Genomic DNA, 57,671 nt, shown 5'->3' with positions numbered 1-57,671 from the left:
GGCTTCGCTGTTGCCCACCGGCGCATAGAGGAACAGACGCATCACCAAGCCAAAGATGGCGATTTTACTGGCGGTTGCCAGGAAGGTGGAAACCGGAGCAGGTGCGCCCTGGTATACGTCCGGCGTCCACAGGTGGAACGGCACCAGAGAAAGTTTAAAGCCGAGGCCAACAATCATCAGGCCCAGACCCGCCAGCAGCAGCGGCTCGTGCAGCAGGTTGTCCGCCAGGCTCTTGCCGAGGCTGACAAACGACAGGCTGCCGGACTCTGCGTACACCAGCGCCATACCAAACAGCAGGAATGAAGAGGCTGCGGCAGACAGGATGGTGTACTTGATGCTCGCTTCCAGCGATCGTTTCTGACGGAAGGCATAGCCAATCAGGCCGAACAGCGGCAGTGAAATCAATTCAATGCCGAGGAACAGCGCGGCCAGATGGTTTGCGTTAGCCAGCAGAATGCCGCCCATGGCTGCAATCAGCACCAGCAGGTAGAACTCTTCGCGGTTGTCGGTATAACCCTGCAACCACGGATAGGCGAACGTACAGGTGGCAAGGCTTGCCAGCAGCACCAGGCCGGTATAGAGCATGGCATAGCCGTCAACGCGCATCAGCGGAGTGACGTCCATCGCACCCGCCTGCCCTACAAACCACAGGGAAACCAGCGCGGCGTTAAGACCGATTACGGACAAAGTTGCATTGACAAAATGGTCGCGTCGCCACGCTATGGAGAGCATCACAACCACCACCGTCAATCCGACGATCAACAGCGGTAGCAGCGCAGTCAAATGTTGAGGAGTTATAGTCATGGCGAATTACGGCCTTGTAGTTGAAATTGAACTGGTGAACCACTGCTGCACATTGCTCATCGCAGCGTGCGAGGTATCCAGAATCGGCTGTGGCCAGAAGCCCAGCAGGACTAACAGCACCACCAGCAACAGGATGATAAAGAACTCGCGCAGCGACATCCCCGGCAGCTGCTTATCGCTGATTTCGCTCTTCGCTTTACCGAAGTAGGCGCGATGCAGCATCGCCAGAGAATAAACAGAGGCAAACACCAGACCGAAGGTCGATACCACGGTAATGACCGGCACAATGTGGAAGCTGCCGAACAGGATCATGAACTCGCCAACGAAGTTACCGGTGCCCGGCATCCCAAGGGTTGCCACAGCAAAGAACATCGACAGACCCGGCAACCATTTAATTTTGTTCCACAGGCCGCCCATCAGGCGCATATCACGGGTGTGCAGACGCTCATAGAGCTGACCGCAGATGATGAACATACCCGCCGCGGACAGACCGTGAGCAATCATCTGGATAACCGCGCCCTGGTAGGCCAGTTGGCTGCCGGTATAAATGGCAATCAGCACGAAGCCCATATGGGAAACGGAGGTGTAAGCAATCAGACGCTTGATATCGGTTTGTGCGAAGGCCATCCACGCGCCGTAGAAGATACCGATGACACCCAGCCACATAGCGACTGGAGCGAATTCGGCAGAAGCTTCCGGGAACAGCGGCAGGGAGAAGCGCAGCAGACCGTAGGCCGCGGTTTTCAGCAGGATACCTGCCAGGTCAACGGAACCCGCCGTTGGTGCCTGGGAGTGCGCGTCCGGCAGCCAGCCGTGCAGCGGAACCACCGGCATTTTCACCGCAAAAGCGATGAAGAAGCCCAGCATCAGCAGCCATTGCACGCCGTGGGACATCGGCGTTTTCAGCAGCAGCTCGTAGTTGAAAGTCCAGACGCCGGTTGCGTTGTAGTGCACGAATACCAGGCCCAGAATCGCAATCAACATTACCAGACCGCTTGCCTGGGTATAGATGAAGAACTTGGTTGCGGCGGTAATACGCGTCTTCCCGTCGGAGGCTTTATGGCCCCACAGCGCAATCAGGAAGTACATCGGCACCAGCATCATTTCCCAGAAGAAGAAGAACAGGAACATGTCGATGGCAAGGAACACGCCGATAACGCCACCGAGGATCCACATCAGGTTGAGGTGGAAGAAGCCCTGATATTTTTCGATTTCATTCCAGGAACAGAGTACTGCCAGCACGCCAAGCAGACCGGTCAGTACGACCATCAGCAGCGACAGGCCGTCCAGCGCCAGGTGGATTTCAATCCCGAAACGTGGGATCCACGGCAGGACAAATTCTGACTGCCACTGCGGTAAACCCGCAGCCTGCGTCAGAGAATAGCCGCCCTGCAACCACAGTTGCAGCGAAAGCGCCAGTGTCAGCCCCATGGTCACCAGCGCGATCCAACGCGGCACTTTTACGCCGAAGCGCTCGGTTTGCCAGCAGAAGAAGCCGCCAATAAAGGGGATTAATATTAGCCAGGGTAATAGCATGGCATTTGTGTCCCTAAGTCAAAATAAACCAAAACATCACTCACCTTCCTCCCCCGGCGGGGGAGGAAACGTTGAATTAGCGCAAGACCAACAGCAGGCCCAGAACCACCACCGCACCGATACTCATGGATGCGACATACCAGCGCAGGTAACCGTTCTCGCTCACCAGCAGGCCACGGCCTGCGAAGCGGGAAAGCACTGCCGGAATGTTCATCATCGAGTTCAACGGATCGCGTTTGAGCAGCCATGCGATGCCAAGGTATGGCTTCACGAAGACTTTGTCGTACAGCCAATCGAAGCCCCAGGCATGGAACCACCATGTGCCAAAGAAACGGCCCGGCGCGCTGTTAGCGATAGCCGTTACCAGAGTGCGTTTACCCAGCCACAGCCAGGCTGCAATCAGGATACCGGCGATGGCTACCACGCCTGAGGTAATCTCAAGCGTCAGCACGCTACCGTGCGCAAGCTCCGTCGTTTCTGGCAGTACACCGGCTAATGGCGGAACGATCATGGCGCCAACGAAGGTGGACAGCACCAGCAGCACAATCAGCGGCAGATGATGAGTAATGCCTTTAAGCGCATGGGCGTGGATCTGCTCTTTACCGTGGAAGACGATGAAGATCATACGGAAGGTATAGAGAGAGGTCATAAACGCCCCGACCAGACCCGCAACCATCAGGTTGATATGACCGTTCGCCATCGCGCCGGCAAGGATTTCGTCCTTACTGAAGAAGCCTGCTGTAATCAGCGGCAGCGCAGACAGCGCTGCGCCACCGACCAGGAAGCAGGCATACACCAGCGGAATCGACTTGCGCAGACCGCCCATTTTGAAGATGTTTTGCTCGTGGTGGCAGGCCAGAATAACCGAACCGGACGACAGGAACAGCAGCGCTTTAAAGAATGCGTGCGTCATCAGGTGGAAGATTGCCGCATCCCATGCCTGCACGCCAAGCGCCAGGAACATGTAGCCAATCTGGCTCATAGTGGAGTAAGCCAGCACGCGTTTGATGTCGGTTTGCACCAGAGCCGCAAAGCCTGCCATCACCAGCGTCACCGCGCCCACGATACCGACCAGATGCAGCACTTCAGGCGTCATCAGGAACAGGCCGTGAGTACGAGCGATCAGGTACACGCCTGCGGTAACCATGGTGGCCGCGTGGATCAGCGCCGAAACCGGCGTTGGGCCAGCCATCGCGTCCGCAAGCCAGGTTTGCAGAGGAAGCTGCGCAGATTTACCCACCGCACCGCCTAACAGCATCAGCGTCGCCCACTTCAGCATTTCATTGCCTTCAGCGAAGTGCGCAGGCGCCAGCTCAACCATTTCGCGGAAGTTGAGCGTACCCAACTCGTTGTAGAGGATGAACAGCGCGAAAGCGAGGAACACGTCACCCACGCGGGTGACCACGAACGCCTTCATGGCCGCAGCAAGGTTCTTCGGATCGGTGTAGTAGAAGCCGATCAGCAGGTAGGAGCACAGACCCACGCCTTCCCAGCCGAGGTACATCAGCAGCAGGTTATCGCCCAGCACCAGCACGACCATGCTGGCGATAAACAGGTTGGTGTACGCGAAGAAACGGGAATAGCCCTCTTCCCCACGCATATACCAGGAGGCGTACATATGGATGAGGAAACCAACGCCCGTGACCACGGACAGCATGGTCAGCGACAGGCCGTCGAGCACCAGATTGAAGCCGATATTAAAATCGCCCACCGACATCCAGGTCCACAGCGGCTGAACAAACGCCTGACGGCCATTGTTAAAGAAATCAACGCCCACAATGGCGGTGACCAGCGCTGCCAGACCGATAGAGCCAATCCCGACCGTAGCAGACAGGTTTTCCGACCAGCGACCACGAGAAAATGCCAACAATACAAAGCCAATAAATGGCAAAAGAATGGTTAACCAGAGAAGGTTCATCCACGCATCTCACTTACTGAATCGATATTCAGATTCTGGCGACGACGATGGAGCTGCAGTAACAGCGCCAGGCCAATACTGGCTTCGGCTGCCGCAAGGCTAATCGCCAGGATATACATCACCTGACCGTCGGCCTGGCCCCAATAACTTCCGGCGACCACAAAAGCGAGTGCCGCGGCGTTAATCATGATTTCCAGACTGATCAGCATGAAAAGCAGGTTGCGACGGATGACCAGCCCCGTCAGCCCCAGCACGAACAAAATGGCGGCGAGAATGAGTCCATGTTGCAGCGGGATCATACGTGCTCCTCCGTTTTTCTTTTTGTAGCCATATCTGCCTGGCGGTTGCTCAGCACTTCACCGGCGCGGTCTTCACGCCCCAGATGGAAGGCAACAACCAGACCGGCCAGCAGCAGCATAGATGCCAGCTCAACGGCCAGGACGTATGGACCAAACAGCGCGATACCAACCTGTTTCGCGTCAATTGCCGTGCCGTCGATCCCCTGATCGTTAAGAGAGAGGATCGCGTAAACCAGCACGACAAGCAGAATCGCAGAAAGCAGGCCCGGGCCAATCCACAGCTGTGGCTTAAGCCATTCGCGCTCCTGCTGCACCACCGAATTGCCGAGGTTAAGCATCATCACGACGAAGACGAACAGCACCATGATAGCCCCGGCGTAGACGATTATCTCCAGCGCACCGGCAAAATAAGCGCCCAGGGAGAAGAACACCCCGGCGATAGCCAGCAAAGAGATGATCAGGTACAACAGGGCATGCACCGGGTTGCTGTGGGTTACCACCCTAAGGGTGGTCAGGACCGCCACAAGGGCGCATATATAAAAAGCAAATTCCATTCCTGGCTCCTTAAGGTAACAGGCCTTTGACGTCGATAGGCTTGGCTTCGTTTTCCGCTTCGCCCTTATCTTTGCCGTCGATTGCCATACCTGCCATCCGGTAGAAGTTATATTCCGGGTATTTACCCGGACCGGAGATCAGCAGGTCCTCTTTTTCATATACCAGATCCTGACGCTTAAACTCGCCCAGCTCGAAGTCCGGGGTCAGCTGAATTGCGGTAGTCGGACAGGCTTCTTCGCACAGGCCGCAGAAAATGCAGCGTGAGAAGTTGATGCGGAAGAATTCCGGATACCAGCGGCCGTCTTTTGTCTCTGCCTTTTGCAAAGAGATACAGGCAACGGGACAGGCAACCGCACACAGGTTACAGGCAACGCAACGCTCTTCGCCGTCCGGATCGCGCGTCAGCACGATACGACCGCGATAGCGTGGCGGCAGATACACTGGTTCTTCCGGATACATCTGCGTTTCGCGTTTGGCGAAAGCGTGCAGACCGATCATCCAGATACTGCGTACCTGGGTGCCGAAACCAACCACTAACTCTTTCAATGTCATGGTTTTTTCACCCCTTATGGTGCCTGATAGAGAATGACCGCGGCGGTCACCAGCAAGTTGACAAGCGTCAGCGGCAGGCAAATTTTCCAGCCGAACGACATCACCTGGTCATAACGTGGACGAGGCAGCGCTGCGCGAATCAAAATGAACATCATCATGAAGAACGCGGTTTTTAACGCGAACCAGATGAACGGCGGTAACCACGGGCCATTCCAGCCACCAAAGAACAGCGTCACAATCAGGGCAGAGACGGTGACGATGCCGATGTATTCACCCACGAAGAACAGACCGAACTTCATGCCGGAATATTCGATGTGATAACCATCGGCCAGCTCCTGCTCGGCTTCCGGCTGGTCAAACGGGTGACGGTGACAAACCGCAACGCCCGCAATCGCAAAGGTAATAAAGCCGAAGAACTGCGGGATGACGTTCCACAGGTGCGCCTGGTTGTTAACGATATCGCCCATATTGAACGACCCCGCCTGTGCCACCACGCCCATCAGGGAAAGACCAAGGAACACTTCGTAGCTGAGCGTCTGCGCAGAAGCACGCATCGCACCCAGGAGTGAGTATTTGTTGTTGCTTGACCAGCCCGCGAACAGAACGGCATAAACTGCCAGACCTGCCAGCATCAGGAAGAACAGAATGCCGATGTTCAGGTCTGCCACCACCCAGTTCGGGCTGACCGGCACAATGGCAAAGGCCAGCAGCAACGAGGTAAAGGCAATCATTGGCGCAAGCGTAAAGATAACGCGATCGGAGAAACGCGGAATCCAGTCCTCTTTAAAGAACATCTTGATCATGTCCGCCACCAGCTGGAGCGAGCCGCCCCAGCCTACGCGGTTCGGCCCATAACGGTTCTGGAACAGACCAAGCAGGCGACGTTCGCCGAAACTCATGAACGCGCCGCAGGCAACGACCACTAGCAGGATCACAACTGCTTTAAGGATGCTCAGCAGAATGTCGATAACATCCGGTGTCAACCAACTCATAACGCCGCCTCCTGCAGATTTTCAAGACGAGCACCCACCAGCACCGGGGCAATGCCAGGCATGCCCACCGGCAGACCAACCTGCCCTGCTACCAGCCCTGCGGAAAGTTGCAGCGGCAGACTCAGCGTCTGGCCTTCGTAGCTGAAGGAAATCAGGCTACCCGCATTAACGCCAAGCTTAGCGGCATCCGCCGGGTTCAGCGTGATGTGCGGCGCGGCCATACGGCTCTGGAAGACCGGCGAACGTTGGGACATCTCGTCGCTACCAAACAGATGGTAGTACGGCGCAATCCGCCATTTGCCCTCTTCTGCCTGGAAGGTTTCCGGCACGGTCATGAAGAAATCAATGCCCGTATCAGTTGCTTCAATCAGACGCACGCCCGGATCGCCGTGGCGCAGCTTGCCGCCCACTTCGGCCTGGAATTTGTTCCATGCCTGCGGTGAGTTCCAGCCCGGTGCCCATGCGAATGGAATCTGCGAGCGCGGCGCGGACGGCTGGTTGTTCCCTTCCATCGAGAAGGAGAACATCGTGTCTTTATCCTGCGGCTGACGCGGTTCGTGCACGCTGATATTGGCGCGCATCGCCGTACGTCCGCTTGAACGGATTGGAGAACGCGACAGTTTCTGACCGCGAATGCGGAAGCTTGCGTCAGGCGCAGCTTCTTTGATACCGGCCAGCTGCGGAAGCCGCTGAACACAGGCATCGATAACGTGATCGAGCTGCGTCCAGTCCACTTCACGGCTCTGAACGGTGCTGTGCAGGGCGTGCAGCCAGCGCCAGCTTTCAAGCATCGCAACGTTATGGTCGTAGTACGCCGGATCATAAACCTGGAAGAAGCGCTGTGCGCGGCCTTCGTTGTTGATGACCGTACCATCGCTCTCGGCAAAGCTCGCGGTGGACAGCACCAGATGGGCTTTGTCCATGATCGCAGTACGCTGATGGTCGATAACCAACACCAGCGGCGCTTTGGCGAGCGCTGCGTCAACGCGGGCGGCGCTTGCATGGCGATGCAGATCGTTTTCCAGCACCACAACCGCATCGGCAGCGCCGCTTTCCAGTTCGCTGAGCGCGTCGTCAAGCGACCCGCCGCCGATCATACCCAGACCAACGCTGTTCACGGCGCGAGCAACCATGGTAATACCGACATCGGCCCCGCGGCCTTTCAGCGCTTTTGCGACGTTTGCCGCCGCCTGAATCACCGCTTCGCTACCGGCGTTAGTCCCGGAAACGATAAGCGGTTTTTTAGCACCCGCCAGCGCCTGAACGATCACGTCGACCTTGTTTTTCAGGTCGCTTCCCAGTTCTACGGCCGGGGAGTTGCTGTCAAGCGCATTGGCAATGGCAAAGCCCAGGCGCGCCTGATCTTCTACCGGCGCACAATAGGTCCATGCCGCAATGTCGTCCAGACGCGTGCTGTCCACGTTGGTGACAAACAGCGGATGTTTCGCATGCTGACCAATGTTGAGGATTGCCGCAATCTGCCAGTCGGCCACTTTTTGTGCCGCTGCCATTTCACGCGCTTTGCCCTTCACCGCCTGGCGAATCGCCAGCGCGGCACGAGCGCCGGTCTGGGTAACGTCTTCGCCCAGAATCAGCACCGCATCGTAAGATTCGATTTCACGCAGCGCGGGCGTATGGATACCGCTTTCACGCAGCACTTTAAGCATCAGTTGCAGACGCGCCTGCTCACCAGCAGCGATGCCGGTATAGAAGTTATCCGCACCGACCAGTTCACGCAGCGCAAAGTTGCTTTCTACGCTGGCGCGTGGAGAGCCGATACCGATCACCTTCTTCGACTGGCGCAGAATATCCGCCGCGCCCTGCATCGCCTGTTCGGCGTTCAGAACGATCAGATCGTCGCCACGGCGCTGAATCGGCTGACGAGGACGGTCTTTCAGGTTCACATAGCCGTAGCCGAAACGGCCGCGGTCACACAGGAAGTAATGGTTAACCGTGCCGTTATAGCGGTTTTCGATACGACGCAGTTCACCGTAGCGTTCGCCAGGGCTGGTGTTACAGCCCAGAGAGCACTGCTGGCAGATGCTTGGCGCAAACTGCATATCCCACTTACGGTTGTAACGCTCGGAGTGGGTTTTATCGGTGAACACGCCGGTCGGGCAAATTTCTACCAGGTTGCCGGAGAACTCGCTTTCCAGCGTGCCGTCTTCCGGACGACCAAAGTAGACGTTGTCGTGAGCGCCATACACGCCCAGGTCTTTGCCGTCTGCATAATCTTTGTAGTAACGCACGCAGCGGTAGCAGGCGATGCAGCGGTTCATTTCGTGAGAAACGAACGGGCCGAGATCCTGATTGCGGTGAGTACGCTTGGTGAAACGATAGCGGCGGAAGCTATGGCCGGTCATCACCGTCATATCCTGCAGGTGGCAGTTGCCGCCTTCTTCACAGACCGGACAGTCGTGCGGGTGGTTGGTCATCAACCATTCCACAACGCTTTCGCGGAACTGCTTTGCTTCGCCATCGTCAATGGAGATAAAGGTGCCGTCGGATGCTGGTGTCATACAAGACATCACCAGGCGGCCACGGGTATCTTCTGCGTTTTGATATTGCTTCACCGCACACTGGCGGCAAGCACCGACGCTGCCCAGCGCCGGGTGCCAGCAAAAATAAGGAATATCAAGGCCTAAGGAGAGACAAGCTTCAAGCAGGTTGTCCGCCCCGTTAACCTCATATTCTTTGCCGTCTACATGAATCGTAGCCATAGTCAGCATGCTTCCAGTTGGCCTGAATAAATTCAGGCGTTAATCAAAAATTCTTGTGCAATACCGCCCTCGCCCTAACCCTCTCCCTGAGGAAGAAGGAATGGGCTGGTGCCCTGGGAGAGGACACCGCCCGGATTTCTCCCTCTGTTAAGGGAGCCGGGATGAGGGGTTATATCACCAGCGCGTTTTTAACAGGTTCGGCTGAATGCCATTAATGGCACGCGTGTTACCGAAGTCCTGTTTGGCAATGCCTGCTTCGAATTCGTCGCGGAAATATTTAATCGCACTCTGCAATGGCTCAACCGCGCCTGGCGCATGCGCACAGAAGGTTTTACCCGGTCCCAGGAAACGACACAGCTGCTCAAGCGTCTCGATATCTCCAGGCTGGCCTTCGCCACGCTCCAGGGCGCGTAGAATTTTTACGCTCCACGGCAGGCCGTCACGGCAAGGTGTGCACCAGCCGCAGGACTCACGGGCAAAGAACTCTTCCAGGTTACGGACCAGCGGCACCATGCCGATTTCATGGTCGACGGCCATCGCAAGCGCAGTACCCAGACGGCTGCCCGCTTTGCCGATGCTTTCAAATTCCATCGGTAAATCGAGGTGGGATTCGGTCAGGAAGTCTGTCCCTGCCCCGCCCGGCTGCCAGGCTTTGAATTTCAGACCGTCGCGCATACCGCCGGCGTAATCTTCGAGGATCTCGCGCGCGGTAGTGCCGAAAGGTAATTCCCAGACGCCGGGATTTTTCACGCGCCCGGAGAAGCCCATCAGCTTGGTGCCGGCATCTTTACTCATGCCGCCGCCGATACCCTGATACCACTCCACGCCATTGGCCAGAATCGCCGGAACGTTACACAAAGTTTCGACGTTGTTAACGCAGGTTGGTTTGCCCCAGACGCCGCTTGATGCAGGGAAAGGAGGTTTTGACCGTGGGTTCGCACGACGGCCTTCCAGGGAGTTAATCAGCGCGGTTTCTTCACCGCAGATATAACGCCCGGCGCCGGTGTGCACGATCAGCTCAAAATCAAAACCTGAACCGAGAATGTTTTTGCCAAGCAGGCCCGCTTCGGTGGCTTCCGCAATCGCACGGCGCAGATGTACTGCCGCCTCGATGTATTCACCACGCAGGAAGATGTAGCCACGGTAAGCTTTCAGCGCGAAAGCAGAAATGAGCATACCTTCCACCAGCAGGTGCGGCAGTTGCTCCATCAGCAGGCGGTCTTTATAGGTGCCCGGCTCCATTTCATCGGCGTTACACAGCAGGTAACGGATATTCATGGATTCGTCTTTCGGCATCAGGCTCCACTTCAGACCCGTGGAGAAACCTGCGCCGCCGCGCCCTTTCAGGCCCGCGTCTTTCACCGCGTTAACGATCTCGTCCGGCGCCATGCCGGTCAGAGCTTTACGCGCACCTTCATAACCGTTTTTGCTGCGATACTCATCCAGCCAGACCGGCTGTTTGTCATCGCGCAGCCGCCAGGTCAGCGGATGGGTTTCGGGAGTCACGATAATCGTCTTCATTTATACTGCTCCAGCAGATCGGGGATCGCTTCCGGCGTCAGATAGCTGTGAGTATCCTCATCAATCATCATGGTCGGCCCCTTGTCGCAGTTGCCCAGGCAGCAGGTCGGCAGCAGGGTAAAGCGGCCATCAAACGTGGTTTGACCCGGCTTGATGTTCAGTTTTGCTTCGATAGCGGACTGAATACCCTGGTAGCCCGTAATATGGCAAACCACGCTGTCGCAGTAGCGAATAACGTGGCGGCCTACCGGCTGGCGGAAAATCTGACTATAGAAGGTGGCTACGCCTTCTACGTCGCTGGCAGGAATGCCCAGCACATCAGCGATGGCGTAAATTGCGCCGTCCGGCACCCAGCCGCGCTGTTTCTGAACGATCTTCAGCGCTTCGATGGACGCGGCGCGAGCATCTTCGTAATGGTGTTTTTCGTGCTCAATCGCTTCACGCTCAGCTTGACTCAGCTCAAAAACTTCAGCCTGGGGTTGTTGGTTATCGTGCATAGTTAGCGATCCACATCAGACATTACAAAATCGATACTACCCAGATAGACAATCAGGTCAGAAACCAGGCTGCCGCGGATAGCCGCCGGGATTTGCTGCAGGTGCGCAAAGCTCGGGGTTCGAATGCGGGTACGGTAGCTCATGGTGCTGGCATCGCTGGTCAGGTAGTAACTGTTAATCCCCTTGGTTGCCTCAATCATCTGGAAGGATTCGTTGGCCGGCATAACCGGGCCCCAGGAAACCTGCAGGAAGTGAGTAATCAGGGTTTCGATATGCTGCAGCGTGCGCTCTTTCGGCGGCGGCGTGGTCAGCGGATGATCCGCTTTGAACGGGCCGGCTGGCATATTTTTCAGGCACTGGTCAAGAATACGCAGGCTCTGGCGCAGCTCTTCTACTTTCAGCATCACGCGGGTGTAGCAGTCGCTCACGCCTCCGCCGACCGGGATTTCGAAGTCGAAGTTTTCATAGCCAGAATAAGGACGCGCTTTACGGATATCGAAGTCGATACCGGTTGCGCGCAGGCCAGCGCCGGTTGTGCCCCACTCCAGCGCCTCTTTCTTACCGTAAGCCGCAACGCCCTGAGAACGCCCTTTCAGGATGGTGTTACGCAGGGCGGCTTTCACATAGGAATCCAGACGTTTTGGCATCCAGTCCAGGAATTCTTTCAGCAGACGTTCCCAGCCGTTCGGCAGGTCGTGCGCCACGCCGCCGATACGGAACCAGGCCGGGTGCATACGGAAGCCGGTAATAGCTTCCACCAGATCGTAGATTTTCTGGCGATCGGTAAACGCAAAGAATACCGGGGTCATCGCGCCGACGTCCTGAATGAACGTGGAGATGTACAGCAGGTGGCTGTTGATACGGAACAGTTCAGAAAGCATGACGCGGATAACGTCTACGCGCTCAGGAACCTTGATACCCGCCAGTTTTTCAACCGCCAGCACGTACGGCATTTCGTTCACGCAGCCGCCGAGGTACTCGATACGGTCGGTGTACGGAATGTAGCTATGCCAGGACTGACGCTCGCCCATTTTCTCTGCGCCACGGTGGTGATAACCGATATCCGGCACGCAATCGACAATTTCTTCGCCGTCAAGCTGCAGGATAATACGGAACGCACCGTGCGCGGACGGGTGGTTTGGCCCGAGGTTCAGGAACATGAAATCTTCATGCTCGCTGCTGCGCTTCATACCCCAGTCTTCTGGTTTGAAGGTCAGCGCTTCCATCTCTAAATCTTCTTTCTGTCTGGTTAACTCAAACGGATCGAATTCGGTGGCGCGCGCCGGGTAGTCTTTACGCAGCGGGTGACCTTCCCACGTTGGCGGCATCATGATGCGCGTCAGATGCGGGTGGCCGTTAAAGGTGATGCCAAACATTTCCCAGGTTTCACGCTCGTACCAGTTGGCGTTCGGGAAAAGTTTGGTGAACGTCGGCACGTTCAGATCGTTTTCAGATAATGCCACCTTGAGCATGATATCGCGATTGCGTTCAATGGAAATCAGGTGGTAGAAAACGGAAAAATCCGCGGCCGGTAAACCGTCGCGGTGAGTACGAAGACGCTCGTCCATGCCATGCAGGTCGAACAGCATGACATAAGGTTTGGCCAGTCTTTTTAAGAAATCGCCCACTTCCAGTAGCTGTTCACGCTTGACCCAGACTACCGGAACCCCGGTGCGGGTAGGCTGAACGGTAAAGGCATCCGGCCCAAAACGGTTACGCAGTTCGCCTATCACCGGATCATCTAAATGGTCACGGGTTTGCCAGCTTTGCTGGGCGGCATCTTGCGCGGTTAAATCGGTCATATTTCTCACCATTGCAAATGGTTCTGTGGTGACTGTCGGCCAGTGCTTCGCGCTAATATTATTGATATGCGAAGCCAGTTCTGACTACAGGCGCAAATTAAATCTCGTCTGGTGTCCGCAGGTTGGTCACAGCAATTCGTTCGCCACGCTTACGCTCGCGCTCTGATTGCATGTTGGCGCGGTAAACGCCCTGATCGCCAACCACCCACGACAGCGGGCGACGCTCTTTACCAATCGACTCTTGCAGCAGCATCAGCGCCTGCATATAGGCTTCAGGACGCGGCGGGCAGCCCGGGATGTAAACATCAACCGGCAGGAATTTATCCACGCCCTGCACAACGGAGTAGATGTCGTACATGCCGCCAGAGTTTGCGCAAGCGCCCATGGAGATAACCCATTTCGGCTCAAGCATCTGATCGTAAAGACGCTGAATAACCGGCGCCATTTTGGTAAAGCAGGTGCCGGCTATTACCATCAGGTCGGCCTGACGAGGTGAAGCACGCAGAACTTCTGCGCCGAAACGCGCCACGTCATGCACGGCGGTAAACGAAGTCACCATCTCAACGTAGCAGCAAGAAAGGCCAAAGTTGTAAGGCCAGATTGAGTTTTTACGCCCCCAGTTAACCATATCGTGCAGCGCATGTTCGAGCTTGCCCATGTACACGCTACGGTTAATTTCTTGGTCAAGAGGATCGGTTACGATTTCCTGTTTTTGCAGGGGATAACGGTCATTCTCACCGTTGTTGGGGTCTATGCGGGTGAGCGTATAGTCCATCTTATTGCCTCGCTGTTAGCGCGTATGACGTTGAGTTCTACTGTCGGTTTCCGGGTTGATTTTCTCACGACGCGAACGCGCAGGAGTCCAATCGAGCGCGCCAATACGCGCCAGATACACCAGACCAGCCAGTAGCACTAAAATGAAAATTGCGGCTTCCACGAAACCAATCCAGCCACTTTCCCGAATGGAAGTAGACCAGGCATAGAGATACAGGGCTTCCACGTCGAAAATAACGAAGAACATGGCCACCAGGTAAAACTTAGCGGAAAGGCGTAAACGCGCGGAACCAACGGAGTCGATACCTGACTCGAAGGGGGTATTCTTGTGCCGGCCCCTGGCTCTCCCGCCAAGGAACCATGCCCCGAGCAGCATGACGCAGCACAGGCCAGTGGCAACAATAAGAAAGACAGCGAACGCCCAGTGATGAGCGATAACTTCAGTGGATGTTGACATACTCATTGCTTACTCATCAAAAGTGGCGCCAAAATCTCTACTCTTGTTGGCAGATGAACACCACATCGATTCATGGGGAGGAACAATTAACCTTACAATAACTGCCGGAATTAAAATTTTACCAGCAAATTGATGGGGTTTTTTACTCCTTTCTATAACCTTTTGTCAACTTTAACAAAAGTATCCACACATTAGTTTACATTGTCACCATTTCATTAACATTTAATGCGTTAAAACTCGATGATACAGAATTATTAACCTGACTTTAATGAGGTTGAATCGTGTCCGTTGTGTGGAAAATTTTAAACAGCCCGTCTATTTTGGCAGGAAATCCCAACTATTCCTCCCCCTCATTGGGAGTATTTTCTTGATCTGAGACACGGTTTGGTTAATTCACTGCAAAAAGAAACAACAATAGCGGGTGTTTTTTAACATATTTTTGCGGTTATAGGCAGCGATGGCGGGGAAAAAGCAAAGCGGAGCGTTGTTTCTTAAGCTGTTGTTTGTGAATTATTTTTCCTGTCCGAAAAGGCGGAAAAAGCTTAAGTGATTAAAAAACAGGCCGCTGGAGCAAATAATTTCTCAAGCGGCCTGTTTTTACAGTTAACATTTTGTTACTAACAAAGCATGAAAACTACTCTGCCCTGTCTTCAGCTAACGAAGGGCCGTCCCTTTCATCAGCGGTGATGGCATAGCTATAAGGGCTGGGATTAGTTTCCATAGCGCTGAAAATTGCCTGCGCCAGCTCGTTATTCGTCTGCGGATTACGGCAAAGCAGATAGCGCGTATCCGGCATAACGGGAAGCCCATCTGCCGAGCCGAGGACGCGCAGTTCGGAGCTCATCATCTCGACAGGCCGCGCGGTGATCCCAAGGCCCGCTTTCACCGCTGCTCTGACCGCTGCAAGCGTTGAAGCGACATAAGAGATGCGCCACTGAATGTGCTCCGCATTGAGGTGCTCAATCACCATGTCGCGATACGGACTTGGATCGTCGAGCATTACCAGCGGCACTGCCTCGCCTTTCTGAAAGACATAATCTGCCGCGCAATACCATAGCGTTGGCGATGTGCGCAGGACAATCGATTCAAAATGGGCAGGCTTCGAGGTGGTGACAACCAGGTCAACTTCCTGCTGGTTGAGCATATCAAGTATGAAAGGATTGCGTTTGACCCGCACATCCAGCGCCAGTTTAGGATAAACCGAGCTGATTCTGTTAAGAAGAAAGGGAAGAATAGTATCTGCGGTTTCATCAGAAGCCCCGATGGTCAGCGCGCCCTGTAAATTACTAAACATAAGCGAAGTGCAGGCTTCATCATTAAAACGCAGAATTTTTCGCGCATATCCCAATAGCTGAATGCCATGTTCGGTTAACAGCTTGTTACGGCCATGACGTGCAAAGAGCTCTTTTCCTACCAACTGCTCAAGGCGCTGCATCTGCTGACTGACCGCGGATTGGGTGCGGCATACCGCCGCTGCGGCGGCCGCAAAAGTATTGAGATCGGCGACCGCGACAAAAGTCCTCAATAGATCGAGATCGAGATTAAGTATCGGGCGATTTGCGTTAATCATAATTTTTTCACTAGTAGGTTGCTCTTACGAGTCTGCCTTAGTTCTATTGCTGTGATTTATCAAAGAGATAAAGCAATTCCATTTACAGAACGTCTCTTAAAAAATCGTGCTATTTTTGAGACCGGTGTCCTGGTTTTAATATTTTATTTTCCCGTCAGGGTCGCGCAATTATGTGAAGCGCGCTCTGCGGGGTATTACTCTGGCTAATTCAACCTATGAACGAAGAGATTGACCATCGGTCGATTAAATTGATTTTAGCCGTTACCATAAATCTGCTTCAGGATCGGGTCTTATTTATTTTCTCGCATCCCGGATATGGGAAAGCGCCGTTCATAAGGCTGGGGTAGCGCTAGTCTGATATACAAAGGTAAACAGCAACGCCTTATAAAGCAGGCCATTACTTATGGCTGAAAACATTAGAACGACCATAACAGGTTGTGCATCTTACCTCAAATTGTGTTGATTTATAAGCTCTATTGCGAATTATCTGATCTCATTCTCTTTTTAAGCTTACCGTTAACCCTTATTTTTGGCTATTGCTGAAATTGGCAACTTCAATAATAAAATCTGCTTAATAATCTCCCGGGCATTTATTAATTACATCTCCGATTAAGATTCTAAACAACTCTTTAACTCCCCATCACCGCTGGCCCCTAAGGAAACGGGCTGAGCGTTGTTTATTAATATGTTAAGAAAGAAGCGCGGACGGGCATTTTACAGAGAATTTATCTTCCGTTGCTTGGTTGTTAAATATTTACAAAAATAAACAATGGCGGCCGCCGGGCAGGTTGGCCCGTTTTTACAACTATCCGGCCTGAACAGAGGATCGCAAAGAATACGGCACGGCCAGGCCGCCGGCTTAGCAAAGATGCCAGCCGGTGTTTGTTGCCGGCTTAGCCGATAGCTGACCAGACGGTGAATGGATATCCGGTAAGGAAACTTCCCCGGCATACAAAACGGGGAAGGAGCAGACGTTACGGCATTAGAAGTCGATGTTAACGCCAAGCTGCCATGTCCGGCCGGGCATCGCCGCCAGCGCTTTGTCGTAAGCGTCCTGATTTGTAGTGCCTTCAAGCGTTCTGCTGCTCAGATAATCCCAGTATTGACGATCCGTCAGATTATAAACGCCGCCGTTGAGGCGAACGTTCTTCGTCACCTGCCAGTACGCGCTCCAGTCCAGCATGCCGTAGCCGGGCACGCGCATATACTCGCCGGTGGCGTTGGTGAGGGTTGAGCCGTTGTTAAGGTAGGATTCGCGGTTGGTCGCGGTGGCCCGTTTACCTTTAACAAAGGTAGCGGTCAGCCCGGTACCGTAGCGTTTCGCCGGGTCGTTCCACGCCACGCCAACGATCGCCTTCATCGGCGCCACGCTGTCGAGGTCGACGTATTTGTCGCCGTCATAGGTGGATTTGGATTTCCCTTCGCTGTAGCCATAGGCGAGCGTTGCGCTCAGGCCGTCCACCTGTTCGAACCAGGTGCCAACGTTGAATCTGGCGCTGATTTCGCCGCCGTAGATATAGGCTTTATCGCGGTTTTCCGCCTGGAAGATAGTATAGATATTCGACGGTACGTTGCTGAATATCCCCGGATTGGCGGCTCGGGAATAGCGAGTATAGGCGATAAAATCCTCATAGCTGTTGTAAAACAGGGAGGTGCGCAGAGTGATGCCTTCCGTCACTTCCCCTTTAATGCCCCACTCCAGGCTATCGCTGGTTTCGGTCTCCAGATCGGTATTACCGATCAGCGCATACTGCTTCCGCCCCGCGTAGCTTGAGCCGAGATTCCACGAGCCGAACAGCTGGCTGGCGTTCGGGAACTGCGCGCCGCGCTGGTATTGCAGATAGGTCATCAGGCGCGGCGTCAGAGAGTACTGGAAGGTTAACGACGGCAGCGCCTGGGTGTCGGTATTTTTGCCGTACAGCCTGGAGAGGGACGACTCCGTAAGCAGGCCGCTGCTGGTGGTCAGGTCGGAAAGATCTTCAGGCCGGGTCGACTGGTATATCACGCGCACGCCGGGAATGACCGCGAAGCTGTGGCCGTCGGGAAGATCGACATTAATTTTATCCTGCACGAAGCCGCTGATGGTGTCGCTGCGGCTGTCCGCATCCGGCTGCATGATTTCACCGTAGACGCTCGGAACGGGCGACTGGCTGAACGGACGCTGGGTTTTGGTGATGCCGGCGTTAAAACCCGTGCTCAGGTCATGACGGCCAAGAGATTTTGCCAGCGCGGACTGAATCCCCCAGCTATCCGTATCATAGCCGGAGTTTATCGTTTCCATGATGCGGGTAATGCTGTCCGGCATGTAAGTCCAGTCGTGGGCCTCGGTATGCTGGTAATAGACTTTGGTCGACATGCTGTCGATATAGTCATTCAGCGGCGTCCAGTCGTCCTTGAGGCTGATGCCCCAGCGCCGGGTCTGGCTGGTCTGCTTAGCGTCGCCAATCTTGCTGTTACCGCCGCTATTCCAGATATCGAAATGGGTGTGGTTGGTTTTATGATAGTAGTCGAGGGTAGTGGTCACCTTATGCTCATCGTTGGGCTGCCAGATCCCGGAGGCCATCACCGCATCGGAATGCCAGTTCGCCGGATAAGCATCGATTATATCGCTGTTATTACGGGTTTCCTGTCCGTCGCGGCGGCTGTAGACCAGAATCCCGCGCAGGGTTTCATCGCCGCCGGATGCGGTAAGCCCGTTATGCCAGCTGCGATCCGCAGAATCATAGCCGCTCTGGTAGCTAAAGGCGTGGGTTTCGCCCGGACGCAGATAATAATCAGGTGATTTCGGGCGGAAAGAGACGTTGCCGCCGATGGCGACGTTGGCCGTTTCGGTCGACGTGGCGCCGGACTGAATATTAACGCTGCCGTACATGTACGGATCGATATAGTCGCGGCCAATGCCGAAGGTGTTTAGCCCGGCGCGGCTGACGTAGCTGCGTCCGGTCGCGTTTGGCTGGGCGATGCCGTCAACGTCAATGCCGACGCGGTTGCTTTCCATCCCGCGAATGTTGTAGCCGGTATAGCCCCCGCGATCGAAGCCGCTTTTGCCGTTGCCGGAGCCGCCGCTGACGCCGGTTGCGCCGATCAATGGCTCATAGCGCATAATGGAACCAAAATCGTTGGCCCCTTTGCCCTGTAATTCCTGCATGCCAATGGCATGACTGCTGCCCGCTTTAAGCTCGGTGGCGGTGACAATCATCACATCGATATCGTCATCCGGTTCGGCGGCGGACGCCGCGGCCACTTGTTCACTCGCGGCGCTGGCCCCCGGCAGGTGCATTGCCGCAAGCAATAACGTTATTAACATCCTTTTTTTGAACTGGTTACGGATGGGATAGAGGTTATTCATGCTGTCATCCTTATCATTTTAGTACGATCCATTGATTTATTTTCGTGCTGACACGTTTTCCCAGAAAATTAAGCGGACTAACCAGGTAATAATTCTTTATTGCCCGGTTGCGCCAGGCGCTAAATACGCGCGGCGGCACGCCGGGAAATTTAACTTAGCCTTCAGGCCTCTTATTTATCGCGGGCCTGTTTCCAGATTCCGCCTTCCCTTACGGGCCTCTGGCCGAACAACAAGGAGTCACCCTGGGGAATAATTAAGCAGAATCAGGATGAATGGTAATGATAACCATTTGCATTATCAACAAATAAATGAAACACTGCCTATCTGAAGGCGTGTGGCAGGACAGGAATTGATGCGGCCGCCGTAGCGCATCCGAGGCCAGACCGGTTAACCATCCCGGAAATAAGATAAGCGCAACCCCGGCATTCGCCTGCCGTAACCGAACGGAATAAGAGAGCGTAATTATTTATACGCAACAGGTTGTTGAGACTGAAAGGAGGCATTATGCAACTTAAAAAACTATCTTCTTACCTTATGGTCATGTTTGTTACCGCCGGTATATCAGCGCGGGCGATGGCGATGGAGCCGCCGCCCCTGCCGAAAGAAAGCCGTTTTCATTTAAAAACAAATTATCTACAGCAGGCCGAAGAAGGTATTTATGAGCTGGCATACGACAGCAAGCATAATAAAGTCTTTGCCGCCGTGATGGATCGGGTTCATCGTGAGGATAATAAAGGTTATCTGTACTCTTTTTCTCCGGCGAGCCTCGCTATTGAAAAAAAATATGCTGCGCCGTACCGGGCATTTTCGCTGGCTATTAATCCACAAGCCGACAGAATCTATGTGGGGCATACTCAGGCCGCCTCATTGCGTATCAGCATGCTGGATACGGTTTCCGGGAAGGTGGTGAAAACCAGCGACAGGCTAAGTTTCAATAATCCTGATGCCGCCGACCCCAAAGCTGAACACCTGAGGCATATGGTGTACAGCCCGGCGGCGAACGCGCTGTTTATCAGCTATAGCAACATGCTGAAAAGTTCAGACGGCCATCGAACGGTGCAAAAGCTGCTGGTGCTCGACGGCACGTCGCTGAAATCCCTGGGCGAAGTAAAAGATGCGTATAAAACCACGGCCTACGGGCTGGCTTTTGACGATAACACCCAAAGGATTTATATCGGCGGTAAAGAATACATCAATGAAATTGATGCCGTAACCCGCAAAGTATTACGAACTATCCCGTTAACAAACGCCAGCCCTGCAATCCCCAGCGTTCAGAGCCTGAGCGTGGATTCTGCTTCCGGCAGAATATTCGTGGTCGTTTTCAGCCATAAAGATAAAACGGGGAAAAATGACGGGCTTTATATTTTTGACCTGCATAACGGCAAGCAGCTTGCCTATGTTCACACCGGCAAAGGCGCGAATGCGGTTAAATACAATCCTAAATATAATGAAATATACGTAACCAATTTCAGAAGCGGTACGGTAAGCGTCGTGGATGCGAAAACGTATTCTGTCAAAAAAGAATTTAACACGCCGGTGTATCCGAACCAAATGGCGTTATCTTCAGACCTTGACACATTGTACGTGGGTATTAAAGAAGGGTTTAATAAGCAGTGGGATGCGGATGTTTTTGTTGAGGGAGCAAAAGAGAAAATATTAAGCATCTCGCTCAATAAATCATAAAGGTGCAATCAGGAGAGACGGTGCGGTGCGCCAGTTCCGTTTCTCCTGACGGCAATCCAGGCCGCAGACACCACAAACGCTCAGGAATAGCCGGACTTGATGGCAAGCCCGGGGCCGGCCGCGCCGGTGAGGTTCATACCGGTTGACCTGCTATCTGCCAGCGGCCGCAGCGCTTTATCGTGAACGGCAGGTTTCCCTGCCGGAAGAGGCTGCGGCTGGGGTGGAGCCGCTTACCGCAGTTAACACGGCGTCCTGCCTGTCACTTCCCCCTTATTGAATGCTGAATTAAGTCTCCCCGCCGGTGGCTGCCTCCTTCTGATTTTTGGCGACGCAGATCCTGGTCGAGCGGGGCGTTATGCCGTTTTGTCTAATATCACCGTCTTATTCCTGCCGCCGGTTTCTTTCCCTCGTCTTTTATTACCTACGGATTTTTTTAAAATTAATTCACCTAACTTGAAAATATTTCGAGAAACCTGAATGATTTCAATGAAAAATTACTTTAAAAGTTCTATACATATATTACCGCACATGGCTATGAATAAATAACAGGCGTAGCGTCAGCCGTTTTCACAATATATTATCGCTCAATATATAAATGTGAGAGACTTACTTTTTTAGGTATTTCAGATTATTGCCCTGGGCATTTGACTGGCTTCTGGAGAGCGTGCTGTTGCTGCCAGCGCTGCGATTGCTCGCGTGAATATTCATTTTTACTTGGTCGTTTTTCAATACTGTACTTTTGGCTAACAGAAGCAGCCGCTTCGTAACCCGCAATATTTCAGGATATAAAATCAAAATCAAAACATATATCCAGATTATTATCTGGATTATTGGATTAATGACAACATTAATGACTAAAAGATAAAATCAAAAAGCCTTTTTGTTTTACATCCTGCTGCAGATAAATTGCACTTATGCGCTTCGTCTGGGTTCAAATCTGCGTCGGCCAGGAGTACATTGTTGCCTGGTTGCTTCCACGGCAGGAAGCAACGCTAACATTTAAGGTCGAAGCTCCATGTCCCCTATCGAAAAATCCAGCAAATTAGATAATGTTTGTTATGACATCCGCGGTCCGGTTCTCAAAGAGGCGAAACGCCTGGAAGAGGAAGGCAATAAAGTCCTTAAGCTGAATATCGGTAACCCCGCCCCGTTCGGTTTTGAAGCCCCGGATGAAATCCTTGTCGATGTAATCCGCAACCTTCCTGGCGCGCAGGGATACTGCGACTCGAAAGGGCTTTACTCCGCGCGCAAGGCCATCATGCAACATTATCAGGCGCAGGGCATGCGGGATGTGACCGTCGAAGATATTTATATCGGTAACGGTGTTTCTGAGCTGATTGTCCAGTCGATGCAGGCGCTGCTCAACAGCGGCGATGAAATGCTGGTCCCGGCGCCGGATTACCCGCTGTGGACGGCCGCCGTCTCGCTTTCGGGCGGTAAAGCGGTACATTATCTTTGTGACGAATCCGCCGACTGGTTCCCCGATCTCGATGATATTCGTGCCAAAATCACCCCGCGTACCCGTGGCATTGTGATTATTAACCCAAACAACCCAACCGGTGCGGTGTATTCAAAAGAATTACTCATGGAAATCGTTGAGCTGGCCCGTCAGCACAACCTCATCATCTTTGCCGATGAGATTTATGACAAAATCCTCTACGATGAAGCGCAGCATCATTCTATTGCCGCCATGGCGCCAGATTTGTTAACCATCACCTTTAACGGCCTGTCCAAAACTTACCGCGTCGCCGGTTTCCGCCAGGGCTGGATGGTGCTCAACGGGCCAAAGAAACACGCCAAAGGTTATATTGAAGGGCTGGAAATGCTGGCTTCAATGCGCCTGTGCGCTAACGTCCCGGCTCAGCACGCCATTCAGACCGCGCTTGGCGGCTACCAGAGCATCAGCGAATTCATCGTGCCGGGCGGTCGTCTTTATGAGCAGCGCAACCGCGCATGGGAACTGATTAACGATATTCCAGGCGTCTCTTGCGTGAAGCCGCGCGGTGCGTTGTATATGTTCCCGAAAATCGACGCGAAGCGCTTTAACATCCATGACGATCAGAAAATGGTGCTCGATTTTCTGCTACAGGAAAAAGTGCTGCTGGTGCAGGGAACGGCTTTTAACTGGCCGTGGCCCGACCATGTGCGTATCGTGACGCTACCACGCGTGGACGAACTGGAAATGTCCATCAATAAGCTGGGTAGATTCCTGGAACATTACCGCCAGTAGCCGGTTAGCGGGGAAGAGGTTTGCATCTTCCCCTTTCTCCTCGCACAATGGTGCTCTTTGCCAGATTCCAGGTGCCCTCATGAGTCAAAGCCATTTCTTCGCCCATCTTTCCCGCCTGAAGCTCATCAATCGCTGGCCGCTCATGCGCAACGTGCGCACTGAAAACGTGTCAGAGCACAGCCTGCAGGTGGCGATGGTGGCTCATGCCCTTGCCGCTATCAAAAACCGCAAATTCAACGGCCATGTGAATGCCGAACGCGTTGCGCTCCTGGCCCTCTATCATGACGCCAGCGAAGTGCTGACCGGCGATCTCCCGACGCCGGTTAAATACTTTAATTCGCAAATCGCCCATGAATATAAAGCCATCGAGAAGATTGCCCAGCAGAAATTAATCGATATGGTGCCAGAGGAACTGCGGGATATCTGGGCGCCGCTGATCGATGAGCATCAGTACAGCGAGGAAGAAAAAGCCACCGTTAAACAGGCGGATGCGCTGTGTGCGTATCTGAAATGCCTGGAAGAATTATCGGCCGGCAATAACGAATTCCTCCTGGCTAAAGGCCGCCTGGAAAAGACCCTTGCGGACAGACACAGCGAAGAGATGGACTATTTCATGCAGGTGTTCGTGCCCAGCTTCCAGCTTTCGCTTGATGAAATTAGCCAGGATTCCCCGCTTTAACGTTCACACGCCCTCTCCAGGCGAGGGAAGCAAACTAAAACGGAAACAGCATCGGCACCATCACGACGCTTACCACCATCACAATGACGGTAAAGGGCACGCCTAATTTCACAAAGTCGCTGAATTTGTAATTACCCGGCCCCAGTACCAGCGTATTTACCGGTGAAGAAACCGGCGTCATAAAGGCGGCTGATGCGGCAAGCGCCACAATCATCGCAAACGGATAAGGCGAAACGCCCATTGATTTTGCCGCAGCCAGGGCGATAGGCGCCATTAATACCGCCGTGGCGGTGTTCGAGATAAATAGCCCGATAGCCGCGCACATCACAAACAGGCAGACGAGCATAATATAAGGCCCGTAGCCGCCGCCAAACTTCATTAAGCCGCCCACGATTAAATCCACGCCGCCGGTTTTTTGCAGCGCCAGGGCAAACGGCATCATGCCGACAATTAAAATGATGCTCGGCCAGTGAATCGCTTTGTAGGCGCTTTCCATGTCGATACAGCGGAATTTCCCCATCAGCAGGCAGGCAACGATCGCCGCGACTGGATTGGGAATGTCGTCGGTTAACATCAGCGCGACCATCAGTGCCAGGCAAAAAATGGCGTGCGGCGCCTGGCTATGCGCCGGCGACGCTTCCCCCTCTTCCACCGGCAGGTTGAGCACTAAGAAGTCACGGCTTTTTTTATTCAGCTGGCTGATTAGCTTCCAGTTACCGACCACCAGCAGGATATCGCCAAGCTGAAGAGATTCGTCCACCAGCAGGCCTTCCTGCGCCTCGCCGTTGCGCTTAAGGCCAACGACATTCAGCCCATAGCGGGTACGAAAACCAATTTCACGCAGGGTCTGCCCGAGCAGTTCTGAATTCGGGATCATCGACACTTCCGCCATGCCTACATCCAGCGCCTGGTCAGAGAAATATTCTCCGCGCAGGATCATCGGCTCAAGCATCTGTTCACTACAGAATTCGCGCAGATCAACCTCGGATGCGGACATATCAATCAGCAGCACGTCCCTGGCGCGAAACTCGGTTATCCCGGTAACGTTCACTATCACCCGGCGAAACCGGCGCCAGCGTTCAAGGCCGATAACGTTGGCGCCATAGCGTTCACGCAGTTTCAAATCATCCAGACGATGGCCCACCATCGGCGATCCGGGACGAATCGCCAGGCGACGGGCGCGGCCGGTCAGGCGATACTCTTTTATCAAATCGCGAAAAGTGCGTCGCTTCCAGCCCGCTTTACCTTCATCTTTGTGCTGGCCGTTAAGGGCAAAACGGGCAAAAAGCATATAAGCGACGCCCAGCACGAGCACGACCAGGCCAACGGGCGTTACGCTAAAGAAGTTGAACCCCTGTAATCCTTCACGCAGCAGTTCGCTGTTGATCACAAGGTTAGGCGGCGTGGCGACCAGCGTCATCATGCCGCTGATAAGTCCGGCAAAGCTGAGCGGCATCATCAGGCGCGACGGAGCCGTTTTCATCCGCATGGAAACGCTCAGCACCACGGGAATAAAGATAGCGACAACGCCTGTGGAACTCATAAAGGCGCCCAGCCCGGCGACGGTAATCATCAGGAGGACAAGCATTTTGGTTTCGCTGCTGCCGGCTACGTCCACCAGCCAGGACCCCATTTTGGTCGCCACGCCCGTTCGAACCAGGCCGTCGCCAATGATAAAAAGTGCGGCAATCAGAATCACGTTAGGGTCGCTGAATCCGGAAAAAGCCTCGCTAAGGGTTAGCGTACCGCTCAGGACGAAAGCGACAATGACCAGCAGGGCAACGGCATCCATTCTCACCTTGCCGGTGGCAAACAGCACTACCGTGATGCCAAGCAACGACAGTACCCAAAGCAGTTCCGAATTCAAAACCTGTCCTTGTTTGCGAAAAATGAAGAACGCCAGAGCATGCCATAAAAAAACCCCGCCGATGCGGGGTTAAATCATAGGATCAGTGTTTTCTTAACACTTCCACGCTGCCGTCCGGTAATTTTTGAATCAGCAGTTCAGTTAGCGATCGTAAGACATAATCGACATGCTCAAGGCGCGGTGTCTCCGCCGGTGCGTTAACGGCAATAACATGGCAGCCAGCCGCAAGGCCTGACAGCACGCCCGCCGGCGCATCTTCCACCACTACACACTCTTCCGGCTCAAGGCCCAGCATCTGCGCGCCAAGCAGATAAGCATCTGGCTCAGGTTTACCGCGTGCCACGCGCTCCGCGGTAACGAACACCTCTGGCTCAGGCAGGCCACCCGCCAGGCGACGCGCCACGGCAACCGGTACAGATCCGGAAGTAACGATAGCCCACGGGATCCCGGCTTCGTTCAGGTGCGCCAATAGCTCAACGGCACCGGGAAGCGCCGTTACACCGTCGGTATCTTCAGCCTCGATTTTCTCGAGTCGCGTAAACTCCTGTTGGATATCTTCTTCGGATGCGCCCGCCATAAAATGGCGCAGTGAAGTAATCGCCTGCTTGCCGTGGATGAAGCCCAGTACCTCCGCAGGGGAGATATCAAAGCGCTTCGCCCAGTTTATCCATGCACGCTCAACCGCTGGCAGGGAGTCAACCAGAGTCCCATCCAAATCAAACAAGAAACCTTTACACTTCACCACACTTTTCCCCTCAGGCATTGATAATCTGCGCGATCTCATTCGCACTTAAGTGATACTGACGCGGGCAGGACTGCCACACTTTCAGCATGCGTTGATATTTTTCCCACATTGGCGTCTGCGCGTTAAAGCCGTGCGTTCCCGCATCAAAATGTGCATAGCGGCCTTCAACGTTAACCATAAAGCGGACATAGCCCAGGAAACGCGCTTCTGTTGCGGCATCAAAGCCCAGGAAAGTAACACGACGTTCGTCGATATTTTGCTTGTCTTTAAGGTTGGTCCAGCAGACGTTCAGCGCGTGATACATCTCCATAATGTCAATGACGGTGCGGCAGGTTTCTTCCGTTAACTGCCCAAATTCGCGATCCAGCTCGCGCATTTGCAGGCCGTAGCCGCGCTCAATAATAGTTTGCAGACGGCGGTAGCGCTCGGCGTTATCCGGGTCGAGCATGGTCATCATTTTATACTGATTAGATAAAATCAGACGCTGGGCATGAGTCATTTCCATTTATAAGCTCCCGTAGTGCGGGATATATCCCGCTAAAAAGTATGCCTTCTTTTATATACCATTATCCTTCGAGTTGCAGAGGTGTTGACTACATTTACTTATTCCAGCCTCTTATTGCAGCAGGCTACCGGGGATATATTCCCTGGCCGCCTGCCTGAAGCTCGCACGCTAAGTGGCATACGTCTGGTGACGTCCGTTTACAAATCATCCAGGAAAGTTTTATCGAGCTGTTTGAACGCCCGCCGGAGCACGTCGGCCAGCGCCTGATAATCCGGCTTGCCTTCTACCGGCGCCAACGCCTGGCCCGACTCCTGTAATTTTCCGCGCACTTCATAGAACCAGTGCAGAATAGTTGGCGGTAACGGCGTGACGGAACGCTTGCCTAGCCACCAAAGACCCTGCATTGGCAAACTGCAGGCAAACAAAGCGGTAGCGACGGCGGGGCCAGACTGGCCGCCAAGCGCGATTTGCCAGGTTAACGTGAAGACGGCAAGCGGGGGCATAAAGCGGATCGCAAAGCGGGTGGCGCGTATGACACGGTTTTCGACAAAGATGGGCGCAAGGCGCTTTTCTACGGGCCAGGTCTTTGCATAATTCTGGCCACGACCGAATAAGCTAAACCAGCTGATGTGGCTGTTCTGGGGTGTCGACATGGCTTTACCTCAACTTCGCATATAAAAAATAAAATTATTGTGCAAGATAACAACTCTAAATGACATGGTTCAAAATATTTTGTTTTTAAAGGCCTCTGAGGGTATCCTGTGCGGGTTTTTGACGGCCTGGAATGGGAAACCGTCGGCTGTCAAACCGTCACTCAATATCGCCTTTGCCGAAAAAGTGCGCAAAATGGCGTAAACTCTAGAGTATTTATTCGCCATGCCAAAAAAACGACTTTGGCATGACGTTAATCATAAATGTCAGCCTCATCATGCGCTACGCTGAGAGACTATCTGACGTTTTTTTAGCCACGTAAAAGTAGGTACTTCCATGTCGAGTAAGTTAGTGCTGGTTCTGAACTGCGGTAGCTCTTCACTGAAATTCGCAATTATCGATGCGGTCAACGGTGACGAGTACCTCTCTGGTTTAGCCGAATGTTTCCATCTTCCAGAAGCGCGTATCAAATGGAAAATGGATGGCGGTAAACAAGAAGCGGCTTTGGGCGCAGGCGCCGCTCACAGCGAAGCTCTTAACTATATGGTTAATACTATTCTGGCACAAAAACCAGAGTTGTCCGAGCAGCTCACCGCCATCGGCCACCGCATTGTTCACGGCGGCGAGAAATACACCAGCTCCGTCGTTATCGACGACTCTGTGGTTCAGGGTATCAAAGATTCAGCCTCTTTTGCACCGCTGCATAACCCTGCGCACCTGATCGGTATCGCTGAAGCGCTGAAGTCCTTCCCCGAGCTGGCTGATAAAAACGTTGCCGTGTTCGACACCGCGTTCCATCAGACTATGCCAGAAGAGTCTTACCTCTACGCTCTGCCGTACAAGCTGTATAAAGAGCACGGCGTTCGCCGCTACGGTTTCCACGGCACCAGTCACTATTATGTGACTCAGGAAGCCGCAAAAATGCTGAACAAACCGGTAGAAGAACTGAACATCATCACCTGCCATCTGGGCAACGGTGGTTCCGTTTCTGCTATCCGTAACGGCGAGTGCGTCGATACCTCTATGGGCCTGACTCCGCTGGAAGGTCTGGTGATGGGTACCCGTACCGGTGACATCGATCCGGCCATCATCTTCTTCCTGCACGACAACTTAGGTCTGAGCGTTGAAGATATCAACAAAATGCTGACCAAAGAGTCCGGCCTGCTGGGTCTGACCGAAGTCACCAGCGACTGCCGCTATGTTGAAGATAACTACGAAACCAAAGCGGACGCTAAACGTGCAATGGACGTTTACTGCCATCGCCTGGCGAAATACATCGGTTCTTACACCGCTCTGATGGATGGTCGTCTGGACGCGGTAGTATTCACCGGCGGTATCGGTGAAAACGCAGCAATGGTACGCGAGCTGTCTCTGGGCAAACTGGGCGTTCTGGGCTTTGAAGTTGACCACGAGCGCAACCTGGCGGCACGTTTTGGCAAGTCCGGCTTCATCAACAAAGAGGGTACCCGCCCGGCGGTGGTCATCACCACTAACGAAGAGCTGGTTATCGCTCAGGATGCAGCCCGCCTGACTGCCTGATTCTCCCGCCGCCAGCCTTCGCTGGCGGTGTTGTTTTCTGAGTCTCGCGAGCGAGCTGCTCGCGAAAACGAAAGAGGTTATACCGTGTCCCGTACTATTATGTTGATCCCTACCGGAACCAGCGTCGGCCTGACCAGCGTCAGCCTCGGTGTGATCCGCGCAATGGAACAAAAAGGCGTTCGCCTTAGCGTCTTCAAACCTATCGCTCAGCCACGTACCGGTGGTGATAAGCCTGACCAGACCACCAGCATCGTGCGTGCAAACTCCACCATCCCTGCGGCTGAACCGCTGCGCATGAGCCACGTTGAGACGCTGCTGTCCAGCAATCAACAGGACGTGCTGATGGAAGAGATCATCGCCAACTACCATGCGAGCAGCAAAGACGCTGAAGTGGTGCTGGTTGAAGGCCTGGTTCCTACCCGTAAACACCAGTTTGCGCAGTCGCTGAACTACGAGATTGCTAAAACCCTGAACGCCGAAATCGTCTTCGTCATGTCTTTGGGTAATAACTCCCCGGCGCAGATGAAAGAACGCATTGAGCTGGCCCGTAGCAGCTTTGGCGGCAGCAAAAACACCAATATCACCGGCGTTATCATTAACAAGCTGAATGCCCCGGTTGATGAGCAAGGGCGCACCCGTCCGGATCTGTCCGAAATCTTTGATGACTCCACCAAAGCGAGCATCGCGAATATCGATCCAAAAGAGCTGTTTGCCGACAGCCCGCTGCCGGTTCTGGGCTGCGTGCCGTGGAGCTTCGATTTGATTGCCACTCGTGCAATCGACATGGCTCGCCATCTGGACGCGACCATCATTAACGAAGGCGATATCAAAACCCGCCGCGTTAAATCCGTGACTTTCTGCGCGCGCAGCATTCCGCACATGCTGGAACATTTCCGTCCTGGCTCTTTGCTGGTCACTTCCGCAGACCGTCCGGACGTGCTGGTTGCCGCGTGCCTGGCCGCAATGAACGGCGTCGAGATCGGCGCAATTCTGCTGACCGGCGGCTATGAAATGGACGCGCGTATCAGCAAGCTGTGCGAGCGAGCGTTTGCGACCGGCCTGCCGTTATTTATGGTTGAAACCAACACCTGGCAGACTTCTCTGAGCCTGCAAAGCTTCAACCTTGAAGTGCCGACCGACGACCATCAGCGTATCGAGAAAGTGCAGGAATACGTGGCCAGCCACATTGATGCAGGCTGGATCGAATCCCTGACCGCCGCCTCCGAGCGCAGCCGTCGTCTGTCTCCGCCAGCGTTCCGCTATCAGTTAACCGAACTGGCCCGTAAAGCCGGTAAACGCGTTGTGCTGCCGGAAGGCGACGAGCCGCGTACCGTGAAAGCGGCGGCTATCTGTGCTGAACGTGGTATCGCGACCTGTGTGCTGCTGGGTAACCCGGATGAAATCACCCGTGTTGCTGCGGCTCAGGGCGTTGAGCTGGGCGCGGGCATCGAAATTGTCGATCCAGAAGTAGTTCGCGAAAGCTACATTGCCCGCCTGGTTGAGCTGCGTAAGAGCAAAGGCATGACCGAAGCGGTTGCCCGTGAGCAACTGGAAGACAACGTGGTTCTCGGCACCCTGATGCTGGAACAGGACGAAGTCGATGGCCTGGTTTCCGGTGCGGTTCACACCACGGCGAACACCATTCGCCCACCGTTGCAGCTCATCAAAACTGCACCGGGCAGCTCCCTGGTTTCTTCCGTCTTCTTCATGCTGCTGCCTGAACAGGTTTACGTTTACGGCGACTGCGCGATTAACCCGGACCCAACCGCAGAGCAGCTGGCAGAAATCGCTATTCAGTCTGCGGACTCTGCTACCGCATTTGGTATCGAACCACGCGTAGCGATGCTTTCCTACTCCACCGGCACGTCTGGCGCAGGTAGCGACGTTGAGAAAGTGCGCGAAGCAACCCGTATCGCGCAGGAAAAACGCCCGGATCTGGTTATCGATGGCCCATTGCAGTACGACGCAGCGGTAATGGCAGACGTAGCAAAATCCAAAGCGCCAAACTCCCCTGTTGCGGGCCGTGCGACCGTGTTCATCTTCCCGGATCTGAACACCGGCAACACCACTTACAAAGCGGTGCAGCGCTCTGCGGACCTGATCTCTATCGGGCCAATGCTGCAGGGTATGCGTAAACCAGTTAACGACCTTTCCCGTGGCGCGCTGGTAGACGATATCGTGTACACCATCGCTCTGACAGCGATTCAGTCTTCTCAGCAAGACTAAGTCCCGTTGGACAGCAAAAAGGCCGCATAAATTTGCGGCCTTTTTGCTTGCTGACCAAGAAGGAAAAAGCGTTGTTTTTCCTTCTTGGTGGTTATCAGCCGAAAGTCAATCCATTGATTTTTCATACTTTTTATTCGGTGATATACGTTCAATCTGTGCTGGTTGAGCGTTTGTCATCAGACTGAAAGGCCGCATAACGCGGCCTTTTCTTTTTTGCAATTACAGCAGTTCCTGCGCCGCCTTTACAATATCGCCAGCCGTCAGGCCATACTCTTTTTGCAAATAGTCCTGCGTCCCTACCTGACCGTAGCGCTCTTTCACCCCCACGCGCCGCATTGGCACCGGGCACGTCTCTACCAGCACTTCCGCCACCGCCGACCCAAGCCCGTTGTGAATACTATGATTTTCACAGGTCACGATTCGCCCGGTTTTCTCGGCGTAGTTTTTCACCAGCATGCGGTCGATGGGCTTGAGGGTAAACATATCGATTACCGCAGCTTTAACGCCCTGCTCCGCCAGTATTTCTGCTGCTTTCAGCGCTTCTGCCACCATGATCCCATTGGCGATAAGCGTGATATCCTCGCCGTCGCGCAGCACGTTGCCTTTGCCGATGGTAAATGTCGCGCCCTCTTCGTAAATCTTCACCGCCTGTTTGCGGATGGTGCGTACCCAGTAGAAGCCCTCAAGCGTCATCAGCTGGTTCAGGATCTCCTTAAACATCGTCGCATCCGTTACCTCCAGCACTACGGAATTCGCCAGCCCGCGCACGATGCCCATATCCTCAAACGACATATGGGTGCCGCCGTTATGGCAGGCCGTCACTCCCGCATCCGAAGCGATGACCTTTACATTGTTACGCTGATAGTCCAGCGACATAAACAGCTGATCGAAGCAGCGACGGCTGGCAAACGCGGTGAAGGTGTGGACGAACGGTTTACGCCCGGTAAGCGACAGTCCGGCCGCCACGCCAATTACGTTCGCCTCCATAATGCCGCAGTTGATCACCTGTTGCGGGTAGTCACGCTGCACGCTGTCCATCGCCATCGAGCTCATCAGGTCCGCTTCCAGCGCGATAATCTCGCTGCCACTGGCAATCTGCTGCTGTACAAAGCCCGCGTAGACCTTACGCATCTCTATACTGTCAATTGTCATCTGTCGCCTCCAGCCGTGTGATGGCCTGTTCCAGCGCCTGTTTTGAGGAATCCGTCAGGCGGATGTGGTGTGAATTGCTAAGCTGCTCCAGGTACGGCACGCCCTGCCCTTTAATGCTGTCAAGGATCACCGCCAGCGGGCGTTCCTCTCTTCCCCGGACAGGCTTCACCGCCTCCAGCAGCCCGCTGATGTCGTCTCCTTTCACCGTTTGCACGTCGAAACCGAAAGAGTTAAATTTCCCTTCCAGATCAAACGCGCAGATGATTTCGTCCAGCTCGCCGTCCAGCTGCTGCTTGTTCCAGTCGATAAATACGGTGAGGTTGCTGAGCCGGTGGTGTGCGATAAACTGAAACGCCTCCCAGCACTGGCCTTCGTTAAGCTCGCCGTCACCAACGATGCAGAACACGCGATTGCCACGCCCGGCAAGCTTATGTGAAAGCGCCATGCCGGCAGCAATAGAGATACCCTGTCCGAGCGAGCCGGTCGTGGCATCTACACCGCGTGTTTTCAGGCGGTCGGGATGGCTTGGCAATCGGGTGCCGTTTTCGTTTAGCGTCGAAAGCTGCTCAACCGGGAAATAGCCCTTAAGCGCCAGCGTGCTGTACAGCGCCGGGCCCGCATGCCCTTTCGACAGTACGAAGTAGTCCCGCTCCGCCCAATCCGAGTCACCCGGATCGATACGCATCACATCGCCATACAGGACCGCCAGCGTCTCCACCACCGACATGCTGCCGCCGTAGTGCCCAAAGCCGAGCTGGGTTAACGCCTTTAGCGTTTCCACGCGAATATTGCGCGCAAGCGCCGTTATCTCTGCCAGGTTACTCATTATTTCGTCCCCGTATCGTTTTCAGTTTGTGCCGCCGTCTGGCCCTTGTTTTTGCCCAGATAGTTAAAGCCCACCAGTATCACGAACACGCCAACAACCAGTGCGGTGATCCCGACCGGAGACATAAAGCGCGCCAGGTTGCCCAGCACGATACCCACCACGCCAAAGTCCGCATCTGAGAAGGTCGTGTTAGCAAAGCCCAGCGCGCCCAGCACCGGCAGCAGCAGAACGGGCAGGAAGGTGATCAGCAGCCCGTTGGCAAACGAGCCAAGCATGGCGCCGCGTCGCCCTCCGGTCGCGTTACCGAACACGCCCGCCGTAGCGCCGGTAAAGAAGTGCGGCACCACGCCGGGCAGAATCAGCACCAGCTTCATTTGCCCAAGCAGGAATAATCCCACCAGCCCACCGAGGAAGCTGAAAAGAAAGCCAATCAGCACGGCATTAGGCGCATAGGGATAGACGACCGGACAATCCAGCGCCGGACGCGCGTTCGGCACCAGCTTTTCCGAAAAGCCGGTAAACGCCGGGACGATTTCCGCCAGAATCAAACGCACGCCTTGCAGAATGATGAACACGCCAGCGGCGAAGGTAATCGCTTGAATAATGGAATAAACCAGGAAGTTCTGCCCGCCGCTAAGCTGGCTTTCGACATAGTCTTTACCCGCGCAAACGGCAAGGATTATGTAAATGACGATCATCGTCAGCGAAATGGAGATGGAGCTGTCACGCAGGAAGCTCAGGTTCTTCGGCAGATTCATCTCTTCCGTTGAACGCGATCCCTTGCCGCATTTGCTGCCGATCCATCCTGACAGCACATAGCCCAGCGTGCCGAAATGCCCGAAGCCAATATCGTCCGTACCGGTGATCCGCCGCATGTAACGCTGCGCAATCGCCGGGAAGAACGCCATAATCAGCCCGAGGATCAGCGACCCGGTGAACACCAGCGCCACGCCTTCAAATCCGGCGACGGTGAGGATCACGCTAATCATGCAGGCCATATAGAAGGTGTGGTGGCCCGTCAGGAAGATGTATTTCAGGCGTGTAAAGCGTGCGACGATAATATTCGCCACCATGCCGAACGCCATGATCAACGCCGTGGACGCCCCGTATTTTTCCAGCGCAATAGAAACGATGGCTTCATTATTGGGAATAATCCCCTGGATATTAAAGGCATGTTCAAACATACCGCCCAGAGGGTTTAACGAGCTGACTAAAACCGTTGCCCCACCGCCCAGAACAATAAAGCCTAATACCGTTTTAATGGCGCCTTTCACCACATCAGAAAAAGACTTCCTTTGCGCAACGAGGCCAATCAAAGCAATTAACCCAACCAGAATGGCGGGCACTTTCAGAATATCAACTATAAAATTAAGCGTTTCCAGGATAAACATATCCACCTCGCCATTTCAGGATTAACGGTTAGCAAAATAAGCGCTGAGCTTATTTTCCAGTTCGTTGATATCAATAATATTGGTGAGCACTATCAGCTTGCTGTCCGGCACGCTGGCGCTGTCGGCAATGTCTTTCGCCATCACAAACAGGTCTGCCGCCCCGGGCGTTGCGGAAGACAAGTCAGAGTGTTCAACCTCCGCCTCGATATTCATTTTTTTAAGCGCTTTTTTAATATTCATCTCGACCATAAAACTGCTGCCAAGACCCGAACCGCAGATAGCCATAATTTTCATTATTCTTTCCTTTTATTAGGTAGCGTACAGCCGCACCGCATTTAAAATGCAATGTAGAGTTTCAGAGTTGAAAACGGGATCAGTAACGATTAATTATATTTTTAATAGCCTCCACGGTTATCGCCTTATGCAGTAATTGCATATCCTCGTCGTTAGAAAATAATTCCGCCAGCGCGGATATCGTTTCAATATGGCTGTGGCTATCGGGTGCGGCGAGCATAATAATTACATCGACCGGATCGTTATCCGCAGATTCAAAATTCACGCCCTTATCGAGTTTCAGCAGGGATAATCCCAGCCCCAGCGCCCCTTCTTCCGGGCGGGCATGGGGCATCGCCAGGCCGGGCGCGAGAACATAATACGGGCCGAGCAAGCGATGCTGCCGCATGATGGCGGTGAGATAGTCCGGCGTGATGACTTTCGCCGCCAGCAGAGGCTGCGCGCAAATTTCCAGCGCCTGCGTCCAGCTACTGACCGCCTCCCGCACGTTGATGGTGCCATCGTGTAACCAGCGATTGAGCACGTTGTTCTCCTTTTGGTTTTGAAACGGGCCAGTAAGATGGGCAAACTTTATTCAACGCCTCACCTTCTGACAGTGATGATAGTCACAAAGATAGCGCTACCAAAAACAATCATGCAAATTTGTGATAGCGCTATCAGAACGCAATCATTAGATGAAATCTCGCCGACCAGGCGGATTTACAGCGTATACTTGAATACTATTTCCCCTGTAGATTCAGGGATGAAGATGTCATAACAACGATATAAACAGGCATAACCATGTCCATTACCCGAAAGCGACGAAGTACAGGGAAGGTCACGCTTGCCGATGTGGCCCAGCTGGCTGGAGTCGGCACCATGACCGTATCGCGCGCCCTTCGCACCCCGGATCAGGTCTCAGACAAACTACGAGAGAAAATAGAAGCCGCCGTAACCGAGCTGGGCTATATGCCCAATCTGGCCGCCAGCGCGCTGGCTTCGGCTTCGTCCTATACCATTGCGATGGTGGTGCCAGGCCTTGCCGAGTCTGGCTGCACCGAAATGTTTGCCGGCCTGCAGCAGGTGCTGCAACCGGCGGGCTACCAGATAGTGCTGGCGGAATCGCAGCACCGGCTGGAACAGGAAGAAAAGCTGCTTGAGACGCTGCTAACCTCCAACCTGGCAGCAGCGATTCTACTCAGTGCGGATCACAGCGATACCGTACGAAACTGGCTGACCCACGCCAGTATTCCGGTGCTGGAAATTGGCGCAACGCGTGAAGATCCTATCGATATGAATATCGGTATTGATAACGTTGCGGCGATGTTTGAGCTGACTGAAATGCTCATTAAACGCGGTTATCAGAATATCGGCCTGCTGTGCGCCAGGCAGGAACAGTGGATTTTTCAGCAGCATCTTCAGGGCTGGTACAAGGCGATGTTACGCCATCATATGTCGCCCAACCGGGTTATTAACGCCGCCGCGCCGCCGGTTTTTTCCACCGGTACTGCTCAGCTACCCGAATTTTTGCTCGCCTGGCCGGAGCTGGATGCGCTGGTCTGCGTGTCCGACGAGCTGGCCTGCGGAGCGCTGTATGAATGCCAGCGTAGACGCATTAAGGTCCCGGACGATCTGGCGGTTGTTGGCTTCGGCGACAGCGACGTGAGCCGCGTGTGCCAGCCTGCGCTTACCACCATCGCGGTGCCGCACCGTAAGATTGGCATTGAAGCAGGACGGGCGCTGCTGGCAAGGATTAACGATGAGCCGTGGGATGCAAACCCGACGATTGCCTCATCGTTGTGTATCAGGGATAGCTGCTAAGCTACCGGGCCGCGCAAACTACGGCGGATAACGCACGCTTATCCGCCCACCAGAAACGCCTCTCTTTCCCCACCAAAATCTCTCCTAATCTGCAGTCAATCACAAAATAAACAGCGCTTTTTCGCCCGTTCTTGACAACCTAAAGGCGTAATGGCAAACCAGCTTCACCGATTGAGCAAATGTAATTGCAATGCTAATAAAAAGCTTCGTTTTGATTTCTTAACGTTAAAACATAACCTCTGCCGCCGTGAGTAACCCGTGAGGCGGTCATCATGTTCGAGTCAGCGAGGAACAGAAAAATGCGTTACCCTACCATGTTCAAAGCATCTCTTATGGCCGTAGTTGGTTTTACCGGTCTGGCGCAGGCGCAGGACGCTGCGACCGTCGCTTTTTTAATGCCCGACCAGGCCTCAACCCGTTACGAACAGCATGATTTTCCCGGCTTTAAAGCGGAAATGAATAAGCTATGTCAGCAGTGCCAGGTCATTTACCAGAACGCTAACGCCAACGCATCATTGCAGCAGCAGCAGTTTAACTCTGCGATTGCGCAAGGCGCGAAAGTGATAGTGCTGGACCCCGTTGATTCCTCCGCTGCGGCAGGTCTGGTCGAAATCGCCCACTCGCAGGGAGTAAAAGTGATCGCTTACGATCGCCCAATTCCCGACAAACCGGCAGATTTCTATATCTCTTTTGATAACGAAGGTATTGGTTACGCGATTTCCACTTCGCTGGTCGAGCACCTTAAAGCGACGAAGGTTCCTGCCGGAGCGGGCGTGCTTGAAATCAATGGTTCACCAACGGATGCCGCCGCGGGGCTTATTCGCGATGGTATTCACCGCGGGCTCAAAGATTCCGGCTATAAAACGCTGGCTGAGTTCGATACGCCTGAATGGGCACCGCCTAAAGCGCAAGAGTGGACTGCGGGCCAAATCACCCGCTTTAGCGACCAGATCAAAGGCGTAGTTGCCGCGAATGACGGTACGGGCGGCGGCGCTATTGCCGCATTTAAAGCAGGCGGCGTACAGCCTATTCCTCCGGTTACGGGCAACGACGCCACTATCGCCGCCTTGCAGTTAATTATTTCCGGCGACCAGTACAACACTATTTCTAAACCTTCGGAAATCGTTGCCGCCGCCGCGGCGAACGTCGCCGTGCAGTTAATTAACGGGCAGACGCCAAAAGCAAGCTCCACCCTCTATAACACGCCGTCGCAACTGTTTGTTCCGGCAGTTATTACGGCCAAAAATATCAAGGCGGAGATATTCGACAAGAAAATTCAGACGCCGGAGCAGGTCTGTAGCGGTGAGTATCAGCAGGCCTGTAAAAAACTGGACATTAACTGACTAAGCAACGAGTAGTGCGTCCGTAGCCTGTCTGCGGACGCACAGAATATATAAAGGTTCTGGCTATGTTAACAGTAGATAACCTCGCACCCCGCACGGAAAAACCGCTGCTTAAATTAAGCAAAGTCTCTAAAAATTTTGGTGCCGTTTCGGCTCTGACGGATATCGATCTCGACGTCTATGCAGGCGAGGTTGTCGCTTTAGTCGGGGATAATGGCGCAGGGAAATCTACGCTGGTCAAAATATTAGCCGGCGTGCATCAAGCTTCTTCCGGCACGATTGAGTTTGAAGGTGAAAAGATAACCCTCGACAGCCCGGGCAAGGCGCTGGAATACGGCATTTCTACCGTCTTCCAGGATCTGGCGTTATGCGAAAATCTGGACGTGGTGGCAAATCTGTTTCTCGGTCACGAGCTGGCGGCCTGGCAATTAGATGAGGTGACAATGGAAGTCCGCGCCTGGACGCTGCTCAAAGAGCTGGCGGCGCGGATCCCTTCGGTACGCGAGCCGGTCGCCTCTTTATCCGGCGGTCAGCGTCAAACCGTCGCCATTGCACGCTCGCTGCTGCTGAATCCGAAAATAATTATGCTGGATGAACCTACCGCCGCTCTTGGCGTCGCGCAAACCGCAGAGGTGCTCAACCTTATTGAGCGCGTACGCGAGCGCGGGCTGGGCGTGATTATTATCAGCCATAATATGGAGGATGTGCGGGCCGTGGCGGACCGTATCGTCGTGTTACGTCTGGGCCGCAACAAAGGTATCTTCACGCCGGAAGCAACCAATCAGGATTTAGTTGCCGCGATAACCGGGGCGACAGAGAACGCCGTATCACGTCGGGTGGAAAGAAAAACGCAGGAAACTATGCCGGGGGCGCGCTGACAGATGAATACGACCACAAAAAAACCGCTCAATCCCGAAACAATGTTAGATCGCAGCGATGAACGCGTTCAGCATCAGGATACTATTTTCGGCCTGCTGCGCGGCTACATTAATCGCATTAAGACCGGTGACTTAGGGATGATACCGGTCGTGCTGGGCCTTATCATTATCTCCGCGGTCTTTACCGTGCTTAACCCCGTTTACCTGGCCCCGAATAACCTCGTCAATATGCTCTTTGACTGCGCCACGGTCGGCTTTATTTCACTGGGCATCGTCTGCGTACTGCTGCTGGGGGAGATAGATCTCTCGGTAGGTTCGATGAGCGGCCTGGCTTCAGCCATCATTGGCGTGCTGTGGGTTAATCAGGGCTGGCCCGTTATGGGCGCAATAGCCGTCGCGCTCGCGGTTGGCGCGCTCGTCGGCCTGCTTTATGCCGAACTTTACAGCCGTTTAGGTATGCCAAGCTTCGTGGCCACGCTTGCCGGGCTTCTGGCGCTGTTGGGGATGCAGCTTTATATTCTTGGGCCGTCGGGCAGCATTAACCTTCCCTACGTTTCTCCGCTGGTTCGCTTTGGTCAGGTTCTGGTTATGCCCGGCTGGCTGGCGCATATTTTTGCGCTGCTACCCGGCGTCGTCATGCTTGCGCAAGGATTACGCACCCGCGTCCGGCGGGCAGAGGTAAATCTCTCCTCCGAACCCCTCAGCGCGCTGTTGATCCGCAGTATTTTTATGACTGCCGTATTTGAATTCATAGTGTTTTATCTCAACACCGGCCGCGGCGTTCCGTGGATTTTCGGCCTGTTTATCCTGGTGGTGGTGATACTCAACTATGCGCTCAAGCGAACTAAATGGGGCCGGTCGATGTTTGCGGTTGGCGGTAATCGCGAAGCCGCTCGCCGCTCGGGTATCAACGTGCGGGGCATTTACGTCAGCGCATTTATGATTTGCTCGATGCTCGCCACCACCGGTGGGATACTTGCCGCTTCCCGGCTGGCGTCGGCCAGTCAGCAAGCCGGAACGGGAGATGTTAATTTAAACGCCATCGCCGCGGCGGTAATTGGCGGCACCAGCCTGTTTGGCGGACGGGGCAGCGCATACTCCGCTCTGCTGGGCATCGTTGTTATCCAGTGTATTTCCAACGGCCTGACGCTGCTTAATCTGCCTTCGTCATTGCGATACATGATAACCGGCGGCGTGCTGGCGATTGCCGTTATTGTGGATTCGATGGCCCGACGCTCGCGCGTGAGCCACGGCCGCGCCTGATGTATAAGAAACAGGAAGCGCAGAAATTCGGGTCAGCAGACCGCTTACTCTCCCGGAATGCTTTCTGCGCTTCCATGTTGGTCAGCAACTGCCGGCGAGCACCGGCTGCATGGCATAAATGAGTTCGTTAAGCGTTGCGTAGCGCCCTGCCGCCGCCGAAAATTTTGCCTCATGATAATCAGGGGCAACGACAAAAGTTTTTATCCCGGCCCGATGAGCGGCAATAAATCCGTTCAGGCTGTCTTCAATCACCAGACACTCACCGACTTCCAGGCCCAGTTTGCGCACGGCAGTAAGGTAGACGGCGGGATGTGGTTTGCCAGAATGTTCATCGTCAGCGCTGCAAACCACGTCAAAACATTTCCATAGCGCCAGCCTGTCAAACACGGCCGCAATAATCTGCCGGCTGGATGAGGTCGCCAGCGCCATGCGATAGCCTTTAGCCTGGAAAAAGCGTAAAGCCTGGTACAGCCCGCTCATCGCCATACCCCGGCTTCTGACAGACCCGCAAACCTGCGCAACGATTAGCTCCTCGAGCCGCTGCGGCTGGATCCTCAGAGAGTATCTTTCGCCCCAGATGCGCGCGATTTCATCGATACGCTTGCCTTTCGTGTACCTTTCGCATTCCTGCGCGGTGATGGGTATCCCAAAACCCGCAAGCACCTCAATTTGCGAATCCTGCCAGAAGCCTTCGGAATCAATAATGACGCCGTCCATATCAAAAATAACCGCCTGCACGTTCATTGCCGTTCCATCTCTCTTTAAGGCTGGCGTTGCGCCAGCCGTCATCTTATTACGATGCTCTGACCGTCGCTTTTGCAGCGTCGGCGGCATAACTCTCAAAGCCCGGCTGTTCGACACGGATAAAGTGGCACAGGAAGAAGGCGATGATGTACAGCGTGGTGTAGGCAATAACAACGCCGATGGTGCTGAAATAAGGTAACAGAACAACCGCAATAGCCGGAGCAAGGAAGTTGGACAGGCCCGCAGAGAGGTTATAGACCGAAATAGCCGCCCCTTTGTGGCGGGGTTCCAGCGCCGGGAATACCGCCGCCATCGGCACAAACGCCGCGACAAAAATCCCCAGCGAGACTGCCGGCAGCAACGCCATCGCAAAATTATGCCCAAAGTGCTGCGGCACGTAGTAGAACGCCAGGCTGGAGAGCGCCATCCCTATGCAGCCGAACCAGCGAACCACCCGCATCCAGCCCATTTTTTCGGCCACGATGCCCCAGAAAATATTGGAGAAAATGGTCGTAAAGAAGAATACCGCCCACACCTGTAACCATTCGGAAGTGGTGAAGCCCAGCTCATCCACGAACATCAGCGGCATAATCACCGCAAAGCCGAACAGAGAAAGGGTATTGATGATACGCACCATGCTCGAAAACATAATGCTGCGGTTGGTATACAGCAGGGTAATGGCGCGGCTCAGCTCATTAAATTTCTCGCGGGTGGTGAGGTTGTGCATATGTGTCGGGGTATGCACCTTACGCAGCGAGATCATCGCAATCAGCCCGCCGGACAGGCAGAAGAACAACGCCATCCACAGCGTACCCAGTTCGCCGACAAGCGGAATAGTAAAGCTGGGAATATAGCTGCCCGCCACGCCGATGCCGATGGAATACACCGCCCAGTACCAGCCAAGCGCCGAGCTGGCATTTTCGCTCTTCACGTTATGGATAATCACCACGATGAAAGAGTAAAGGAATAACGGGTAGGCAAACCCGCGGATACCGTAAAACAGCAGGATCAGCGGATAGTTTGCGTGTCCCAGGCCGAAGACCAGGAACAGAACATGAAAAACACACCACAGCACAAAACCGATAAACATGGTCTTCTGTGGCGTAATAATTTCAGCCACCACGCCGGAAACCCAGGCGGACAGCGCCGCGGCCAGGCCATACAGCGTGAAAGCAAAAGAAGCCTGCGCAGGAGAGAACCCCAGCTCTTTGATGTAGTGGGATAAGAATGCCAGCTCGAAGCCGTCACCGGTCATAAACACGGCGATAGCGATGTAACCCCACAGCAGGTGTAGCGGTAATCCAAACCACTGTTTATTAGCAACAGACATAGTGACCTCGTTTATTGTGTACAGGGGTATACCCCGGCCGTAGCCGGGAGTATTTTTTATTATTAAAATCAGAAGGTTCTATAATTCAGATCGTTAAGGTACAGGGCGTTAAACTGCGTATATCTTTTCATCAGGTTTTCATGCTGCCCGGAACGGGCACGCCACGTCTGATAGATTTCCGGCTTTTTACAAACCGTTGCCGGATCTTTACCTGTCGTCAGACATGCCAGCCGCGCGGCGCCCAGCGCGCCTCCGGTCTCGCCACCTTTGTGCGTGACGACCGGCATATTGAGCACGTCCGCCAGCAGTTGCGCCCAAAGCGGGCTGCGCGCACCGCCGCCAACCAGCGAACATTGCTGAATATGCGTACCGCTTTCCTGAAGCACCCGCAGACCGTCGGCAAGGCCAAAGCTGACGCCTTCCAGCACGGCGTAGCCCATCGTTGCCCGGTTGCTGGCATGCGTCAGACCGTGGAACATGCCTTTAGCGTTGGGATCGTTATGCGGCGTGCGCTCGCCGGACAGATAGGGCAGAAACATCGGCGCATTTGCCCTTTCGCCGTCGCTTAGCTGCGCCACCTCTTCCAGCAGCACCGTTTCGGCTATTCCCACCAGGCGGCAAAACCATTGCAGACAGCTGGCGGCGCTTAGCATCACGCTCATTTGATGCCAGCGGTCGGGCAAGACGTGGCAAAACGCATGCACGGCGGATGCGGGTGCCGGGCGATACGCTTCATTCACCACAAACAGCACCCCGGAGGTTCCGAGCGAAATAAAGGCATCACCCGGATTCACCGCACCCACGCCAATCGCGCTGACCGCGTTATCGCCACCGCCACCGGCCACCGCTACTGACGGGTTAAGTCCCCATCGTTCGGCAATCTCCGGCGTGAGCGTCGCAGAAACCTCGCAGCCTTCCACCAGAGCTGGCATGTTGCGCCGTGAAAGCCCGCACTTAGCAAGCAGGCTGTCTGACCAGTCACGCCTGGCGACATCAAGCCACAGCGTGCCTGCGGAATCGGACATGTCAGAGATTTTTTCCCCCGTCATCCGCAGCCGCAGGTAATCTTTCGGCAGTAAAACCGTCTCGACGCGTTTAAAGTTTTCTGGCTCATGCCTGCGAACCCACAGCAGCTTCGGCGCTGTAAAGCCCGGCATGGCGAGATTACCGGCGATGGAATGCAGTTCCGGGGCAATTTCTTCCAGCTCCGCGCACTCCAATGCGCTGCGCGTGTCATTCCACAAAATAGCCGGACGGATAACCTCTTCGTGCGCGTCGAGCAATACCGCGCCGTGCATTTGCCCGGAGAGGCCAATAGCTTTTATCGCCGACCAGTGCTGCCCGCATTTCTCTTTAAGGGTGGTCATCAGGTAATCGGTGGCTTCCCACCAGGCCTGCGGGCTTTGTTCTGACCAGTGCGGATGGGGCCGCTGAATAGTCAGCGGCGCGCTATGGCTGGTAACGATGTCGCCGTTTTCGTCAATGACCAGCGCCTTAACTTCCGAAGTGCCGAGATCGATGCCTAAGTACATGATTTAATCCTCAGCGAATCAGCGAATAGACAGCCTGAATTTTTTCACGCAGCAGCGCTCTGAAATCTTCCCGCTGCGCTAGTTCGCCAAACAGAGCCTTATCGCTGGCGAAAAGCGCAATGGGATCTTCTGCATTAAACATGGCGTGGACCGCTTTCTCATCCAGAATGCCGTCCTGGTATGCGTAAGGCAGTTGTCCTTTATGCCACTGCTCCATGAAGACAAAGAACAGCGCAGGCAGCATGGCGGTCGCGTGCGGGGCGGCGCCACGCTGATAGCATTCGATCATCGTCGGGGTAATCATTGCCGGAATTTTGGAGAAACCGTCCGCCGCCACGCGCTGATTGGTGTCTTCGATGTGCGGGTTGGTGAAACGTTTAAGCACCACGTCACGGTATTTCGGCAGGTTGATACCGTTATCGCCAAGGCATGGGATCACATCTTCCGTGACATAGCGATCCGCAACGGCGTAGATGGTTTCTGTCAGCGTGCTTTCATGAATAAACGTCTTGCCCATCAGCGTACCGGCCCAGGCGATGCAGCTATGGGAAGCGTTGAGAACGCGGATTTTTGCCTCTTCGTAGGGAATAACGGATGCCACCATTTCCACGCCCACGGCTTCGAGATTGGGCCGCACGTCGCGGAAGTTATCTTCAATCACCCACTGGATAAAGGTTTCACCCATTACCGGCGCTTTATCATCGATACCGGTTTTCTCTTTAATGCGTGCAGGCAGATCGGCCGCCGGGCGCGGCGTGATACGGTCCACCATCGTATTCGGGCAGCTAGCGTTGGCTTTTAGCCAGTCGATAACGGCCTGTTTTCCCGTCAGCACCAGGAACTCCACCAGCCCGTCGTGGAAACGCTCGCCGTTATGCCGCACGTTATCGCAGTTCAGCAGCGTTAACGGACCGGCATTGTTCGCCATGCGCTGTTCAAGAATGCGGGTGATAACGCCATAAAGTGTTTTATTGCCGCCCTGCAGATCGCAGGCTAAATCAGCGTTGCTGACTTCCAGCTTGTGGACGGTGTTCAGGTAATAGCCGCCTTCCGTTACGGTAAAGGCGATAACTTTCGTTTCGGGCTTTGCGCCTTCGGCAATCAGCGGCTGGAGATCGGCCTGCCAGGGCAGCAACTTCTGAATGGAGGTGATTTCTTCATACTCACGCTCCCCTTCCGGGCTGACCGTCTCCAGCACATAGCGCCCGTTTTGCGCGGTCAGCGCGGCGACTACATGCTCCGCATCATGACGAATGTTACCGGCGGCGATATGCCAGCGGGTATCCCCTTCAGCGATCAGGCGGTGCAGATACCACGCCTGGTGCGCGCGGTGAAACGATCCCAGACCAATGTGTAGCCAGGTATTTTGCGTAGTCATAACGTTGCTCTCCATTCCAGTTGATGGGAAAGACTGTAATAGAACAATTAACTTAATTAAGAGCTTTACGTCACAAAAGAGCAAATGATCTATAAAATTACAAATGACCATACGCGAATAAATTAGGGTTGCCTGCACCCGCTCCACGCGCCAGAATGCAGGTATGCACACGCGGAGAATCTTCCGCTATAAAACTTAAGGCGCTGAAAAAATTGATAACTGAAGAAGATATACGGTTAGATCAGAAAGTTCGTGCCGCGTGGATGTACTACATTGCCGGGCAAAATCAGAGCGAAATTGCCGCGCAGCTGGGCACCTCCCGCCCGGTTGTGCAGCGACTGATCGCCGCAGCGAAAGAAGAAGGCATCGTGTCCATCGGCCTGAATCATCCGGTCGCAGGCTGTCTGAACTATGCGCAGATGCTCAAAGAGAAATATGACCTTATTGAGTGCAACATCGTACCGGCCTTTACCAGCGATATAACCCTCGACAGCGTCTCCTTCGGTTGCTATCAGCTAATGGAAAAATACCTGCGGGCGGACAACGACAAGGTTATCGGCATCGGCTCCGGGTTAACGCTGAAAAAGACCATCAGACGTATCGATTTCGACAGCCCTAACGCGCGCTGCGTCGCCTTAATCAGCGCCATGGACGCCGAAGGGAAATGTAACTACTACGATGACGTTCCCCTGCTGCTGGCAAGTAAAATTCAGGCTAATTACTATCAGTGGCCCGCGCCACGCTATGCGCAAACCTCTCTTGAACATCAGATGTGGTGTTCAAATCGCTTATTCAACAATGTGTTAAGCGTCGCATATGACGCTGACGTTATTTTTGTCGGCATCGGCGCGCTCTCGCAGGAAAGCCCGATATTCAGGGACGGCTTTATTACGCCTGCACAGCTTGAAACCTTAACGTTGCAGGGCGCGGTCGGGGAGATACTCGGGCGCTTTATTGATGCGAACGGCGAGGTGGTTGAGAGCGATATCAATAATCTGATTACCAGCTATGATATCCGCCGCAGCCGGTGCCCGCGCATTGCCGCCGCCTGCGGAGAAGATAAACGCTCCACCATTTTTGCCGCGCTCAAGGGCAAATGGGTTAACGGCCTGGTTACCGATGAACACACTGCCCGCTGGCTGTTAACCCGCTGACGCGCCTTGTAAAACGGCGGCTCACGGCACGAGCGTGGGTGGAATTTCAATGCACTGAATTTTGGTGTCGCCAGAATCAATCACTGAAAACACCGCCTCCAGCATGGCGGGCACATCCTGGCGAACCATATCGATATCGTGTCCCAGCAGAGGAACAAACGGGTCCCAGTCAAAGCAGCCCATCGGCGGCTGTTGAACGCCCGTTTCCCCTCGCGCGGCCAGCCACTGCACAACGCCTTCAAGCGATATAGTAGAATTCACAAACAGGCCATAAACGCCGTCTTCCGGGGGCGTAAACCCAACCAGCGCCGCCTGCACGTGTTTTGATGAATAGCCTTCAATAAAGATATTTTTCGCTAACACCGGCAATCCCCGTTGCTGATGGGCATCGCGGAATCCGCGCAGGCGTTCACGGGTGTTGTGGTCATTGCGGCGGCCGCCGACAAAAGTTAAAGAGACCTTTTTCCCGAAACGCTTTTCCGCAGTAAGCAAAACACGTTCGGTAAGTGCCTTCGCTCCGGCATAATTATCTGAAATGACCGAGGGCGCCAGCGTGCCCGGCAGATCGAGGTTTAACGTTGGTACGCCCGCCTGCGAGCACAGCTCGGAGATTTCATCAGGCCGCGTCGCGCCGGTCGCGATCACCCATTCCACCTGCCAGGAAAGCATGGTACGCACCGCTTCAAGCTCCAGCTCCGGGTCACGACGGGTGCAGGTGATGATAGGGAAAAGGCCGCGCTCGCGCGCCATTTCTTCAAACTTTTCAACGATTGAACCGAAATAGCGGTTATCGTATTTCGGCACAATCATGCCGATGACGCGTGATTTCTCTTTTCGCAGCAGGCTGGCCTGACGATTAACGGCGTATCCCTGCTCCTGCGCTACCTGCGTTACCTTCTCCGCCAGTTTTGCGCTGATGCGGCGTTTCTTCCAGTTGCCGTTAAGGATCGCGCTAACCGCGCTGGCCGAAACGCCCGTCATTTCCGCCAAATCGTAAATGGTAATTTTCTTTGTTTTCCTGGCGCGTATCACAAATTTTTCTCTCTGTTTTTTATCCTGCTTGCCGCAAATTTCATCTGGTGCTAAATCTGCTCTATCGATTGAGCAAAAATAATAGCATGACAAATTCTGACCACCTGACAAGGATTATAAAATGAAAACTGCCTTATCCTCTATGAATAGCTCGCTTAGCGGGAAAGTCGCTGCCATTACCGGCGCTGCTTCAGGTATCGGCCTTGAATGTGCGAGAACCCTGCTGGCTGCGGGCGCTAAAGTTGTGCTTATCGACCGTGACGGCGAAAAGCTGGAAAAACTGACGGCGGAAATGGGTGAAAACGCCTTTGCGCTGGTTGTGGATCTTATGCAGCCGCAGCAGGTCGATAATATACTCACCGGCATTCTGGAACGTGCCGGGCGCCTGGATATCTTCCATGCCAACGCCGGGGCGTACATTGGCGGCCCGATAGCGGAAGGCGACCCGGACGTCTGGGATCGCGTGCTGAATCTGAATATTAACGCCGCATTCCGCAGCGTCCGCGCGGTTCTGCCTCACCTTATCGCCCAGAAATCAGGCGACATCATCTTTACCAGCTCCATTGCCGGCGTGGTGCCAGTCATCTGGGAGCCGATTTATACCGCCTCAAAATTCGCCGTGCAGGCGTTTGTTCACTCTACCCGTCGCCAGGTTGCGCAGTACGGCGTGCGCGTAGGCGCAGTCTTGCCGGGCCCGGTGGTCACCGCCCTGCTGGACGACTGGCCGAAAGAAAAAATGGAAGAAGCCCTGGCGAACGGCAGCCTGATGCAGCCGATTGAAGTCGCAGAATCCGTGCTGTTTATGGTCACCCGCAATAAAAACGTAACCGTTCGCGATCTGGTCATCCTGCCGAACAGCGTCGATCTCTAATCCCAGGGGAAACGGTTACGAAGATGAAAAATGAAACTATAGAAAAAAATACCCTTATCGGAGTGGATGTCGGTTCGGGCAGCGTGCGCGCCGGGATTTTCGATCTTTCAGGGCATTTGCTTGCCCACGCCACGCGTCCTGTCACGCTGCATCGCTACGCGGGAAATAAAGTTGAGCAGTCCAGTAGCGAAATCTGGCAGGCGGTATGTCAGAGCATTCGCGAAGCGGTCAGCGCGGCTGGCGTATCACCGGCAAGCGTGAGCGGCATCGGTTTTGATGCTACCTGTTCCCTCGTGGTGCTGGGGCAAGACGGCGAACCGCTGCCGGTAGGCGATGCCAGCTATCCGGAGCGCAATATTATTGTCTGGATGGATCATCGCGCCACCGGGCAGGCCGAACGAATCAACGCCACTGAGCATCCCGTTTTGCAATATGTCGGGGGTAAAATTTCACCGGAGATGGAAACCCCGAAAATCCTCTGGCTGAAGGAGAACCGCCGGGACGTTTATGATAAGGCCTGGCAGTTTTTCGACCTGGCGGACTTTCTCACCTGGCGCGCCACGGGCGATCTGGCCCGCTCAACCTGCACGGTCACCTGTAAATGGACCTATCTGGCACACGAAAAGCGCTGGGACCCCGACTACTTCCGCACCATTGGGCTCGATGAGCTGGCGGACGAGGAATTTGTGCGTATCGGTCAGCAAATCATGGAGCCTGGAACACCCTGCGGCCAGGGGCTCAGCGCCGCTGCGGCTGATGAGATGGGCTTATCTGTCGGCACGCCTGTCGCCATCGGTATGATTGACGCCCACGCGGGCGGGATCGGCACGGCGGGCGTGGATAATGGCGCGCTGCACAACCTTGCCTGGGTTTTTGGCACCTCCGCCTGCACGATGACCTCCACAGAGAAACCCGTTTATATTCCCGGCGTGTGGGGTCCTTACTATTCTGCGATGGTGCCGGGCATGTGGCTAAGCGAAGGCGGACAAAGCGCTGCTGGCGCCGCTATCGATCGGCTGGTGGCTCTCCATCCCGCCGCTGCCGAGGCAAGCGCACAGGCTCAGGCGCTTAACGTCCCGTTACCGGTTTACCTGGCCGACCTGGCGCTGGCTAAACTCACCGATCCTTCAAGCGCCATCGAGCTGGCTCGCGGTATACATGTCGTGCCTGAATTTTTAGGCAACCGCGCGCCGTTCGCCGATCCTCATGCCCGGGCGGCGATCGCCGGATTAGGCATGGAGAGGGATCTGGATAATCTGGTCGCCCTGTATATCGCCGGTTTATGCGGTATTGGTTACGGGCTGCGGCAGATCGTTGATGCGCAACGCCAGCAGGGCGTTAAGACGGATAAAATCGCCATCAGCGGCGGCGCGGGTCAGCATCCGCTGGTCCGCCAACTGCTCGCCGACGCCTGCGATCTGCCGATCCTCTCCACGAAATGCAGCGAGCCGGTACTGTTAGGCTCGGCGATTCTGGGAGCCGTCGCCGGAAACAGGGCCGCAACCGTAAATGAGGCCATGTCGTTGATGACGAAGCTGGACAGGCAGTTTGAGCCCCGGGAAGCTTATCGCCAGACGCACCGGGCGCGCTATGAGAGCTATAAGCTCTTACAGCAAACGGCTAAGACCTTGCGGGATTGCTGAAGGCAGGAACGGGATAATATCGCAGGGCGGATGGCGCAGGCTTATCCGCCCTGAAAAACTGAAATTACTCCGCTGTCGCCGACTGCTTTTCATTTTTGGCGTTGCGCGTCATCCACAGCGATAGTGCTTTCAGCGAATCTGGAGTGAACTCATCACAGCGGGCGGTAATTTCTTCCGGAGACATCCAGCTCACTTCGCTGACCTCTTCTTCCTGAAGCGCAAACGGGCCGTGCGAGACGCAGCTGAATAACCCGCCCCATACACGACAGTGCTCATCTTCGAAATAGAACTGACCATGTTCGGCAAAGGGAACACCGGCGATACCTAACTCTTCTTCCGCCTCGCGACGCGCAGAATCGAGAAGCTGTTCATCAGACTGAACGACGCCCCCCGCAGTGGCATCCAGCATGCCCGGCAGGAAGTCTTTCGTCTCAGTGCGGCGCTGCACCAGAATTTTGCCCATACCGTCATGAACGACAATATAGGTAGCGCGATGGCGTAACCGCTGCGCGCGCATTTGCTCGCGGCTGGCTTGCGCTATCACTTCATTGTCTTCATTGACAATATCCACCCATTCCGTGCCAACAACATGACTCTGTTCCACCATCGGGAAACCTTCTCTAAAGGGCGCTCTTACGGCGCGTTATCGGTTTTACAAACGGTAAGGTACGGGGTAATGCCGACCTGCGCAATAACCCCATCATTATTCAGCGTGTGAACGGTCAGAACACCGTCATTCAACATACCGTAGCTCGCTTCAAAATCCCCTTTCGGCATGCTCACGGAACCCGGGTTGAAGAAATAAAGCCCGTCACGTTTTTCAGCTACCGGAAGATGAGTATGGCCGAAAATCAGCGCGTCGTGTGGTGCCAAAGGTGGCAAATTATCAGGATTAAAGAGATGACCGTGGGTAACAAATAAACGCTGTCCCGGCAACAGAATCTGGGCAAAAGGCGCGGTAATGGGAAAGTGCAACAGCAGCTGATCAAATTCGCTGTCGCAATTGCCGCGTACGGCGATGATTTTATCCGCCACGCCGTTAAGCCGCTGCGCTACCGCCGCCGGATCGTATCCCTCCGGCAGGGCATTGCGCGGCCCATGGTTGAGCAAATCGCCAACTAAAATAAGCCACTGGGCGCCGCTTTGCGCAAAAATTGCCAGCGCTTTCTCGATTGCCGGCAGCGACCCATGAATATCCGAGACAAACATCAGCTTCATAAATCCACATCTCTTGTATGCTAGCGGGCTTAATGATAGCGAACAAAGCCGTGCGAATCAGCCCGCTCGCTTCGCTGAACGGGCTATATAGCGCTGCACGGAAGCTCGCTGCCACTGGAACGCCGCATACTCCTGCAGGCGTTCGGGCACATCGTCGGCGTTTAGGATCAGCCGGTTCAGCATCAGGGCAAGATCCGTATCGGCGATACACCACTCGCCAAACAGGTTTTGCTGGCCTTCTGGCAACACAGCTTCAACCGTCGAGATCAGTTTCTCGGCGGCCTTCAGGCCCGCGTCGCTCAGCGCTGGCTTTTTCGCGCCGCCAAAAACGACGTCCGTCGGGCGCTCTTCGCGGATCGGCATCAAATCGCTGCGCAGCCAGGCCTGAATCTGGCGCGCTCGCGCACGCTTTTCAATGTCGAGAGGATAGATACGCTCCCAGGTTGGCGGCGCAAAGCGCTCTTCCAGATATTCATCAATAGCTGAGGATTCGCTGAGGACAAAATCACCTACCGCAAGCACCGGCACCCGGCGCGTGAGATCGTAGCCCTGCCAGCCAGGCTGCAAATTTTGCCCGGCGGCGAGATCGACGGTTTGTAAGGCGAAGTTAAGCCCTTTCTCATTCAGGGCGACATAGACCGAAAGCACATAGGGACTGAAATAGTCGGCATCGGACCAAAGTGTTATTGCAGGCTGGCTCATTTTTATCCTCGTTATCAACGCTTGCGACTCCTGAACATATAGCGAAAAACCGTAGCTGTCACCTGAGCAAACTTCAACTTTGGTCACCCGTCTCACCCCATAAAGCCTATACTGCAAAGGTTTGCAGAAAACTGATATGACGGAGTTTGACCATGATCGATCTCTTCTACGCACCAACGCCAAATGGCCACAAAATTACGCTATTTCTGGAAGAAGCGGGGCTGGATTACAACGTTCATCGTATTGATATTGGCAAAGGGGATCAGTTCAGGCCGGAATTCCTTGCCATCGCCCCGAACAACAAAATCCCGGCGATAGTCGACAATCTGCCCGCCGACGGCAGCGGCCCGTTAAGCATTTTTGAATCCGGGGCAATTTTGCTCTATCTGGCAGAGAAAACGAATTTGCTGCTCAGCAAAGATCTCCGCGAACGCGCCCATACCCTGCAATGGCTCTTCTGGCAGGTCGGCGGATTCGGCCCGATGCTGGGGCAGAATCATCACTTCAACCATTTTGCGCCACAGACCGTTCCCTACGCCATTGAGCGCTATCAGGTAGAAACCCAGCGTTTGTATGGCGTGCTCAACAGGCAGCTGGAAAAATCGCCCTGGCTGGGCGGGCAGGAATACAGCATTGCTGATATCGCCACTTACCCGTGGACGGTTTCTCACGAACGTCAGCGCATCGATCTGGCTACCTATCCCGCAGTAAAAAACTGGTTTGAACGCATTCACTCGCGCCCGGCAACGGAACGGGCTTACCAACAGGCGGAAATCCTCTAAGGCCGCGTGTCTAAATCTTCCCGCTGTGGTGTAATCTGTGGCGGGAAGCTATACACGGAGGAAACCTGCAATGTCATCCCCTCAGCCAGACGCTATTATCCGCATTAAAAATCTCCGCCTGCGCACTTTTATCGGCATTAAAGAAGAAGAGATCGCCAACCGTCAGGATATCGTCGTCAACGTCGCGATTTATTATCCCGCAGACCGGGCCCGCGCCAGTGAAGACATCAACGATGCGCTTAACTACCGCACCATCACCAAGAGCATCATTCAGTTAGTGGAGAATAACCGCTTCTCTCTGCTGGAAAAATTAACTCAGGATGTGCTCAATATCGCATGTGACCATCCATGGGTGTCGTATGCTGAAGTAGAGATCGATAAACTTCACGCGCTGCGTTATGCCGACTCGGTATCAATGACCATGAGCTGGCGAAGGTAGGCGCACCCGACAGGAGAGGCGCATGCAGATACTGATTACCGGCGGCACCGGGCTTATTGGCAGCCATCTGGTTCCGCGACTGCTGGAAACCGGGCACAGCGTTACCGTAGTGACAAGGGATCCGGACAAGGCTCGTACTAAGCTCGACTCCCGCGTCACGCTGTGGAAAGGCCTGAACGACCATGCAAATCTCGACGGTTTTGACGCCGTCGTTAACCTCGCGGGCGAATCCATCGCCGATAAACGCTGGTCGGAAACGCAAAAGCAGCGCCTGTGCCAGAGCCGCTGGCAGATTACCGATCGCCTGGTCGAAATGTTCAAAGCAAGCCAGACGCCGCCTTCCGTTCTGATTTCCGGCTCTGCCGTAGGTTACTACGGCGATCTGGGCGAAGTGGTGGTCACCGAAGATGAACCGCCGCACAACGAATTTACCCATAAACTTTGCTCCCGTTGGGAACAAATCGCCTGCGGCGCGCAAAGCGAAAACACCCGCGTTTGCCTGCTGCGCACCGGCGCTGTGCTGGCGCCCAAAGGCGGCATCCTGGCAAAGCTGCTGCCGGTTTTTCGCTTAGGACTTGGCGGGCCGGTGGGCTCTGGCCGCCAATACCTGGCGTGGATCCACATCGATGATATGGTCAACGGCATCCTCTGGCTGTTGAATAACGATCTGCGCGGCCCGTTCAATATGGTTTCGCCCTACCCCGTACGCAACGAACAGTTTTCCCACTCTCTTGGGCACGTACTGAATCGCCCGGCCTTTATGCGTGCCCCTGCGACAGCGGTGAGGCTGATGATGGGAGAATCTGCGGTTCTGGTGCTGGGCGGGCAGCGCGCGCTGCCTAAGCGGCTTGAGGAGTCCGGATTTGGCTTCCGGTATTTCGATCTGGAAGAAGCTTTGGGAGATGTGGTGCGTTAAAAATAAACCCCGTTTTCACGGGGTTTATTTTTTATTTCAACGAGCCGGATAAAAACTGCTGCAAACGCGCGCTTTTCGGGTTGCCGAACAGCTCGTCCGGCGCGCCCTCTTCTTCAATGCGCCCCTGATGCAGGAAAATCACGTGGCTGGAAACATGGCGGGCAAAATCCATTTCGTGCGTTACGACGACCATGGTTTTCCCCTCTTCCGCCAGTTTTTGCATGATGCGCAGCACTTCGCCCACCAGCTCCGGGTCCAGCGCAGAGGTTGGTTCATCAAACAGTAACACTTCCGGCTCCATCGCCAGCGCGCGAGCTATTGAAACGCGCTGCTGCTGACCGCCGGAAAGATGCACCGGGTATTTCGCCTGCTGGCGCTCGTCAATCCCCACTTTCGCGAGGTATTTAATCGCGCGCTCTTTGGCTTCCTGTTTGCTCAGCCCCAACACCTGTATCGGCGCTTCCATAACGTTTTCCAGCACCGTCATGTGGCTCCACAGGTTGAAGTGCTGAAATACCATGGTTAGCCTGGTACGCAGCAGGCGCAATTGATTTTTATCCGCAACTTTTAGCTGACCATCTTTGTCGCGCACCAGATTGATGTTCTGATTGCTTACCGCAATGGTGCCTTCGCTCGGCTTTTCGAGAAAGTTAATGCAGCGCAAAAACGTACTTTTCCCCGAGCCGGACGAACCGATGATGCTAATGACATCGCCAGCGTTGGCCTGCAAAGAAACCCCTTTGAGCACTTCATGTTCGCCGTAGCGTTTGTGCAAATCAATAACGTTTAATTTATTTTCAGCCATGGAAACCACTCAGTGCGAAGAGCTGGGTTTAACATGCTGCATAAAGCGTTTTTCCGCGCGGCGGAACAGGCTTATCAGCACGTAAGAGATAATCAGGTACAACACCGCAGCGATACCGAACGCGGTAAACGGCTGGTAGGTTGCGGAGTTAATATCACGGGCGATTTTCAGCAGATCCGGCACGGTGGCGGTGAACGCCAGCGCGGTGGAGTGCAGCATTAAAATGACTTCGTTGCTGTACGCCGGCAGTGCGATACGCAGTGCCGATGGCAAAATAATGCAGCGATACATCTTCACGCGTGAAAAGCCGTATGCCCGCGCGGCTTCAATTTCGCCGTGCGGAACCGAACGGATGGCACCGGCAAAAATCTCCGTCGTGTAGGCGCAGGTGTTAAGCGTCAGCGCCAGGATGGTGCAGTTTAACCCGCTGCGGAAGAACTCGTTTAGCAGCACGGTGCCCTTCACCACTTCCAGCGTGTACATACCGGAATAAAAAACCAGTAGCTGCACATACAGCGGCGTACCGCGGAAAACATAGGTAAATAACCAGATCGGGAAAGCGATGAATTTATTGCTTGAGACGCGCCCGATGGCGAAGAACAGCGCCAGAATGCCGCCCATCACAACGGACGAAATCAGCAGCCACAGCGTGATAGCCACGCCGGTGAAGCGATAGCCATCCGTCCACAGCAGGGATTTCCAGTATTCCTGAATAATCTCGATCATAGCTCGGCCCTCTTCACGCCTACAGAGTAGCGGCGTTCAAGCCAGAGCAGCACACCGTTAGAAAGGGTAGTAAACACCAGATAAATAACGCCGGCGACAATCGCAAAATAGAACGGCTGCCAGGTGGTTTTCCCGGCCAGCTGCGTCGCTTTCACCACGTCTTCCAGGCCTAATAACGAGACCAGCGCCGTCGCTTTCAGAATAACCTGCCAGTTGTTGCCGATGCCGGGTAAGGCGTAGCGCATCATGGCGGGGAAAAGTATGCGGCGGAAGGTTTGCGATCCGGTAAAACCGAAGGCCGTTGCAGCTTCGATATGCCCGCCTGGCACGGCGAGAAAAGCCCCGCGGAAGGTTTCGGTAAAATAAGCGCCATAGATAAAACCAAGCGTAATAATACCGGCGACCATCGGGTCGATATCAAACTGCGCCATGCCTAAGGCATCGGTAATGCTGTTGAGCAGCATTTGCAGGCCATAGAAAATCAGCAGCATCAGCACCAAATCCGGCACGCCACGAATAAGCGTGGTATAGCCTTCAAACAGCAGCGCCAGCGGACGATTTTTTGATAATTTGGCACCCGCACCGGCAAGACCAATCACCACGGCCAGGATAACGGAGCTTAGCGCCAGTTCCAGCGTGACGAGCGCCCCTTTAAATATCACTTCAGAAAAGCCATACAACATGGTGCGTATCCTGTCGTCAGTGTCTGCACAAATTCAGCTAAGTGTAGGGGCGAGTAAGCATTGCGTGCGCCACCCGCCACAATTTGTATCAATGGTGGCGGCGCTTACGCCTATCCACCCTACGACACTGTTAACCACCGTAAACGTCAAAATCGAAATATTTCTTCGCCAGCGTCTCGTAAGTGCCGTCCTTGCGCATCTCGGCAAAGGCTTTGTTTAGCGCTTCACGCAGTTCGGTATCGTCTTTACGCAGCCCCATACCGGTGCCCACGCCAAACAGCTTGTTGTCTTTAATGGAAGGGCCGCCAAACTGGTAATCTTTGCCGATTGGCTGCTTGAGGAAGCCTTCGCTGGCCGCAACTTCATCCTGGAATGCGGCATCGATGCGGCCTGCCGTCAGGTCGGCGTAGATGGAGTCCTGGCCCTGATAAGAGACAATCTCAATGCCTTTCGGCGCCCAGTGAATGTTGCCGTAGGTTTCCTGAGTGGTGCCCTGCAGCACGCCTACGCGTTTACCCTTCAGCGACTCCAGCGTTGGCTGGATTGGGGAACCTTTGGCTACCACCAGGCGGGAATCGGCCGCGTACAGCTTGTCGGTGAAGGCGATCTCCTGCTGGCGTTTTTCGGTGATAGAAAGCGATGACATAATGACGTCGATTTTTTTCGCTTTCAGGGAAGGGATCAGCGCATCAAGAGGATTTTCAACGAAGGTACAGTTGGTTTCGATGCGTTTGCAGAGTTCTTTCGCCAGATCTATATCAAAACCGACTAATTCACCCTGGGCATTTTTCGATTCAAACGGGGCATAGGTCGGATCGGTGCCGATACGGACGTTTTTGGGAATAGCGGCGAATGCTGTGGAAAGGCTGGAAAATGCCAGCACCAGAGAAAGGGACAACACCAACTTTTTCATAATTATCCTCGATAGACTGTCTTTTTAGCGCTAATGCCGTGTTCTGGCTAATCAGGATGAATAAAATGCAATAAAAACGCGCGGCCAACAAGGCTCCAGCACTGCATTTTTATCCAGCCCGGTTAATGATATATGCATAACCGGGCCACAGACTACGGGAAAATCTTATTCGCCGTAAACATTAAAATCGAAGTACTTTTTGGCAAATTTGTCGTAGGTGCCATCTTTACGCATTTCAGCGAGTGCTTTATCGAAAGCAGCTTTTAGCTCAGCGTCGTCTTTACGCAAACCGATACCGGTGCCATCGCCAAAGTACTGTTTGTTTTTCACGGCAGGCCCTGCAAAAGCAAACTCTTTACCCGCTGGCTGTTTCAGGAAACCTTCA

General features: G+C 54.3%; 52 protein-coding genes (2 of these 52 cut by a window edge). 15 read left to right on the top strand and 37 right to left on the bottom strand.

Translation table 11 applies throughout. The features are described from left to right. The 15 genes from nuoN to E2L00_RS00465 form a co-directional block, all read right to left on the bottom strand. Nucleotides 1–804: the 5' portion of an NADH-quinone oxidoreductase subunit NuoN gene (gene nuoN / locus E2L00_RS00535; protein WP_167605561.1), read on the bottom strand. It extends 654 nt beyond the left edge of the window; only the first 804 of its 1,458 coding nucleotides appear in the window; it begins with the start codon at nt 802–804; its stop codon lies off the left edge, out of view. Nucleotides 805–810: 6 nt separating this feature from the next. Then, a complete protein-coding gene (nuoM, locus tag E2L00_RS00530; RefSeq protein WP_167605559.1) occupies nt 811–2,340 on the bottom strand; it encodes an NADH-quinone oxidoreductase subunit M in 1,530 nt (509 codons plus the stop codon). A gap of 76 nt (nt 2,341–2,416) precedes the next feature. After that, nucleotides 2,417–4,258, bottom strand: a complete 1,842-nt coding sequence (gene nuoL, locus E2L00_RS00525; RefSeq protein ID WP_167605557.1) for an NADH-quinone oxidoreductase subunit L — start codon at nt 4,256–4,258, stop codon at nt 2,417–2,419. After that, entirely contained in the window at nt 4,255–4,557 is a 303-nt protein-coding gene (gene nuoK / locus E2L00_RS00520; protein WP_121268556.1) for an NADH-quinone oxidoreductase subunit NuoK, read from the bottom strand. The genes nuoL and nuoK overlap by 4 nt, the downstream gene beginning before the upstream one ends. After that, entirely contained in the window at nt 4,554–5,111 is a 558-nt protein-coding gene (gene nuoJ, locus E2L00_RS00515) for an NADH-quinone oxidoreductase subunit J (protein WP_167605555.1), read from the bottom strand. Before nuoJ ends, nuoK begins: the two co-directional genes overlap by 4 nt. Before the next feature lie 10 nt (nt 5,112–5,121). Then, nucleotides 5,122–5,664 (bottom strand): NADH-quinone oxidoreductase subunit NuoI, encoded by a 543-nt coding sequence (gene nuoI, locus E2L00_RS00510; RefSeq protein ID WP_121268553.1) that lies wholly within the window; start codon nt 5,662–5,664, stop codon nt 5,122–5,124. A gap of 14 nt (nt 5,665–5,678) precedes the next feature. Further along, on the bottom strand, nt 5,679–6,656 hold the full coding sequence (gene nuoH, locus E2L00_RS00505; RefSeq protein ID WP_167605553.1) for an NADH-quinone oxidoreductase subunit NuoH: 978 nt from the start codon (nt 6,654–6,656) through the stop codon (nt 5,679–5,681). Next, nucleotides 6,653–9,376 (bottom strand): NADH-quinone oxidoreductase subunit NuoG, encoded by a 2,724-nt coding sequence (gene nuoG, locus E2L00_RS00500; RefSeq protein WP_167605551.1) that lies wholly within the window; start codon nt 9,374–9,376, stop codon nt 6,653–6,655. Before nuoG ends, nuoH begins: the two co-directional genes overlap by 4 nt. 174 nt (nt 9,377–9,550) lie before the next feature. Continuing rightward, nucleotides 9,551–10,897, bottom strand: coding sequence for an NADH-quinone oxidoreductase subunit NuoF (nuoF, locus tag E2L00_RS00495; protein ID WP_167605549.1), 1,347 nt, complete (start codon nt 10,895–10,897; stop codon nt 9,551–9,553). After that, a complete protein-coding gene (gene nuoE, locus E2L00_RS00490; protein ID WP_167605547.1) occupies nt 10,894–11,394 on the bottom strand; it encodes an NADH-quinone oxidoreductase subunit NuoE in 501 nt (166 codons plus the stop codon). The genes nuoF and nuoE overlap by 4 nt, the downstream gene beginning before the upstream one ends. A 2-nt stretch (nt 11,395–11,396) precedes the next feature. Continuing rightward, nucleotides 11,397–13,208 carry an NADH-quinone oxidoreductase subunit C/D gene (nuoC, locus tag E2L00_RS00485; protein ID WP_167605545.1) on the bottom strand — a complete coding sequence of 604 codons (1,812 nt, stop codon included), beginning with the start codon at nt 13,206–13,208 and terminating at the stop codon, nt 11,397–11,399. 85 nt (nt 13,209–13,293) lie between these two features. Next, nucleotides 13,294–13,971 carry an NADH-quinone oxidoreductase subunit NuoB gene (gene nuoB, locus E2L00_RS00480; RefSeq protein ID WP_121268543.1) on the bottom strand — a complete coding sequence of 226 codons (678 nt, stop codon included), beginning with the start codon at nt 13,969–13,971 and terminating at the stop codon, nt 13,294–13,296. Nucleotides 13,972–13,986: 15 nt separating this feature from the next. After that, the gene (gene nuoA / locus E2L00_RS00475) at nt 13,987–14,433 is read right to left on the bottom strand and encodes an NADH-quinone oxidoreductase subunit NuoA (protein WP_167605543.1); all 447 of its coding nucleotides are present in this window, start codon (nt 14,431–14,433) and stop codon (nt 13,987–13,989) included. Nucleotides 14,434–15,061: 628 nt separating this feature from the next. Then, entirely contained in the window at nt 15,062–15,997 is a 936-nt protein-coding gene (gene lrhA, locus E2L00_RS00470; protein ID WP_167605542.1) for a transcriptional regulator LrhA, read from the bottom strand. Between the two features lie 982 nt (nt 15,998–16,979). Further along, entirely contained in the window at nt 16,980–19,346 is a 2,367-nt protein-coding gene (locus E2L00_RS00465; RefSeq protein WP_167605540.1) for a TonB-dependent receptor domain-containing protein, read from the bottom strand. 504 nt (nt 19,347–19,850) lie between these two features. On the opposite strand from E2L00_RS00465, the gene E2L00_RS00460 reads away from it, so the two are divergent. From E2L00_RS00460 to yfbR, 3 genes are all read left to right on the top strand, one after another. Beyond that, the gene (locus E2L00_RS00460; protein WP_167605538.1) at nt 19,851–21,029 is read left to right on the top strand and encodes a YncE family protein; all 1,179 of its coding nucleotides are present in this window, start codon (nt 19,851–19,853) and stop codon (nt 21,027–21,029) included. Nucleotides 21,030–22,044: 1,015 nt separating this feature from the next. Then, nucleotides 22,045–23,259 carry an alanine transaminase AlaA gene (gene alaA, locus E2L00_RS00455; protein ID WP_167605536.1) on the top strand — a complete coding sequence of 405 codons (1,215 nt, stop codon included), beginning with the start codon at nt 22,045–22,047 and terminating at the stop codon, nt 23,257–23,259. Nucleotides 23,260–23,338: 79 nt separating this feature from the next. Then, a complete protein-coding gene (gene yfbR, locus E2L00_RS00450; protein WP_167605534.1) occupies nt 23,339–23,938 on the top strand; it encodes a 5'-deoxynucleotidase in 600 nt (199 codons plus the stop codon). Nucleotides 23,939–23,972: 34 nt separating this feature from the next. On the opposite strand, the gene E2L00_RS00445 is transcribed toward yfbR, so the two are convergent. From E2L00_RS00445 to yfbV, 4 genes are all read right to left on the bottom strand, one after another. Beyond that, nucleotides 23,973–25,805, bottom strand: coding sequence for an SLC13 family permease (locus E2L00_RS00445; protein ID WP_167605532.1), 1,833 nt, complete (start codon nt 25,803–25,805; stop codon nt 23,973–23,975). An 82-nt stretch (nt 25,806–25,887) separates the two neighbouring features. After that, nucleotides 25,888–26,568, bottom strand: coding sequence for a sugar phosphatase (locus E2L00_RS00440; RefSeq protein WP_167605530.1), 681 nt, complete (start codon nt 26,566–26,568; stop codon nt 25,888–25,890). Next, nucleotides 26,561–27,055: a YfbU family protein gene (locus E2L00_RS00435; RefSeq protein ID WP_167605528.1), complete on the bottom strand. Its 495-nt coding sequence runs from the start codon at nt 27,053–27,055 to the stop codon at nt 26,561–26,563. Before E2L00_RS00435 ends, E2L00_RS00440 begins: the two co-directional genes overlap by 8 nt. Nucleotides 27,056–27,252: 197 nt before the next feature. Further along, entirely contained in the window at nt 27,253–27,708 is a 456-nt protein-coding gene (gene yfbV, locus E2L00_RS00430) for a terminus macrodomain insulation protein YfbV (RefSeq protein ID WP_167605526.1), read from the bottom strand. 334 nt (nt 27,709–28,042) lie between these two features. Between yfbV and ackA the strand changes: the two genes are divergently transcribed. Both ackA and pta read left to right on the top strand, forming a co-directional pair. After that, nucleotides 28,043–29,245, top strand: coding sequence for an acetate kinase (ackA, locus tag E2L00_RS00425; RefSeq protein WP_167605524.1), 1,203 nt, complete (start codon nt 28,043–28,045; stop codon nt 29,243–29,245). Between the two features lie 84 nt (nt 29,246–29,329). Continuing rightward, entirely contained in the window at nt 29,330–31,471 is a 2,142-nt protein-coding gene (gene pta, locus E2L00_RS00420) for a phosphate acetyltransferase (protein ID WP_167605522.1), read from the top strand. Nucleotides 31,472–31,690: 219 nt separating this feature from the next. Here the strand turns inward: pta and E2L00_RS00415 are convergent, their stop codons facing one another. The 5 genes from E2L00_RS00415 to E2L00_RS00395 all read right to left on the bottom strand — a co-directional run bounded on the left by E2L00_RS00415 (nt 31,691) and on the right by E2L00_RS00395 (nt 35,657). Next, complete coding sequence (locus E2L00_RS00415; protein ID WP_167605520.1) at nt 31,691–32,623, bottom strand: transketolase family protein; 933 nt, start codon at nt 32,621–32,623, stop codon at nt 31,691–31,693. Further along, nucleotides 32,613–33,449 carry a transketolase gene (locus E2L00_RS00410; protein ID WP_167605518.1) on the bottom strand — a complete coding sequence of 279 codons (837 nt, stop codon included), beginning with the start codon at nt 33,447–33,449 and terminating at the stop codon, nt 32,613–32,615. The genes E2L00_RS00415 and E2L00_RS00410 overlap by 11 nt, the downstream gene beginning before the upstream one ends. Beyond that, nucleotides 33,449–34,840, bottom strand: a complete 1,392-nt coding sequence (locus tag E2L00_RS00405; RefSeq protein ID WP_167607474.1) for a PTS ascorbate transporter subunit IIC — start codon at nt 34,838–34,840, stop codon at nt 33,449–33,451. The genes E2L00_RS00410 and E2L00_RS00405 overlap by 1 nt, the downstream gene beginning before the upstream one ends. Nucleotides 34,841–34,861: 21 nt before the next feature. Continuing rightward, nucleotides 34,862–35,134, bottom strand: a complete 273-nt coding sequence (locus tag E2L00_RS00400; RefSeq protein WP_167605516.1) for a PTS sugar transporter subunit IIB — start codon at nt 35,132–35,134, stop codon at nt 34,862–34,864. A 79-nt stretch (nt 35,135–35,213) separates the two neighbouring features. Continuing rightward, complete coding sequence (locus tag E2L00_RS00395; RefSeq protein ID WP_167605514.1) at nt 35,214–35,657, bottom strand: PTS sugar transporter subunit IIA; 444 nt, start codon at nt 35,655–35,657, stop codon at nt 35,214–35,216. A gap of 257 nt (nt 35,658–35,914) precedes the next feature. Between E2L00_RS00395 and E2L00_RS00390 the strand changes: the two genes are divergently transcribed. The 4 genes from E2L00_RS00390 to E2L00_RS00375 all read left to right on the top strand — a co-directional run bounded on the left by E2L00_RS00390 (nt 35,915) and on the right by E2L00_RS00375 (nt 40,418). Further along, nucleotides 35,915–36,934 carry a LacI family DNA-binding transcriptional regulator gene (locus E2L00_RS00390; RefSeq protein WP_167605512.1) on the top strand — a complete coding sequence of 340 codons (1,020 nt, stop codon included), beginning with the start codon at nt 35,915–35,917 and terminating at the stop codon, nt 36,932–36,934. Nucleotides 36,935–37,233: 299 nt separating this feature from the next. Continuing rightward, on the top strand, nt 37,234–38,277 hold the full coding sequence (locus E2L00_RS00385; RefSeq protein ID WP_167605510.1) for an ABC transporter substrate-binding protein: 1,044 nt from the start codon (nt 37,234–37,236) through the stop codon (nt 38,275–38,277). A 65-nt stretch (nt 38,278–38,342) separates the two neighbouring features. Further along, entirely contained in the window at nt 38,343–39,155 is an 813-nt protein-coding gene (locus E2L00_RS00380; protein WP_167605508.1) for an ATP-binding cassette domain-containing protein, read from the top strand. Between the two features lie 3 nt (nt 39,156–39,158). Then, the gene (locus E2L00_RS00375) at nt 39,159–40,418 is read left to right on the top strand and encodes a sugar ABC transporter permease (protein WP_167605506.1); all 1,260 of its coding nucleotides are present in this window, start codon (nt 39,159–39,161) and stop codon (nt 40,416–40,418) included. Nucleotides 40,419–40,499: 81 nt separating this feature from the next. Here the strand turns inward: E2L00_RS00375 and E2L00_RS00370 are convergent, their stop codons facing one another. The 4 genes from E2L00_RS00370 to dalD all read right to left on the bottom strand — a co-directional run bounded on the left by E2L00_RS00370 (nt 40,500) and on the right by dalD (nt 45,402). Beyond that, nucleotides 40,500–41,162: an HAD family hydrolase gene (locus E2L00_RS00370; protein WP_167605504.1), complete on the bottom strand. Its 663-nt coding sequence runs from the start codon at nt 41,160–41,162 to the stop codon at nt 40,500–40,502. A gap of 49 nt (nt 41,163–41,211) precedes the next feature. Further along, entirely contained in the window at nt 41,212–42,492 is a 1,281-nt protein-coding gene (locus E2L00_RS00365; protein WP_167605502.1) for an RbtT/DalT/CsbX family MFS transporter, read from the bottom strand. A 68-nt stretch (nt 42,493–42,560) separates the two neighbouring features. Beyond that, on the bottom strand, nt 42,561–44,024 hold the full coding sequence (gene xylB / locus E2L00_RS00360; protein WP_167605500.1) for a xylulokinase: 1,464 nt from the start codon (nt 44,022–44,024) through the stop codon (nt 42,561–42,563). A 10-nt stretch (nt 44,025–44,034) separates the two neighbouring features. Continuing rightward, nucleotides 44,035–45,402 (bottom strand): D-arabinitol 4-dehydrogenase, encoded by a 1,368-nt coding sequence (gene dalD / locus E2L00_RS00355; protein WP_167605498.1) that lies wholly within the window; start codon nt 45,400–45,402, stop codon nt 44,035–44,037. A 212-nt stretch (nt 45,403–45,614) separates the two neighbouring features. Here dalD and E2L00_RS00350 point away from each other — a divergent pair, with 212 nt between their 5' ends. Next, nucleotides 45,615–46,556 carry a sugar-binding transcriptional regulator gene (locus E2L00_RS00350; protein WP_167605496.1) on the top strand — a complete coding sequence of 314 codons (942 nt, stop codon included), beginning with the start codon at nt 45,615–45,617 and terminating at the stop codon, nt 46,554–46,556. A gap of 21 nt (nt 46,557–46,577) precedes the next feature. Here E2L00_RS00350 and E2L00_RS00345 read toward each other — a convergent pair whose 3' ends face one another. Next, the gene (locus tag E2L00_RS00345) at nt 46,578–47,588 is read right to left on the bottom strand and encodes a substrate-binding domain-containing protein (protein ID WP_167605494.1); all 1,011 of its coding nucleotides are present in this window, start codon (nt 47,586–47,588) and stop codon (nt 46,578–46,580) included. 121 nt (nt 47,589–47,709) lie between these two features. Here E2L00_RS00345 and E2L00_RS00340 point away from each other — a divergent pair, with 121 nt between their 5' ends. Continuing rightward, nucleotides 47,710–48,459 carry an SDR family oxidoreductase gene (locus E2L00_RS00340; protein ID WP_167605492.1) on the top strand — a complete coding sequence of 250 codons (750 nt, stop codon included), beginning with the start codon at nt 47,710–47,712 and terminating at the stop codon, nt 48,457–48,459. A gap of 23 nt (nt 48,460–48,482) precedes the next feature. After that, nucleotides 48,483–50,102, top strand: a complete 1,620-nt coding sequence (locus E2L00_RS00335) for an FGGY-family carbohydrate kinase (RefSeq protein ID WP_167605490.1) — start codon at nt 48,483–48,485, stop codon at nt 50,100–50,102. Between the two features lie 64 nt (nt 50,103–50,166). Here the strand turns inward: E2L00_RS00335 and yfcD are convergent, their stop codons facing one another. From yfcD to yfcF, 3 genes are read right to left on the bottom strand one after another with little or no spacing between them, the layout of a single operon-like run. Further along, entirely contained in the window at nt 50,167–50,709 is a 543-nt protein-coding gene (gene yfcD, locus E2L00_RS00330) for an NUDIX hydrolase YfcD (protein WP_167605488.1), read from the bottom strand. A 26-nt stretch (nt 50,710–50,735) separates the two neighbouring features. Beyond that, complete coding sequence (gene yfcE / locus E2L00_RS00325) at nt 50,736–51,320, bottom strand: phosphodiesterase (protein ID WP_167605486.1); 585 nt, start codon at nt 51,318–51,320, stop codon at nt 50,736–50,738. 57 nt (nt 51,321–51,377) lie between these two features. Next, nucleotides 51,378–52,022 carry a glutathione transferase gene (gene yfcF, locus E2L00_RS00320; RefSeq protein ID WP_167605484.1) on the bottom strand — a complete coding sequence of 215 codons (645 nt, stop codon included), beginning with the start codon at nt 52,020–52,022 and terminating at the stop codon, nt 51,378–51,380. 152 nt (nt 52,023–52,174) lie between these two features. Between yfcF and yfcG the strand changes: the two genes are divergently transcribed. The 3 genes from yfcG to E2L00_RS00305 all read left to right on the top strand — a co-directional run bounded on the left by yfcG (nt 52,175) and on the right by E2L00_RS00305 (nt 54,159). Continuing rightward, a complete protein-coding gene (yfcG, locus tag E2L00_RS00315; RefSeq protein ID WP_167605482.1) occupies nt 52,175–52,804 on the top strand; it encodes a GSH-dependent disulfide bond oxidoreductase in 630 nt (209 codons plus the stop codon). 70 nt (nt 52,805–52,874) lie between these two features. After that, the gene (gene folX / locus E2L00_RS00310) at nt 52,875–53,243 is read left to right on the top strand and encodes a dihydroneopterin triphosphate 2'-epimerase (protein ID WP_167605480.1); all 369 of its coding nucleotides are present in this window, start codon (nt 52,875–52,877) and stop codon (nt 53,241–53,243) included. A gap of 22 nt (nt 53,244–53,265) precedes the next feature. After that, nucleotides 53,266–54,159, top strand: a complete 894-nt coding sequence (locus E2L00_RS00305; protein ID WP_167605478.1) for a TIGR01777 family oxidoreductase — start codon at nt 53,266–53,268, stop codon at nt 54,157–54,159. A 31-nt stretch (nt 54,160–54,190) separates the two neighbouring features. Here the strand turns inward: E2L00_RS00305 and hisP are convergent, their stop codons facing one another. From hisP to argT, 5 genes are all read right to left on the bottom strand, one after another. Next, nucleotides 54,191–54,964 carry a histidine ABC transporter ATP-binding protein HisP gene (hisP, locus tag E2L00_RS00300; protein ID WP_167605476.1) on the bottom strand — a complete coding sequence of 258 codons (774 nt, stop codon included), beginning with the start codon at nt 54,962–54,964 and terminating at the stop codon, nt 54,191–54,193. Nucleotides 54,965–54,973: 9 nt separating this feature from the next. Beyond that, nucleotides 54,974–55,690 carry an ABC transporter permease gene (locus tag E2L00_RS00295; RefSeq protein ID WP_167605474.1) on the bottom strand — a complete coding sequence of 239 codons (717 nt, stop codon included), beginning with the start codon at nt 55,688–55,690 and terminating at the stop codon, nt 54,974–54,976. Then, nucleotides 55,687–56,373, bottom strand: coding sequence for a histidine ABC transporter permease HisQ (locus E2L00_RS00290; RefSeq protein WP_167605472.1), 687 nt, complete (start codon nt 56,371–56,373; stop codon nt 55,687–55,689). The genes E2L00_RS00295 and E2L00_RS00290 overlap by 4 nt, the downstream gene beginning before the upstream one ends. A gap of 130 nt (nt 56,374–56,503) precedes the next feature. Then, entirely contained in the window at nt 56,504–57,286 is a 783-nt protein-coding gene (gene hisJ, locus E2L00_RS00285; RefSeq protein WP_167605470.1) for a histidine ABC transporter substrate-binding protein HisJ, read from the bottom strand. A 165-nt stretch (nt 57,287–57,451) separates the two neighbouring features. Then, on the bottom strand, nt 57,452–57,671 hold the end of the coding sequence (gene argT, locus E2L00_RS00280; protein WP_167605468.1) for a lysine/arginine/ornithine ABC transporter substrate-binding protein ArgT. It continues 557 nt past the right edge of the window; the window shows 220 of its 777 coding nt (coding positions 558–777); the start codon falls outside the window, past its right edge; its stop codon occupies nt 57,452–57,454.

The sequence above is a fragment of the Cedecea colo genome (assembly GCF_011808225.1).
GTDB classification, from domain to species: domain Bacteria; phylum Pseudomonadota; class Gammaproteobacteria; order Enterobacterales; family Enterobacteriaceae; genus Dryocola; species Dryocola colo.
The sequence above is the reverse complement of the archived record's forward strand: the minus strand, read 5'-3'. Positions and strand labels throughout refer to the sequence as shown.

What these genes read in the sequence shown, in the direction of transcription:
- nuoK (WP_121268556.1), bottom strand. Translation starts at nt 4,557, where the DNA reads ATGATCCCGCTGCAACATGGACTCATTCTCGCCGCCATTTTGTTCGTG.
- nuoE (WP_167605547.1), bottom strand. Translation starts at nt 11,394, where the DNA reads ATGCACGATAACCAACAACCCCAGGCTGAAGTTTTTGAGCTGAGTCAA.
- hisP (WP_167605476.1), bottom strand. Translation starts at nt 54,964, where the DNA reads ATGGCTGAAAATAAATTAAACGTTATTGATTTGCACAAACGCTACGGC.
- folX (WP_167605480.1), top strand. Translation starts at nt 52,875, where the DNA reads ATGTCATCCCCTCAGCCAGACGCTATTATCCGCATTAAAAATCTCCGC.
- ackA (WP_167605524.1), top strand. Translation starts at nt 28,043, where the DNA reads ATGTCGAGTAAGTTAGTGCTGGTTCTGAACTGCGGTAGCTCTTCACTG.
- yfbV (WP_167605526.1), bottom strand. Translation starts at nt 27,708, where the DNA reads ATGTCGACACCCCAGAACAGCCACATCAGCTGGTTTAGCTTATTCGGT.
- E2L00_RS00340 (WP_167605492.1), top strand. Translation starts at nt 47,710, where the DNA reads ATGAAAACTGCCTTATCCTCTATGAATAGCTCGCTTAGCGGGAAAGTC.
- E2L00_RS00380 (WP_167605508.1), top strand. Translation starts at nt 38,343, where the DNA reads ATGTTAACAGTAGATAACCTCGCACCCCGCACGGAAAAACCGCTGCTT.
- nuoL (WP_167605557.1), bottom strand. Translation starts at nt 4,258, where the DNA reads ATGAACCTTCTCTGGTTAACCATTCTTTTGCCATTTATTGGCTTTGTA.
- lrhA (WP_167605542.1), bottom strand. Translation starts at nt 15,997, where the DNA reads ATGATTAACGCAAATCGCCCGATACTTAATCTCGATCTCGATCTATTG.
- alaA (WP_167605536.1), top strand. Translation starts at nt 22,045, where the DNA reads ATGTCCCCTATCGAAAAATCCAGCAAATTAGATAATGTTTGTTATGAC.
- E2L00_RS00375 (WP_167605506.1), top strand. Translation starts at nt 39,159, where the DNA reads ATGAATACGACCACAAAAAAACCGCTCAATCCCGAAACAATGTTAGAT.
- yfcG (WP_167605482.1), top strand. Translation starts at nt 52,175, where the DNA reads ATGATCGATCTCTTCTACGCACCAACGCCAAATGGCCACAAAATTACG.
- E2L00_RS00465 (WP_167605540.1), bottom strand. Translation starts at nt 19,346, where the DNA reads ATGAATAACCTCTATCCCATCCGTAACCAGTTCAAAAAAAGGATGTTA.
- E2L00_RS00435 (WP_167605528.1), bottom strand. Translation starts at nt 27,055, where the DNA reads ATGGAAATGACTCATGCCCAGCGTCTGATTTTATCTAATCAGTATAAA.
- xylB (WP_167605500.1), bottom strand. Translation starts at nt 44,024, where the DNA reads ATGTACTTAGGCATCGATCTCGGCACTTCGGAAGTTAAGGCGCTGGTC.
- yfbR (WP_167605534.1), top strand. Translation starts at nt 23,339, where the DNA reads ATGAGTCAAAGCCATTTCTTCGCCCATCTTTCCCGCCTGAAGCTCATC.
- nuoG (WP_167605551.1), bottom strand. Translation starts at nt 9,376, where the DNA reads ATGGCTACGATTCATGTAGACGGCAAAGAATATGAGGTTAACGGGGCG.
- E2L00_RS00415 (WP_167605520.1), bottom strand. Translation starts at nt 32,623, where the DNA reads ATGACAATTGACAGTATAGAGATGCGTAAGGTCTACGCGGGCTTTGTA.
- nuoB (WP_121268543.1), bottom strand. Translation starts at nt 13,971, where the DNA reads ATGGACTATACGCTCACCCGCATAGACCCCAACAACGGTGAGAATGAC.
- yfcF (WP_167605484.1), bottom strand. Translation starts at nt 52,022, where the DNA reads ATGAGCCAGCCTGCAATAACACTTTGGTCCGATGCCGACTATTTCAGT.
- nuoM (WP_167605559.1), bottom strand. Translation starts at nt 2,340, where the DNA reads ATGCTATTACCCTGGCTAATATTAATCCCCTTTATTGGCGGCTTCTTC.
- E2L00_RS00385 (WP_167605510.1), top strand. Translation starts at nt 37,234, where the DNA reads ATGCGTTACCCTACCATGTTCAAAGCATCTCTTATGGCCGTAGTTGGT.
- nuoA (WP_167605543.1), bottom strand. Translation starts at nt 14,433, where the DNA reads ATGAGTATGTCAACATCCACTGAAGTTATCGCTCATCACTGGGCGTTC.
- E2L00_RS00365 (WP_167605502.1), bottom strand. Translation starts at nt 42,492, where the DNA reads ATGTCTGTTGCTAATAAACAGTGGTTTGGATTACCGCTACACCTGCTG.
- E2L00_RS00460 (WP_167605538.1), top strand. Translation starts at nt 19,851, where the DNA reads ATGCAACTTAAAAAACTATCTTCTTACCTTATGGTCATGTTTGTTACC.
- nuoH (WP_167605553.1), bottom strand. Translation starts at nt 6,656, where the DNA reads ATGAGTTGGTTGACACCGGATGTTATCGACATTCTGCTGAGCATCCTT.
- hisJ (WP_167605470.1), bottom strand. Translation starts at nt 57,286, where the DNA reads ATGAAAAAGTTGGTGTTGTCCCTTTCTCTGGTGCTGGCATTTTCCAGC.
- E2L00_RS00405 (WP_167607474.1), bottom strand. Translation starts at nt 34,840, where the DNA reads ATGTTTATCCTGGAAACGCTTAATTTTATAGTTGATATTCTGAAAGTG.
- E2L00_RS00410 (WP_167605518.1), bottom strand. Translation starts at nt 33,449, where the DNA reads ATGAGTAACCTGGCAGAGATAACGGCGCTTGCGCGCAATATTCGCGTG.
- nuoC (WP_167605545.1), bottom strand. Translation starts at nt 13,208, where the DNA reads ATGGTGAGAAATATGACCGATTTAACCGCGCAAGATGCCGCCCAGCAA.
- nuoF (WP_167605549.1), bottom strand. Translation starts at nt 10,897, where the DNA reads ATGAAGACGATTATCGTGACTCCCGAAACCCATCCGCTGACCTGGCGG.
- E2L00_RS00335 (WP_167605490.1), top strand. Translation starts at nt 48,483, where the DNA reads ATGAAAAATGAAACTATAGAAAAAAATACCCTTATCGGAGTGGATGTC.
- yfcD (WP_167605488.1), bottom strand. Translation starts at nt 50,709, where the DNA reads ATGGTGGAACAGAGTCATGTTGTTGGCACGGAATGGGTGGATATTGTC.
- E2L00_RS00390 (WP_167605512.1), top strand. Translation starts at nt 35,915, where the DNA reads ATGTCCATTACCCGAAAGCGACGAAGTACAGGGAAGGTCACGCTTGCC.
- nuoI (WP_121268553.1), bottom strand. Translation starts at nt 5,664, where the DNA reads ATGACATTGAAAGAGTTAGTGGTTGGTTTCGGCACCCAGGTACGCAGT.
- E2L00_RS00305 (WP_167605478.1), top strand. Translation starts at nt 53,266, where the DNA reads ATGCAGATACTGATTACCGGCGGCACCGGGCTTATTGGCAGCCATCTG.
- yfcE (WP_167605486.1), bottom strand. Translation starts at nt 51,320, where the DNA reads ATGAAGCTGATGTTTGTCTCGGATATTCATGGGTCGCTGCCGGCAATC.
- E2L00_RS00370 (WP_167605504.1), bottom strand. Translation starts at nt 41,162, where the DNA reads ATGAACGTGCAGGCGGTTATTTTTGATATGGACGGCGTCATTATTGAT.
- dalD (WP_167605498.1), bottom strand. Translation starts at nt 45,402, where the DNA reads ATGACTACGCAAAATACCTGGCTACACATTGGTCTGGGATCGTTTCAC.
- E2L00_RS00440 (WP_167605530.1), bottom strand. Translation starts at nt 26,568, where the DNA reads ATGCCTGAGGGGAAAAGTGTGGTGAAGTGTAAAGGTTTCTTGTTTGAT.
- E2L00_RS00295 (WP_167605474.1), bottom strand. Translation starts at nt 55,690, where the DNA reads ATGATCGAGATTATTCAGGAATACTGGAAATCCCTGCTGTGGACGGAT.
- nuoJ (WP_167605555.1), bottom strand. Translation starts at nt 5,111, where the DNA reads ATGGAATTTGCTTTTTATATATGCGCCCTTGTGGCGGTCCTGACCACC.
- E2L00_RS00400 (WP_167605516.1), bottom strand. Translation starts at nt 35,134, where the DNA reads ATGAAAATTATGGCTATCTGCGGTTCGGGTCTTGGCAGCAGTTTTATG.
- E2L00_RS00290 (WP_167605472.1), bottom strand. Translation starts at nt 56,373, where the DNA reads ATGTTGTATGGCTTTTCTGAAGTGATATTTAAAGGGGCGCTCGTCACG.